This is a genomic window from Yoonia sp. JB2-21, assembly GCF_055693545.1.
Window position 1 is genome coordinate 1 of the sequence record NZ_JBVFUC010000001.1, and the last position, 57,671, is coordinate 57,671.

Consider the following 57,671-nt stretch of genomic DNA (forward strand, 5'->3'; position numbering starts at 1 on the left):
CGCCGACATCCACGTCGCGGATGTCGTCGCCGATGCCCACCGTGACTGCCGCCGTTGTCGCGGTCCCGTCCCCGTTGTCCACACCGTCGCTGTCGATCGTGTCGTCGCCGCCCACGTCGGGGGTCACAAACACCGCGTCCGTCGGGTTCGTGAACACAACCGTGTAATCCCCCGCATCCAGGTCCTCAAACAGATAGGCCCCTTCCGCATCCGTCGTCGTCGTCGCAACAACAACACCGCCAAGCACCAGCTGCACTGTCGCGCCGGCAACCGCCGTGTCCCCGTCCGTCTCCTGATTGTCCTTATCCGCATCCCGGAAGAACACACCACCCAAAGACGCCGTGCCCGGATCCGCAACACCCGCATCAACATCGCGGATCGCGTCGCCGATCCCCACCGTCACCGGTGCCGTCGCACCCGTATCCGGGGCCGCATCGCTGTCAACCGTGTCATCCGCTCCCGCGTCCTGACCCACAAGCACCTTGCCGTCAGCAGTCGCCGTCGGGAACACAACCGTGTAGTCCCCCGCATCCAGGTCCTCAAACAGATAGGCCCCCGTCGCATCCGTCACCGCCGTGCCAACCGTCGCACCAGCACCATCCACAAGCGTCACCGTCACACCGGACACACCCATCTCGGCGTCATCAACGTCATTGCCGTCGGCATCCATAAACACACGGCCACCCAAAGACGCCGTGCCCGGATCCGCAACACCTGCATCAACATCCGGCGTCACAGCCCCCGCGACAACCGTCACCGGTGCCGTCAGACCCGTCGCCGGCGCCGCATCACTGTCAACCGCGTCATCACCGCCCTGATCCTGACCCACAAGCACCTTGCCATCAACATCAACCGGGAAGCGCACGCTGTAATCACCAGGCGCAAGGTCATTAAACACATAAGACCCGTCCGCCCCCGTCACCGCCGTGCCAACATCCGCGCCATTCGCATCAACAAGCGTCACAGTCACACCCGCAACACCCATCTCAGCATCATCAACAGCATTATCATTGCCGTCCATAAACACACGACCAGACAATCCACCAACAACGGGCGCTGGGGTCTCAAGACCCGCATCCACATCGCGGATATCATCGCCGATGTTCACCGTGATCGGTGCTGTTGACCCATTGGCCCCCGCATCGCTATCGACCGTGTCATCGGAACCCGCGTCTTGGTCCACAAGCACAAGCCCGTTCACCGTGGTCGGGAACACAACCGTGTAATCATCCGCGTCCAGATCCTCAAACAGATAAGCGCCATCCGCATCTGTTGTCGCTGTTGCAACCTCAACGCCCGCGCTGTTCACCAAGGTGACAGTCACATCAGCCAAAGCCGCCTCATCGCCATTATTGTTGTCGATGCTGTCGTCATTGCTGTCGATAAACACACGCCCACCCAAAGACGCCGTGCCGGGATCAACCAGCCCCGCATCAACATCCGGCGTCGTCTGCCCGGCAACAACCGTGACAGGCGCGGTCTGACCGGTCGCATCCGCATCACTGTCCACAGCATCATCGCCGCCCTGATCCTGATCCGCAAAGACCTTGTCCGTCGGATTGCCAAACTGCACGACATAATCGTCGCCCGCATCCAAGCCGTCAAACACATAGCTGCCATCCGCAGCCGTCGTCGTGCTCGCCACGGTCACACCGCCTTGCAGCAGCGTCACAACAGCCCCCGCAACCGGCATATCCCCATCCGTTTGCGTGTCAGACTTATCGGCATCCATAAAGAACACACCCGTGATCGCACCCGTCCCCGGATCCACCACGCCGACATCCACGTCGCGGATGTCGTCGCCGATGCCCACCGTGACTGCCGCCGTTGTCGCGGTCCCGTCCCCGTTGTCCACACCGTCGCTGTCGATCGTGTCGTCGCCGCCCACGTCGGGGGTCACAAACACCGCGTCCGTCGGGTTCGTGAACACAACCGTGTAATCCCCCGCATCCAGGTCCTCAAACAGATAGGCCCCTTCCGCATCCGTCGTCGTCGTCGCAACAACAACACCGCCAAGCACCAGCTGCACTGTCGCGCCGGCAACCGCCGTGTCCCCGTCCGTCTCCTGATTGTCCTTATCCGCATCCCGGAAGAACACACCACCCAAAGACGCCGTGCCCGGATCCGCAACACCCGCATCAACATCGCGGATCGCGTCGCCGATCCCCACCGTCACCGGTGCCGTCGCACCCGTATCCGGGGCCGCATCGCTGTCAACCGTGTCATCCGCTCCCGCGTCCTGACCCACAAGCACCTTGCCGTCAGCAGTCGCCGTCGGGAACACAACCGTGTAGTCCCCCGCATCCAGGTCCTCAAACAGATAGGCCCCCGTCGCATCCGTCACCGCCGTGCCAACCGTCGCACCAGCACCATCCACAAGCGTCACCGTCACACCGGACACACCCATCTCGGCGTCATCAACGTCATTGCCGTCGGCATCCATAAACACACGGCCACCCAAAGACGCCGTGCCCGGATCCGCAACACCTGCATCAACATCCGGCGTCACAGCCCCCGCGACAACCGTCACCGGTGCCGTCAGACCCGTCGCCGGCGCCGCATCACTGTCAACCGCGTCATCACCGCCCTGATCCTGACCCACAAGCACCTTGCCATCAACATCAACCGGGAAGCGCACGCTGTAATCACCAGGCGCAAGGTCATTAAACACATAAGACCCGTCCGCCCCCGTCACCGCCGTGCCAACATCCGCGCCATTCGCATCAACAAGCGTCACAGTCACACCCGCAACACCCATCTCAGCATCATCAACAGCATTATCATTGCCGTCCATAAACACACGACCAGACAATCCACCAACAACGGGCGCTGGGGTCTCAAGACCCGCATCCACATCGCGGATATCATCGCCGATGTTCACCGTGATCGGTGCTGTTGACCCATTGGCCCCCGCATCGCTATCGACCGTGTCATCGGAACCCGCGTCTTGGTCCACAAGCACAAGCCCGTTCACCGTGGTCGGGAACACAACCGTGTAATCATCCGCGTCCAGATCCTCAAACAGATAAGCGCCATCCGCATCTGTTGTCGCTGTTGCAACCTCAACGCCCGCGCTGTTCACCAAGGTGACAGTCACATCAGCCAAAGCCGCCTCATCGCCATTATTGTTGTCGATGCTGTCGTCATTGCTGTCGATAAACACACGCCCACCCAAAGACGCCGTGCCGGGATCAACCAGCCCCGCATCAACATCCGGCGTCGTCTGCCCGGCAACAACCGTGACAGGCGCGGTCTGACCGGTCGCATCCGCATCACTGTCCACAGCATCATCGCCGCCCTGATCCTGATCCGCAAAGACCTTGTCCGTCGGATTGCCAAACTGCACGACATAATCGTCGCCCGCATCCAAGCCGTCAAACACATAGCTGCCATCCGCAGCCGTCGTCGTGCTCGCCACGGTCACACCGCCTTGCAGCAGCGTCACAACAGCCCCCGCAACCGGCATATCCCCATCCGTTTGCGTGTCAGACTTATCGGCATCCATAAAGAACACACCCGTGATCGCACCCGTCCCCGGATCCACCACGCCGACATCCACGTCGCGGATGTCGTCGCCGATGCCCACCGTGACTGCCGCCGTTGTCGCGGTCCCGTCCCCGTTGTCCACACCGTCGCTGTCGATCGTGTCGTCGCCGCCCACGTCGGGGGTCACAAACACCGCGTCCGTCGGGTTCGTGAACACAACCGTGTAATCCCCCGCATCCAGGTCCTCAAACAGATAGGCCCCTTCCGCATCCGTCGTCGTCGTCGCAACAACAACACCGCCAAGCACCAGCTGCACTGTCGCGCCGGCAACCGCCGTGTCCCCGTCCGTCTCCTGATTGTCCTTATCCGCATCCCGGAAGAACACACCACCCAAAGACGCCGTGCCCGGATCCGCAACACCCGCATCAACATCGCGGATCGCGTCGCCGATCCCCACCGTCACCGGTGCCGTCGCACCCGTATCCGGGGCCGCATCGCTGTCAACCGTGTCATCCGCTCCCGCGTCCTGACCCACAAGCACCTTGCCGTCAGCAGTCGCCGTCGGGAACACAACCGTGTAGTCCCCCGCATCCAGGTCCTCAAACAGATAGGCCCCCGTCGCATCCGTCACCGCCGTGCCAACCGTCGCACCAGCACCATCCACAAGCGTCACCGTCACACCGGACACACCCATCTCGGCGTCATCAACGTCATTGCCGTCGGCATCCATAAACACACGGCCACCCAAAGACGCCGTGCCCGGATCCGCAACACCTGCATCAACATCCGGCGTCACAGCCCCCGCGACAACCGTCACCGGTGCCGTCAGACCCGTCGCCGGCGCCGCATCACTGTCAACCGCGTCATCACCGCCCTGATCCTGACCCACAAGCACCTTGCCATCAACATCAACCGGGAAGCGCACGCTGTAATCACCAGGCGCAAGGTCATTAAACACATAAGACCCGTCCGCCCCCGTCACCGCCGTGCCAACATCCGCGCCATTCGCATCAACAAGCGTCACAGTCACACCCGCAACACCCATCTCAGCATCATCAACAGCATTATCATTGCCGTCCATAAACACACGACCAGACAATCCACCAACAACGGGCGCTGGGGTCTCAAGACCCGCATCCACATCGCGGATATCATCGCCGATGTTCACCGTGATCGGTGCTGTTGACCCATTGGCCCCCGCATCGCTATCGACCGTGTCATCGGAACCCGCGTCTTGGTCCACAAGCACAAGCCCGTTCACCGTGGTCGGGAACACAACCGTGTAATCATCCGCGTCCAGATCCTCAAACAGATAAGCGCCATCCGCATCTGTTGTCGCTGTTGCAACCTCAACGCCCGCGCTGTTCACCAAGGTGACAGTCACATCAGCCAAAGCCGCCTCATCGCCATTATTGTTGTCGATGCTGTCGTCATTGCTGTCGATAAACACACGCCCACCCAAAGACGCCGTGCCGGGATCAACCAGCCCCGCATCAACATCCGGCGTCGTCTGCCCGGCAACAACCGTGACAGGCGCGGTCTGACCGGTCGCATCCGCATCACTGTCCACAGCATCATCGCCGCCCTGATCCTGATCCGCAAAGACCTTGTCCGTCGGATTGCCAAACTGCACGACATAATCGTCGCCCGCATCCAAGCCGTCAAACACATAGCTGCCATCCGCAGCCGTCGTCGTGCTCGCCACGGTCACACCGCCTTGCAGCAGCGTCACAACAGCCCCCGCAACCGGCATATCCCCATCCGTTTGCGTGTCAGACTTATCGGCATCCATAAAGAACACACCCGTGATCGCACCCGTCCCCGGATCCACCACGCCGACATCCACGTCGCGGATGTCGTCGCCGATGCCCACCGTGACTGCCGCCGTTGTCGCGGTCCCGTCCCCGTTGTCCACACCGTCGCTGTCGATCGTGTCGTCGCCGCCCACGTCGGGGGTCACAAACACCGCGTCCGTCGGGTTCGTGAACACAACCGTGTAATCCCCCGCATCCAGGTCCTCAAACAGATAGGCCCCTTCCGCATCCGTCGTCGTCGTCGCAACAACAACACCGCCAAGCACCAGCTGCACTGTCGCGCCGGCAACCGCCGTGTCCCCGTCCGTCTCCTGATTGTCCTTATCCGCATCCCGGAAGAACACACCACCCAAAGACGCCGTGCCCGGATCCGCAACACCCGCATCAACATCGCGGATCGCGTCGCCGATCCCCACCGTCACCGGTGCCGTCGCACCCGTATCCGGGGCCGCATCGCTGTCAACCGTGTCATCCGCTCCCGCGTCCTGACCCACAAGCACCTTGCCGTCAGCAGTCGCCGTCGGGAACACAACCGTGTAGTCCCCCGCATCCAGGTCCTCAAACAGATAGGCCCCCGTCGCATCCGTCACCGCCGTGCCAACCGTCGCACCAGCACCATCCACAAGCGTCACCGTCACACCGGACACACCCATCTCGGCGTCATCAACGTCATTGCCGTCGGCATCCATAAACACACGGCCACCCAAAGACGCCGTGCCCGGATCCGCAACACCTGCATCAACATCCGGCGTCACAGCCCCCGCGACAACCGTCACCGGTGCCGTCAGACCCGTCGCCGGCGCCGCATCACTGTCAACCGCGTCATCACCGCCCTGATCCTGACCCACAAGCACCTTGCCATCAACATCAACCGGGAAGCGCACGCTGTAATCACCAGGCGCAAGGTCATTAAACACATAAGACCCGTCCGCCCCCGTCACCGCCGTGCCAACATCCGCGCCATTCGCATCAACAAGCGTCACAGTCACACCCGCAACACCCATCTCAGCATCATCAACAGCATTATCATTGCCGTCCATAAACACACGACCAGACAATCCACCAACAACGGGCGCTGGGGTCTCAAGACCCGCATCCACATCGCGGATATCATCGCCGATGTTCACCGTGATCGGTGCTGTTGACCCATTGGCCCCCGCATCGCTATCGACCGTGTCATCGGAACCCGCGTCTTGGTCCACAAGCACAAGCCCGTTCACCGTGGTCGGGAACACAACCGTGTAATCATCCGCGTCCAGATCCTCAAACAGATAAGCGCCATCCGCATCTGTTGTCGCTGTTGCAACCTCAACGCCCGCGCTGTTCACCAAGGTGACAGTCACATCAGCCAAAGCCGCCTCATCGCCATTATTGTTGTCGATGCTGTCGTCATTGCTGTCGATAAACACACGCCCACCCAAAGACGCCGTGCCGGGATCAACCAGCCCCGCATCAACATCCGGCGTCGTCTGCCCGGCAACAACCGTGACAGGCGCGGTCTGACCGGTCGCATCCGCATCACTGTCCACAGCATCATCGCCGCCCTGATCCTGATCCGCAAAGACCTTGTCCGTCGGATTGCCAAACTGCACGACATAATCGTCGCCCGCATCCAAGCCGTCAAACACATAGCTGCCATCCGCAGCCGTCGTCGTGCTCGCCACGGTCACACCGCCTTGCAGCAGCGTCACAACAGCCCCCGCAACCGGCATATCCCCATCCGTTTGCGTGTCAGACTTATCGGCATCCATAAAGAACACACCCGTGATCGCACCCGTCCCCGGATCCACCACGCCGACATCCACGTCGCGGATGTCGTCGCCGATGCCCACCGTGACTGCCGCCGTTGTCGCGGTCCCGTCCCCGTTGTCCACACCGTCGCTGTCGATCGTGTCGTCGCCGCCCACGTCGGGGGTCACAAACACCGCGTCCGTCGGGTTCGTGAACACAACCGTGTAATCCCCCGCATCCAGGTCCTCAAACAGATAGGCCCCTTCCGCATCCGTCGTCGTCGTCGCAACAACAACACCGCCAAGCACCAGCTGCACTGTCGCGCCGGCAACCGCCGTGTCCCCGTCCGTCTCCTGATTGTCCTTATCCGCATCCCGGAAGAACACACCACCCAAAGACGCCGTGCCCGGATCCGCAACACCCGCATCAACATCGCGGATCGCGTCGCCGATCCCCACCGTCACCGGTGCCGTCGCACCCGTATCCGGGGCCGCATCGCTGTCAACCGTGTCATCCGCTCCCGCGTCCTGACCCACAAGCACCTTGCCGTCAGCAGTCGCCGTCGGGAACACAACCGTGTAGTCCCCCGCATCCAGGTCCTCAAACAGATAGGCCCCCGTCGCATCCGTCACCGCCGTGCCAACCGTCGCACCAGCACCATCCACAAGCGTCACCGTCACACCGGACACACCCATCTCGGCGTCATCAACGTCATTGCCGTCGGCATCCATAAACACACGGCCACCCAAAGACGCCGTGCCCGGATCCGCAACACCTGCATCAACATCCGGCGTCACAGCCCCCGCGACAACCGTCACCGGTGCCGTCAGACCCGTCGCCGGCGCCGCATCACTGTCAACCGCGTCATCACCGCCCTGATCCTGACCCACAAGCACCTTGCCATCAACATCAACCGGGAAGCGCACGCTGTAATCACCAGGCGCAAGGTCATTAAACACATAAGACCCGTCCGCCCCCGTCACCGCCGTGCCAACATCCGCGCCATTCGCATCAACAAGCGTCACAGTCACACCCGCAACACCCATCTCAGCATCATCAACAGCATTATCATTGCCGTCCATAAACACACGACCAGACAATCCACCAACAACGGGCGCTGGGGTGCCCGGCGCCCAGCACAGATCATCCACGGCACCTGACCCTACAAAATCGATCTCCATCTGGGTGACGCCTGCGGCGTTTAATCCGATTGTCTGTGCGCTGTTGTTGCCACTTGCAGGGATATCAATGACGCGGGTTTCACCATTTGCAAATGTCAGAGTGATGGTGCCGCCCGGTTCTTCGACGTCAAAAATCTTGATGTCGTGCAAATCAGACGGGGCGTCAAAATCAAACGTGATCGCACCGCCAACGGCATCGTCGGGATCACTGCTGTCATTATCTTCCGACACAATCAAAATATTGCCTTGGCCCGCAAAGGCGAGGTCAGTGTCACCACCCGTCGGATTGGCACTGTCAAACAACATGGCATCATTTGCGTCGGTGTTGCGCACATCGCGTTGCGCCGTAATGGTGACGCCAGCAAACTGATCACTCACGACCGTACCGGCATCAAACCCTTCAAAATCCAAAACGGTAAACCCGTCTGGACAGACCTTTCCATCCTGACACAGTTCGATCTTGTCGATCCGCACAAATTCACCGCGGTCACCCGATGCAGTAATTGAAACCGTGTCCCCGGGGTTCAACGCGACCTGCGGAAAGACAACTTCAGAGAACTGGCCATTGTCACTGCCGCGCCCATCGGTGTTGGCATCCAACGTGACCACCGCAACGACAACCCCATTCACCTTAATCTGAATATCAGATTGACCATCGCATTCATCCTGAACAAAGAGCGACAGATCATAGGCCCCCGCTGCACCGTCAAAGGTCGTGCTGATCTCGCCAGTGCCGCCGGCATGCGCCAGCTTTACAAGCCCCCCGTCCGATGCATTCGCCCCATGATGAATGTTGAAACCAGACAAATCCATCGTCTCAGCTTCGATAACAATGCAAACGGGCTCGCCAGCTTCGGCGACATCCTGCACTTTGACCCACAAGGGCTTGTCGATGGTACCGCCCTGCCCGTCATCCGCACGGATCGTCACATCGTATGTATTTACCTCGCCCGAAACATCGGTGGGCTGTTCAAAATCCGGTGGGGTGACAAAGCTGAGGACGCCAGTGCTCGGATCGATTGTGAACGCATCGCGGTCGGCGCCGCCAACGATGCTATATGTGATTGTATCCCCGTCCGCGTCCGTCGCCGAGGCATCAGCAACGACGACAGCATTTTCGTCGATTTCTAACACGCCATCTTGGGGCAGGTTTGCAAACTCTGGCGCCGCATTTGCTGGATCCAGCTCCGGGTCAGCCATGAGATCGGCATAGGGGATGCCACTGCCGGTCACATTATGCTGGGCGACGATTTCCAATTGCGTTCCCGCCGGGGGGACGTCACCGACGAAGCTGAAAAAGTCATCACCCCGCCCGGGGGCCAGATAATCCTCGATCTCAATTTCGAGCAGTTGGTAATGCTGGCCATCAGACCCACGCAGCGTGTAGGCAACCTCCGCATACATGTCCTTGCCCCGGACAGCATGACCATTCACAAAGGCGCGCTGCCCACTATCGGTCGCGTCGTCACCTCTGTCGCCGCTAAGCCGCGCATCGTCGTCATTCACACTGAGCGCGTAAGTCGCAGTTTGCGGCACAACTATCGTATCACCGACGCTGATCGAGTGGTCGTTTTGCGGCAACAAATCCTGCTCAGCAAAAGCGAACCAACGGTAATTTTGATAGGTCATGGCATTGTCCTCTCTGGACGTCATTAACAAGGGTATTGCATGTTTTTGCGATCGAACCGCGACCGGCTTTGCTGGCGTCTATTTGGCGGCAAAACTTCGGAAACGTTCATAATTCGTGACGCTAGCGCACGTCTTTCGAAAAATTCATTCGCAACTCACGCGCCCCCCCACGCTGATTTTTCGTTTCGCTATCGCAACTTAAGTTGATAGCAGCTATTAACTTTTAGAACGGCTGCGGGTGCATCAGTCAATTGATTTAGGGAAAACTGGCCGAAATTGGCCATGCGATGAGCGGTTTTTTGCCTATTGCTGCCTTGGTGGTTGCGAAGGTCAGAAACAGATCAACTCCAAGAAAACTGATGAACTAAAAGCCTCTGTCGACACGATGAAAACAAACAGGATTTTGCGATAATCAGACAAAAGTTACGCACCTCAAAACCTATGACACCGCATATAAAGCTGAGCCAAACTGACGAAACAGCAATTGCGCGTCTTACTCGTACAGCTCAGTGTCTCACTGTCTTATCACGACAAATGAAACGACAGTTTTGGAACCAGATATGGCCGCACCAAGCCCGCAAACGGTCCGATCGACCGTGCACAGCCGCAGATAGTGCTCAAGGTTTCCTTGACTTCCAGCGCTGAATTCAGTCCCTTCACGGCAAGTTTTCGAAGGAGTTGGAGTAACTCATGGGTAGTTTTCTCACAAATAGAACCAGCGTAGCACTGCTCGCTTGTGTCAGCATTGTTGGACCCGCATCAGCTGGTGGTCTAGCCGGAGCGATCGTTGAGGACGTCCCGCCAGTTGTTGCTGCGGCCCCGGCCACACAGGGCGCGACGAACGGATGGGTTATTCCATTGGTCGCACTTTTGGCTGTCGGTGCCTTGGCAGCGGGAAGTGGCGGATCCGGCGGTGGTTCCGGGTCTGATACAGACGGTTCCGGAGGCACAACACCACCAAGCGTCGGCGATGTGAAATAGCAGATCAAATTTGGTCAGACGCGCGTTTGGTTGGGTCAACCACCAATAGCTGACATGCACCTTCTGCCCATATTGGGCAGATCTAGCCCGTAATGCCTTCGATCTGCGGAAGCGGGTTGGGCGATGTTACATTCTCAGGCCGCCGTTTTTCATAGAAAGCATTTCCGCCTGCCGTCATCACATAGTGAATGTTGTTGAAGTTGGCGTTGTACCATGCGGCATGAAAGAACCTTGCACCTGCGATGTTGGGATGTCGTTCGCCGGCCAGCACAGCCGCAGCTGAGGCCCGGGCCAATGCTTGGCCCTCACCGTCCATTGCTTTGCTCATCACGCCCGGCGCAAATTGGTTCTTTTGACTGACGACCGCGCACACGGTGTTTGGGAAGTCATCAGACAGAACCCGGTTCATCACAACACTGCCAACCGCAATCATGCCATCCCGGCTCGAGCGGTTGGACTCGAAATACATCGCCCGTGCCATACAGTCGACGTCAGCCGCCGCCGCTCCACCCTCACCCGGCTGTGACTGACGTGCACAACCGACCAAGCTGCAAGCAACCACCAGCATGAGTATTAACGATTCTTGCGACCCGGAGTTTTGCAATCGATGTACGCCTTCTCTTCCATAAGCCTCAATTTATATGCAGAGTCGTCCGCAATGAACAATGTCGCATTTGATCCATGATACGGTCTTGGTATGCATGGCGATGGCGGCTTTAGGCAACGAGCGTCTGCCGTTGACGCAGCGCACGATAAAGCCCGTTTTCGCGCATCATCAGTTCGGCAGGTGTGCCGTCTTCAACAATCTGCCCCTGATCAAAGACAAGTATCCGGTCCATCCGCTCAACCGTGGCCAGCCGGTGGGCGATCACCAACGTCGTCCGTCCCTCCATCAGCCGTTCAGCCGCCTGTGCCACCCGCGCCTCTGCCTCTGAGTCCAACGATGAGGTCGCCTCGTCCATCACCAAAACCGGCGCATCAGACAAAAACGCCCGTGCAATCGCAACACGCTGACGCTCTCCACCTGACAGCTTCACACCGCGTTCACCGACTTCTGTGCCAAACCCCTTAGGCAGCCGCTCAATAAACTCGGCAGCACCCGCCTGCCGGGCAGCTTCGCGGACATCGTCAAGTGAGGACCCGGGACGCGCGTAGGCAATGTTCTCCGCAAGTGACCGGTGAAACAGGATTGGTTCCTGCGGTACCAGCGCAATCTGGCGGCGCAGATCGTTAAGAGGCACCCGCGCGATATCGACCCCGCCCAACGTAATTGCGCCGCCCGAGATTTCGTGGATCCGCTGGATCAACTTGACAAAAGTTGTCTTGCCCGACCCGGATCGGCCAACCAAACCCACCTTCTGGCCGGCAGGAATAGACACATGCAAATCCGTGAAAAGCGGCGTTGGCGCGCCAACATATCCATAATCCACATGCGCGAATGCAAGTGCGGCGGCCCGGGCTGGCAACTGCGTGGCCGGATGACGGACAACCTGATGTTCTGCCGTCACAGACATCAGCTCCACCAACTCTTCGGCATCGTTGACGGCCTTCTGCAACGACCGTACATGATTGCCAATCTGGCGCAGATACCCATCCAGCATGCCAAGCGCAGAAACAACGAAAGCGATTTCACCAGCATCCGCAAAGCCGCGCGTATAGCTCAACAGCGCGCCACCCAGCACAGCCGCACGCAACCCCCAAATTGAAACGTCTTGCGACAGACCAGACCATGTGCCTCGCCGCCATGTCCGCCTTGTGCGATGCGCCCACTTGTCCAAAACACGGCCCAGGCGGTCATCCTCACGGGCCTCGCCTGCATGGGCCCGCACAACGGCATTCGACGTGATCGCATCCGCAAGCGCGCCCGACACCCGGCTGTCCTGTGCGTTGGCAAGGCGCGCTGCCGGTGCAACCCAATATAGTGTCAATACAAGCGACAACGCCAAGAACAACGCAGCACCAAGGAATGCGGTCAAACCCACTTCCCACCGAAATGCGGTCAGGGTGCCGATCGTGCCAAGCAGGATCAGCACCGACGGCAAAAGCGCCAAAAGCAAGACATCACCCAGATCATCAATCGCCCATGCACCGCGTGTGATCTTGCGAACCGTTGATCCGGCAAATGCATTGGCATGCCAGTCAGCAGGCAAACGCTGGATATGCGCGAATGCCTCGGACTCCGCCGTCCGCATCGTGGGAATCGTCAGATCCACAATGCAAAAATAGCTCAGTATCTTGGCGCCGATCGAAACGGCACCCAACCCCAGAAGCATTGCAAAAATCGCCCAAGGCGCGCTGCCCTCCGCGACAGCCGCAACAAGGCGCCCCGTAATCACCGGGATCGCAATGTCAGAGGCTGTTGATGCCAAAACAAGCAGCAACAGCAGCGCCGCAAGGCGGCCCTGACGCATCCAAAGACGAACGGTGAAAGAAAGAACGCGTGCCAGCGCGCTGTCGGCGGTAAAACGGGTCATGGAAATATCGCGATTGGATCAATCGCGCCCTGCAAAGAATGATGTGTCCGCTGATGGGACAAAGTGACCAATTGGCGGCTATATCAGCCTCAAAAGGGTCAGTTGGTGGCGGAACCGAAACGGAAACCGACCGGGAGGAAAATCTTGCCAATATTCATGATTGTCCTCCTTGCAGGGTATCAGATGCTCTCAACTAAAACGGGTACTGCTTGCAAGTCAAGTCCGACGAATAACAGACGCCTGCTTTCGCGCTTTCTGGCTGATGAACTTGAAAGTAAGCCTTAGGCGAGTTTCTTCGTCAAACCATCCCGCGCTGCCGCATCTGCCGCATCGGCGAGCGTCTGTGCCTTCAAGCCATCCAAACCGGTTGGGCTCACCGCGTGTCCGGCCTCCAGCGCATCAACAAAATGTGCCATTTCTGCCCGATAAGCCGCGGCATAACGCTCCAGAAAGAACGGCTGCGTGGGCGATTTGCGCATACCCTGCCCGTTCGACAATTCGACAGTCGTCTCCAGCATATTATCCGCGCGCAGCATGCCTTTACTGCCATGCACCTCAATCCGCTGGTCGTATCCGTAGGTCGCCCGGCGCGAATTTGAGATCTGGCAAAGCTTTCCACTCGCCGTCTTCAACGTCACAACGGCGGTATCAAAGTCACCGGCCTGCCCGATCTCTGGATCCACCAAACAGGATGCAGACGCTGACAACTCAACCGGGTCTTCGCCCAGCAAGAACCGCGCCATATCCAGATCATGGATCATCATATCGCGGAAAATCCCACCCGACGTTTCGATATAGCCAATCGGCGGCGGCGATGGATCACGCGACAGGATCGTGACAAGTTCCACGTTTCCAATGACTTGATCGACAATCTGTTGCTGAAGATGTGCAAAATTGGGGTCAAAGCGCCGGTTAAACGCGGTCATGAACTGCACGCCCGCCTTTTCCACAACAGCCAGACAATCGTGGATACGGTCAACTGACAGATCAATCGGCTTTTCGCAAAAGATCGCCTTGCCAGCCCCCGCTGCCGCATGGATCAAGTCATAATGCGTCGTCGTTGGTGTCCCAATGATCACGGCGTCGATGCCCGGATCAGTGATCATCGTCTCCGCATCCATGACGGTGGCACCTGTGCTGGCCGCCAGCGCTTCAGCCGCTTCAGGCATCGCATCGGCCACGGCAGCCGCGCGCGCGTTAGTCATGCCCCGCAATGTGGCGCCATGCACCTGTCCGATGCGGCCACAACCCAAAATACCGATATTAATCATCGCGTTAGCCTTTCAGATTGCGCAAAACGGTCTGCGCCGTTGCCATCACCGGATCATGTGTTTCCTTCAGGATCGACACCCGATCAAACCGGTCAGGGTCGCTGTTCACCGCCGCACGCATCGCGGCCCCAAAGGCCATGCGCAATTCCGTCCCGATATTGAATTTGCAGATATTTGTGTTTTTAGCCAATGCTTTACGCTGCGCCACAGGCACGCCTGATCCACCATGAATGACCAAGGGCACGGACGTCGCCGCTTGGATCGCCGCAATCCGCGGCTCATCCAATCCGCCCTCTTTATCCTGCTGCAAATGCACGTTGCCCACTGAAATCGCCATCGCATCGACACCAGTCTCAGCCGCAAATTGCGCTGCCTCAGCGGGATCGGTGCCCGCCGATGCCTCGCCGCCCGAGTATCCAACGAACCCAATCTCGCCCTCGCAAGAAATTCCAGATTTATGCGCCATTTCAGAGATTTGCAGCGTCTCTTTAATGTTATCAGCCAACGGCTTGCGCGACCCATCAAACATCAATGAGGTAAAGCCACTGTCCAAAGCCTCGGAACATTCATCATAGGTATAGCCATGATCCAGATGTGCGACGACCGGGACCGAGGCCTCTTCGGCCAAGTGCCGAAACATGCGGCCCAGCACCGGTAGCGGCGTATGCGCCCGGCACCCCGGCCCTGCCTGCAGGATCACCGGACAATTCTCGGCCTCGGCGGCCGCCACATAGGCGCGCATATCTTCCCAGCCCAAGCAAACCAAACCGCCCACGGCATACCCATCCCGCAACGCCGGTTGCAGCACCTCTTTCAGTGTCACAAGCGTCATTTGAACTTGGCGATCATGTCTTTGATGCCGGGGATCGTTTCGATCTGATAGGCATGAGAAGGCTGAAAATACTGCACGAGGCTACGCTGCGACAAGCCACCCAGAATGGTGAAGTAATACATCTGATAGCCCGGCAGCACCGCACAAGGATGATAACCGCTATCGAGACAAATCGTAGACCCATCCACGATATGATAGGCGTCCCCCGCCTTACCATCCTCGCGCTGCAACATCTGCACGCCCGATCCATGGTTGGGCTTAAAGCGGAAATTATAGGTCTCATCATGGCGCGTCTCGTCGGGCAAACGGTCGGTGTCATGCTTGTGGGACGGGAAACCAGACCAGCCGCCTTCGCCTACGGTAAACAGCTCTGACACCAACAAACGGCCCACCTTGCCGTGATATTTCGTGCCAAGGATATGTTTGATCTTGCGGTGGGTTTTGGTGTCATCGGACCCGTATTGCACCAAATCCAGCTCATCCGCGCGGACCGCAAACGGATCAAGCACCTTGTCATAACGGGCACCGCAAACGAACACTTCGGCCGCATCGCTGGTACAGACCATCGTGGCTTTGGCTCCGACGGGGACATAAACGCCCTCAGGTTCGCCATCCCAGACGTCCTCAACCCGCCCGCCAATGCTATCGGCTGTAAAACCTTCAATCTCGACATCAACGGTACCGGTCGCAGGGGCGATGCACGTTTCATACCCCGGCACCTGATAGGCGAACGCTTGGCCCTTCGTCAGCTTGACGATGTTGAAATAGTTCAGCGGAACGGTCGGGTCGTCCACATCCACAATCGGTTTGTTTTGGTTGTCAAAGGGAGGGATGTGCATCTGTTGGTTCCTTATGCGGCGTCGGTCGGACCGGGATGATCGGCCATGAATTTCGTCAATGTGGGCGTATCAGCCATAGCGGGTGCGCAGCCGGGGCGCGACACGGTGATGGAGGCACAGGCCGACCCACGCAAGATCGCATCGCGCAAGGACTGTCCGTCGGCCAAACCTGTCATCAACCCCGCCATAAAGCTATCCCCGGCACCGGTTGGTTTCAGGGCTGTGACAGGCCAGATGCCCGTGTGGATCTCTTCGCCAGCAGCAAAGGTCACTGCACCGTTCTCGCCCATCTTGTAAACCACGATTGTGGCCGTGCTCTCGGCGAGCGCTTTGGCCTTGGCAAGACCCTTGTCGATGCCGCCCGCCATAAAGCCGAACTCTTCATCATTGCCCACAATCATATCTGATAGGGCCGCTGCGCGGCTCAGCACCTCTTCGGCCACCTGTGGTGATGCCCAGGAATAAGGCCGGTAATCGACATCAAAGATAATTGGCAAACCGGCGGCTTTCGCCCGGTCAAAGGCCTCGAAACTCGCGCTGCGCGACGGTTCTGCGGCAAAGACCGTGCCTGCCGTGATCAACGCGCCAAATTTGGTGTAATCCACAGCCGCCACATCATCGGCATCCATCTGAAAATCTGCCGCCCCATTGCGGTAGATCACATTGCGGTGGCCTTCGACCCGGCTTTCGTAAAAGGCCAATGAATTGCGATATTCGCCGCCCACGGGCGTGACATATTCAGTGCCGACACCGTAGCGTTTCAACTGGCCCACACAATAACTGCCGACGCTGTCATCGGACACGCGGGTCACCAAAGACGCCCGCCCGCCCAGCTTGCAAATGCCCGCCGCGATGTTGGCTGATGACCCGCCAAGGCCCAGTGTCACCGTCTCTGCATCCTCTGCCGCCACACCGGGATCAGTAAAAAAATCGATCCCCGCACGTCCGACGACAACAAAATGGTTCTTTTTGATACCGGCCAGAAGATCCGTCATTTGCGCCCAATCGTGTTTTGCGCCGCTACCTTATCAAAGGCCTGCGGATGTGGGTAATTCTGGCCAAGCAACTGACGCAGGTCATCGGATGCGGCATCCATGAAACCATCCGGCAAGGCGGCATGCATTTCCTCAATCGGGGTCAGCCATTTCGGCGCGTAGTTGATCAAGACCGCACTGCGATCAATGCCAGAGGTGTTGGGCATCGCACAATGCCACGCGGCACCAAAGAACAAGGCCACATCACCCGGCTCACCCAGCATCCGCTCGCATTTGTCGTAGAACCCGTCCTCTTCTGTCGGATAACGCAGTTCTTTCTGCGATCCCGGCATATAGGCGGTCGCCCCGGTTTCTTCGGTAAATGGATCAAGCAGGATCGACACCTGCGCATTCATCGGGAACGACGCGTTCAACCCAATCGGATGCGTCTCGGCCTTATACATATCCCAATATGGGTAATCGACATGCGGCTCCTGCCCCGGTCCGCCGGGCATGATCCGGTTGGCGGCGATTGAGCCCATGATAAACTCGGTGCCCAAAAACTTGCGCAGCACCTTCATAAGAACCGGATGCGCGGCCATGTCAGAAAACACCTCGCCCTTCGCCAGCAGGTTCCAGACACGGCGCTGAAGATGCAGCGATCCGTCTTCTTCTGCCTGCCCCTGAAAATGCGTCACCTTATCGGCTTCTGCAGAATGATGGTGAATAATGCGGCGCGCCTCGGCAATCTGGTCCTTGGTGAATAGACCCGTCAGCAGTACAGCACCTTTGCCATGCATCAGTTCGTGTACAATTGCATCAGGATCAACGGTTTCGGGCGTAAAACGTAACATCAGATCCCCTTGCGTTGTTTGCTGCGGCTGCTTTCCCAATCAACATGGGCCGTGCGCACTTTGTCAGATGTGGTGATATGCGGCGTGCCTACCTCCCACCAAGTATGTCCTTCGGTCGTCCACCCCTCATAAGGGTCGACCTTCATGCAAATCACGTATGTATTGGTTGCGTCTTTCGCCCGCGCAAAAGCCGCTTCCAATTCAGCAGGAGAGCTGACCGTTTCAGCCTCTGCCCCCATGGACCGCGCATGCGCTTCGAAATCGACGCCAACTTTGTTGGTGGCGGTCGGCGTATCGGTGATCAGGTTGTTAAAGCTTTCGTTGCCCGTATTATTTTGCAACTTGTTGATTACAGCAAAACCGCCGTTATCCAACACAAGGACAATCAGCTTTTTCTCTGTTAAAACAGCGGAATATATATCGGAGTTCATCAACATATATGATCCATCGCCACAAAAGACGATGGTGTCCTGCTCTGGTTCCATCTGGGCTTGGGCAATACGCGCGCCCCAGCCGCCAGCGATCTCGTATCCCATGCAGGAAAACCCGAATTCGACGTCGACTGTCCCGATATCCAGCGTCTTCCAGTTCGCTGTCACCTCGGCAGGCAATCCACCCGCCGCTGCAACCACGCGGTCGCGCGGATCGCACAGGCGGTTCACCTCGCCAATCGCCTGCGCATAAGACGCAGGTCCATTGCCGACACGCGTGTTCTCATCCACATAATCATTCCACTTTGCCCGCTCGGCCTGGGCCGTCGCTGTCCACGCGGCCGGGGCGCGGTACCCTGTCAAGTCCTCTGCAAAAGCGACAATCCCCAACCGCGCATCGCCAACCACCGTCGTAGACAGATGCTTTGCCGCATCATGACGACCGACGTTGAGGCCGATAATCTTGGCGTCATGGGCAAAGGCGGTCCACGAACCCGTCGTGAAATCCTGCAAACGCGTGCCAATCGCCAGGATCACGTCGGCCTGTTCGGCGATTGCATTGGCGCTATCCGATCCCGTCACGCCAATCGGCCCGATATTCAGTGGATGGTCATGCACCATATTGGCGCGCCCTGCGATCGTCTCAACCACCGGAATGCCGGTCTTTTCGGCAAATGCGGTCATCTCAGTTACCGCCCCCGAATACTGCACGCCACCACCAGCGATGATCATCGGACGTTCGGCGTCTTTCAACAACGCCACCGCTTGCGCGACCTCAAACTCATCCGGCGCTTGCCGACGAATCCGATGCACACGCTTCTCAAAGAAACTGACGGGGTAATCATAGGTCCACCCCTGCACATCCTGCGGCAAACCAATGAAGGCCGGGCCGCAATCAGCCGGGTCCAGCATGGTCGCCAAAGCAGCAGGCAGCGACTGAATAACCTGGGCCGGATGCGTGATGCGATCCCAAAAACGGCTGACGGCCTTGAACGCATCGTTCACGCCAAAGGTCGGATTTCCAAAATGCTCTAACTGCTGCAACACCGGGTCAGGCAAGCGCGTTAGGAACGTATCCCCACACAGCATCAGCATCGGCAAACGGTTGGCGTGGGCCAGTGCGGCAGCCGTCAAAAGGTTTGCCGTACCGGGCCCGGCAGAGGCCGTGCACAGCATAAAGCGCTGGCGCTTATAGGCCTTGGCATAGCCTGCCGCAGCAAAGCCCATCCCCTGTTCGTTCTGACCACGATAAAGCGGCAGCTCCGCCCGGTGCTCATACAGCGCCTCACCCAGGCAGGTCACATTGCCATGGCCAAAAATACCAAAACCACCGCCGCACACACGGGTTTCAACCCCGTTGGCAACCGTCCACTGATTTGACAGATAGCGCACAATGGCCTGTGCCACCGTCAGCGTCACGGTCTCGACTGCTTGCCCCATGAATTCCCCCCAAAGATGAAGCACGATTTGTGCCATGGCCACGATTGGCTGTTGACGTCAGGCCTAAAAGAACGATACCAAAATTGCAACCGGTTGCAACCGGTTTTTGGAAAGGGCCCATATGGCACAGATTGGCATCGGTATTGTTGGCGGCGGCTACATGGGCAAAGCGCATGCGGTCGCCCATTCAGCGGTGGGTGCAATTTTTGACACGCCTCTGCGGCCACGCTTGGAAATGGTCTGCGCCACAAATGGGGCATCAGCTGAGAAATACCGCACAGCATATGGATCTGCACGCGGCACCGCCGATTGGCAAACGCTGGTCAACGACCCAAAGGTCGAGGCTGTTGTCATTGCCTCGCCCCAATCCACACACCGCGACATAGCCCAAGCCGCCTTCGCGCTGAACAAACCCGTCTTCTGTGAAAAACCCCTTGGCGTTGATGTGGCCGACAGCCGCGCCATGGTAGAGGCCGCTGAAAAATCAGGCCAGATCAACATGTCTGGCTTCAACTACATCCGAACGCCTGCCTCGCAGTTCGTGAAACAAATGCTGGATGCAGGTGAAATCGGCAAGATCACAGGCTTTCGCGGCGAACATACCGAAGATTTCATGGCCGACCCGGAAGAGCCCGCAACATGGCGCAGCCAAGGCCACGCCAACGGATGCATGGGCGATTTGGCGCCCCACCCGATCAATTGTGCGCTGCGTCTGATGGGGCCAATGACTGAGGTGATCGCAGAGGTTGAAACTGTCATCCCAGAACGCCCCGGCGGGACCGTAACCAACGACGATCATGCGCAGATCATGTGCCGCTTTGCTTCTGGCGTTTTGGGCAACATTTACGTCAGCCGCGTCGCAACAGGGCGCAAAATGGGCTACAAATACGAGATTACCGGGACCAAAGGTGCGATCTATTTTGACGGCGAAGACCAAAACGCCGTGCATCTATACAAGATCGCAGGACCGCAGGCGCAACGCGGCTTTACCAAGATCCTCACCGGCCCGGAACACCCTGATTACAAATCATTTTGTCTGGGGCCCGGCCATGGCACCGGCTATCAGGATCAGATCATGATCGAGGCCAAGGATTTCCTCACTGCCATTCACACCGGCCAGAACATCTGGCCCACGTTCCGCGACGGGATGGAGGTGAACCAGATCGTCGCCGCCTGTCACGCCTCATCCGCCGCGCGCAGCTGGCGCAACATCTCAGATTTCTAAAAGAAAGCCATGCCATGACCATCAAAATCGGCAACGCCCCTTGTTCATGGGGCATCGAATTTGCATCCGACCCCGCCTATCCCACGTGGCAATCGGTCCTTAGCCAATGCGCAGGCGCGGGCTACAAGGGTATCGAATTGGGGCCTATTGGGTACATGCCCGAAGACCCCGCGATCCTGCGCGATGAACTGGCCAAGAACGACCTGAACATCATCGGTGGCGTTGTGTTCCGTCCGTTCCATGATGCTGGGAAATGGGACGAAGTTGTCGATGCCTCCAAACGCACCTGCGAAGCTTTGGTCGCCCATGGCGCACAGCACCTCGTGCTGATCGACAGTATCTCGCCCCGCCGTGCGCCCACAGCTGGCCGCGCGGATGAGGCCGAACAGATGGACACAGCCGAATGGACAGCCTTCCGCGACCGGATCGCAACCATCGCAAAGATGGGAACCGAAGACTACGGCCTGACCGTTGGCATGCACGCCCACGCCGCAGGCTTCATCGACTTTGAGCCAGAGCTGGAACGGCTTTTGAGCGAGGTTGACGCAGATATCTTAAAAATCTGTTTCGACACCGGACACCACTCCTACGCAGGCTACGATCCGGTGGCGTTCATGAAACGGCACATCTACCGTATCAGCTATATGCACTTCAAAGATATCGACCCGGTGGTGAAGGCCGACGTGGTTGCTAATCGGACCGATTTCTACAAGGCCTGCGGTCAGGGCATCTTCTGCAACCTTGGGCAAGGCGATGTCGATTTCCCGGCTGTGCGCAAAGTGCTGTTGGATGCCGGGTTCGAAGGCTGGTGCACGGTCGAGCAAGACTGCGACCCATCGCTACCCGGCACACCGCTGGAAGATGCCGAAAGCAACCGCAAATACCTCGAATCCATCGGGTTCTGATGCTTACGGCCTGTATGTACAGCGTATGTACAGGATATGTACGGCATCTTTACCCGGCAAAACTGACTTCTTGAACGAAAGACAAATGCCATGACAAAACTGAAATGGGGCATGATCGGCGGCGGCGAAGGCAGCCAAATCGGACCAGCACACAGGCTGGGTGCGGGGCTCGACGGGCTGTTTGAATTCGCGGCTGGGGCGCTGGATCACCGGCCCGAATATGGCATCGACTATGGCCAGCGGCTTGGCCTTGGCGACCGCGCCTATGGTGGCTGGCAGGATATGCTCGAGGGCGAGAAAAAGCGCGACGACCGGGTCGATCTGGTGACAGTTGCGACACCCAATTCCACCCACTTTGAGATCACCAAAGCCTTCTTGGAAGACGGCTTTCACGTACTGTGCGAAAAGCCCATGACAATGACGGTCGAAGAAGGCGAAGAGATCGTTGAGATTGCTAAGAAAACCGGCAATATCTGTGCGGTGAACTATGGCTACACCGGCTATTCACTGGTGCGCCATATGAAGGCGATGATCGCGCGGGGCGACATTGGCAAGGTCCGTTTGGTCAACGCCGAGTTTGCCCATGGTCACCATGCTGATGCGACAGATGCAGATAACCCGCGCGTGCGCTGGCGCTATGATCCCGCACAGGCAGGCGTGTCGGCGCAATTCGCCGATTGCGGTATCCACGCCATGCATATGGCCAGCTTTGTCACTGGGCAGGAAGTGATGAAACTATCAGCAGATACAGTGTCTTGCATTGATGTACGGACACTAGAAGACGATGCAATGGTGAACTTCCGCATGGATGGCGGCGCCGTCGGGCGGCTTTGGACGAGCTCTGTCGCCATTGGACGCCAGCATGGTTTGGGCATTCAGGTCTTTGGCGAAACCGGCGGGTTACGGTGGAGCCAGGAACAGCCAAACCAGCTCTTCTACATGCCGCTTGGCGAACGCCTGCAAATCATCGAACGGGGCGAGGCGAACCTGTCGCCAGAAGCCGACCGGACCACGCGCGTCACCATCGGCCATGCCGAGGGGATGCCGCTGGCATTCGCCAATATCTATACCGATCTTGCCGAGGCGATCAGCGCCCGCAAGGAAGGCCGCACGATGGACCCGGCGGCAAACCTCTACCCCCGCGCCGAAGACGGCTTGCGGTCAATGGCCGCCGTTTCTGCCGTCGCTGCATCGGGTAAAGCGGATGGCGAATGGCTCGACGCGCGCCCACCGATGTTCCGGTAAGCCTGCAGAGACTAAAAATTGTGCAGGTCGGCTTTGTGAAACAAGGCCGACCTGTGACACAATGGCGCGAAAACCTGCTTATTGTAGATATTTGAAAAAGATCGACGGAAGTCCGTGGTTCATCCGTAGTATAGACAACGGATATAAACCTCGGAGATCGCAATGCGCCTGACACTCATCACTCTTACTTCGGTTCTTGTTTCGGCAGCCTCGCTGCAGGCCGAGACATATGACGCGGACGTTTGGGCGGACAACTGGTTTGAATTGCGCGTGAACGGCACACAGGTTGCCGAAGACAGCGTGTCCATCACGACCGAGCGATCGTTCAATGCCGAAAGTTTCACCTTCGAGGCAGAACGCCCCTTTGTTCTGGGCCTTGTCGCCAAGGACTTCAAAGAAAACGACACCGGGTTGGAATACATCGGCTCTGGTCGTCAGCAGATGGGCGATGGTGGCGTGATCCTTCAGATCCGCGATGCCGCCGGCCAAACCGTCGTGGTCAGCGACGATGGCTGGCAATGCCATGTGATCCACACCGCCCCCCTGGACAAATCCTGCGAAAGCGAAAGCAATCCGGTCGCAGGCCAGGCGCCTTGCGGGTTTGAAGCCAGCGAAGAACCCGAAGGCTGGGACCTGGCGGGGTTTGACGCCGCCGATTGGGCACCAGCGGATGTCTACACCGCAGGACAGGTCGACCCAAAATGGGATATGATGAGATTTCTTGGGACGCGGACGCCGAATTGATCTGGGGCCCTGATCTGGAACAAAGCAACACCGTTCTCTGCCGCCTCGCGGTCGAGTAATTCACGCATAGAAATAAGGAAAAAGCACTATGCTAAAAGCAACTGCTATGACACTCACTCTTACCATGGCCGCAAGTACAGCCATGGCTGAAAACGTCGAGGTCTATGTCATCGATATGCTCGACAATATCCAAAGCGGGTATTGCCTGGATATTGCCAAAGGTCAGGGCGAAAGCGCGAACCCCGATGATGGGCTTCAGGCCCACACCTGCTATAGCCCAACTGGCGAAATCTTCGTTGATCAGGCCTTTGATTCTGAACAGTTTGCCGATGGCGTGATGTACATGCCTGAATTCGATGTCTGCATGCAGGCACCCTCAACCGAAGCAGGCGCAGCGGTTGAACTGGCCGCCTGTGATGGCTCTGACGCGCAAAGCTGGGCCTTTGAAGGCGAAGGCACAATTGCGCCCGCATCAGCAACAGATATGTGCCTGACATTGACCGGCGACACCCGCACAGGACGCAGCGAAGAAAACCAGATGATCGCCCTGTCCTTGCAGGCTTGCTCGGATGATCTGGCCGCAACACAGACATGGGGCAACCGCGCCGCGGAATAACCCTCTGGCCGGGGGTTGGTTCTGCCAGCCTCCGGCACTGACTTACGGCAATGGCCGCAGCGTCCCCCGTTCCACAATCGTACAAGCAAACAACCGTGCCTCGGGGTAGCGGCTATCGTCTTTGAGCGAGGCTTCGATCAGCTCAATCGAGGATGCGATAATCTGTTTGATCGGATTGTGGATCGTCGTCAGATCAATATTTGCCCAACCGGCCATTTCCATGTCATTAAGCCCAATAATACCAACATCTTGCGGCACCAACAGCCCCGCATCTTTGATCGCTGACAACGCCCCGATAGACAAAACATCATCGCCGCAAAAATACGCCTCTGCGGGGGCGGATCGCAGCAAACGCTGCATCTCGGCACGGCCAGCATCAAATGAATAATTGCTGGCAAAGCTGACCGAGAATTCCAACGCCGCGTCGTTTGCGGCCTGCACAAACCCCGCCAAACGATCTTGGGTCGATGTCGCCGTTTCGGGACCACCCAAAAAGGCCACACGCTTGTACCCGCGCGCCGCCAGCGTTTGTGCCGCCATCCGTCCTGCCTCGATATTGTCGATCCCCAGCACGTTGACTTGCGGGCTGGGCGATTGTCGCCCGAACGAATGCACGACAGGCACGCCTGCATCTTTGAACCCTTCGGCAAATGTCGCGGGCAAGGTTGAGGAGGCAACAATTACCCCATCTACTGAATAAGCGCGCAGCATGCGGATCGAATTCTCCGGGTTCACCTCGTCCGTCAGGTTGACCAACAGTGGGCGCAAGCCGCGCGCTTGCAGGCCCTTGGTGAACAGGTCAAAAACCTCTAGGAAAATCGGGTTGTGAAAGTTGTTGGACACCAACCCGATCAGCTTGGTCCGCCCCGTTGTCATCGCAGAGGCCAATGCGTTGGGGCTATAGCCGAGGGCATTCGCCGCCTTCTCGACTTTTGCGCGCGTTTTCTCAGAAACGGATGCGCCTTCGGTATAGGTGCGCGACACAGCAGACCGGGAGACCCCCGCACGTTCCGCCACATCTTTCAAAGTTACCGCCACGCGCCCTACCCCTTACTTGCCGTCAGCCCGTTCCGCCTCGGCCTGCGCCGCGACAGCTTCCCAATCGGCATTCATGAATCGCCATGCGGCGATGCTGCCAAGCCCAAAGAAGATCAGGCCCCAGAAGACAGCACCATTTGAGAACTCAAAGAACGACCATAAAATCGGCACCACGACGGCCAGAACGCGCCGCCAAACCGGCAGGAAAAACGGCACTTCAAGGTCAAATAGTTTTGGTCTGGGTTTCTCAGGCGGCGCCTTCATATTCTGCTCCGGTTTTGGCGCCGGTGATATAGGCCACGACGTCTTGGCCATCTGTATCCTCTTTATTGAGGTTGGCGACAATACGCCCCCTGCGGAAGACCACGATCCGATCTACCAAATCAAAGACCTGCCGCATATTATGCGACACAAGGATCAGGCTTTCGCCCTGCTCTTTCAGCGTGCGAATGATGTTTTCGACCTGCGCCGTTTCCTGCACACCCAAAGCTGCAGTTGGTTCGTCCATGATGGTCAGCTTGCTGGCAAAGGTCGCGGTCCGCGCGATGGCAACACATTGGCGCTGGCCACCTGACATATTGGCAATCGTGTTTCGAATGTTGGGGATCTTCACGCCCGTTTTGACAAGGCCAGCCATCGTATCTTTGCGCATCGCCTTGTAATCAAGCCTGCGGAACGGGCCAAGCCAATTCCACATAGTTTTCTCGCGGCCAAGAAAGAGGTTGTCGGGCACATTCAGATCATCGGCGAGTGCGAGGGTTTGAAACACGGTCTCAATCCCAGCTTCGCGCGCATCCAATGGTCCGGCAAAACTGACCTCGTCACCGTCAAACGTGACCGTACCGCGTGTGCGCTGCTCCACCCCAGTAATCTGGCGCACAAAAGTGGATTTGCCTGCACCGTTGTCGCCCATGATTGCCACATGTTCGCCGCGCTTCAGCACAAAGTCCGCGTTTTCCAAGGCATGGACACCGCCATAGTGCTTGGTCAGGCCTTTGGTTTCCAGAATTGTATCTGACATCTCTCAGCCTCCCCTATGCGCGCGCTGCAGCGCGTTGTTGTTGCCATTGGTCCAATGCGACCGCACTCACGATGATCATGCCCAGCACCATTTCCTGATAAAACGCGCCAAGCTTCAGAAACGTGAAACCAGAGGTGATGACCCCGATGATCAACGCCCCAATCACGGTGCCAATGATTGACCCGCGCCCGCCAAACAAGGAAACGCCACCGATCACAGCCATGGCGATGGCCTCAAGCTCATAGGTCAGACCCATGCCCGATTGCGCGGTCAGGTTCTTTGACGTCAGGATAACCGCAGCCAGTCCTGCCAGCATCCCCGCAATCACGTAGACAAGCACCAGATGGCGTGGCACGTTGATACCGGACATCCGTGCCGCTTGTTCATTGGACCCGATGGCATAGGTATGCTTGCCGTAAACCGTATAATTCATAATGAAATGAAACAGCACGGCCAGCGACAGGAAGATGATCACCGGCATCATACCCGCACCGATTTTGGCATAGGCATCTGTTGGAAAAGACACCGGATTGCCCAAGGACCACCATTGGGCCACACCGCGCGCAAAGAGCATCATGCCAAGGGTCGCGATAAAGGGTGGGATGCGTGAATAGGCAACCAAAATACCGTTGATCAACCCCGCAATCAAGCCGACCCCAAGCCCCACCATGACTGGCACAATGACAGGCAGATCAAGCGCCCATTCACCAAAGATGGCCTTGGGGTTTGGACCGCCGTTCACTTCGGCGACTTGGGCAAAGCTCATCGCGATCATCGCGGTAGCACCGACCACGGACCCTGATGAAAGATCAATACCTGCGGTGATAATCACCTGCGTCACACCAAGGGCAATGATGCCGATGATCGCCACCTGCACGATGATAATCCGCAAACGCTGTTCGTTGAAAATACTGTCAAAACGGTCGCGCGTATCAAACAACAGGCTTTGACCGTTCATATAGGGCAGCACCTGCCCCAAAACTTCAAAGATCACGATAATCAGGATCAGCGCACCAAAGACGTTCACCTCATTGGGCCAGCTTCGCTTTGATTTATCGAACGTGAGGCCGCCGGTGCCGTCGCTTTGGTCTGACATCTGTCAGGCTCCCTTTTGGATTATCGCTGAGGTAGTCATGTGGTGCGAGGCAACGCCAAAGCTGCCTCGCACATATGGTTTTAGAACCGGAACTTACTGGAACTCTGCCAAGTTCTCTGGTGTGACCAACTTGAAGGGAATGAAGACAGTTTTGTCGACCTCTTCGCCCTTTGCCAGCGCCATTGCAGTCTGAATGGAACCAGCACCCTGACCTGCAAGGTCCTGGAATACGGTCACGTCCATGTCGCCCGCAGACATCGCAAGCAGCGCATCAGATGTCGCATCAACACCACCGACAACAACGTCATCCATCGAAATGCCAGCCGCTTTCATTGCTTGGATCGCGCCGAGAGCCATCTCGTCGTTGTTGCCGAAAACCGCGTCGAATTCCTCACCAGAGGAAATCCAGTTCGTCATCAGGTCGTTGGCTTCATCGCGGGACCAATTTGCCGTCTGCTCATCAATTATGGTGATGAAGTTACACATGTCCATGCCGATCACGTCATGAAAGTCTTTGGTGCGCTGTACAGCAGCCTGGTTGGACAGCTGGCCCACCAAAACATAGGCCGTTGCACCGCCCGCTTTGCCTTCAGCACGCAGCTGACGGCACATCTGGAATGCGGCCAAAGTGCCTGACTCAATCTCGTTGGATGCTACAAACGCCTGACCATCGGGCAAAGTATCCATGTTGATTGGCTGGCGGTTCACATAAACCAGCGGCACACCGGCAGAAGCCGCAGCGTTCGACATCGCCTCGGTCGCGTTGGTGTCCACAGCGTTCACGATGATCGCATCAACACCTGACGCGATAAAGTTGTTGATCTGGTCCAACTGCTTGGCCACATCATCGGTTGCATCTTCAACTTGCAGGCTGACCTCGTCGTTTGCATCGTCAAATGCGGTCATGCCGTTGCGCATGACGGTCAGGCCGTTGTCGTCGAAACGGGCAACAGACACACCGATTTGCAGCTCTGCCATCGCAGTTGTGCCCATCATGAGCGTTGAAAGGCCAGCGGCCAAAAGGATCTTGTTCATCGTTTTCCTCCCAAGGAACGTGCCCGGCGCACGTATGATTAAACCGGGACCTCTGTTCGAGGCGTCTTTTCCATCATGCCGCCCCAGCCGAAACGTCGGCCAGTTGCGACATGATGAATGCAATAGACCCGGCCAATGCCTCTGTCGGGTCTGTCATGTCGTGAATTTCTGGGGCGAAGGCCTCGAATGAGACCGGCCCGTTATAAACTGCGGATATCAATGCGCGCAGTTGGCTGACGTTGCCCAAACGGTCGTTTGCATCAACAAGGACGCGGTGCGCATCATGCATATCGTCCACGCCAAGCGCTGGATCGACAACGCCCGAGATATGCACGATTGCCGTCAGATCCGCGTAAATGGGACCGCCACCCGCCAGATGATGATGAAACGTGTCATGCACGATTGCAAAGCAGTCTGGACGGTTCAGATCGTCAAGCACCGCAACGACATCTTCTTTAAAACGCAAAGTGCTGCTGGCAAAACCTAGAGGCTCAATCAGCCCCTTTTGCCCGTGTTCTTCCAATACCGGTTGCAAGATCTTCAGCGCGGCGCGCAACCTGTCGCGCTGCACATGGCGCGTGACGATATCGTCAGCGATTTTGGGAATCAAAGCCACTCCCTGCGCGTCACAGGCTGCAGCCGTCATGATCAGTGCCTCTGCCTGATGCCGTTTGCTGGCGGTATCGTGATTGAATGATTTGACCTCGGCCAGCGCCAATACTGACTGGCCTGCCACCTGCGCCGCTTGCGCAATGTCCGCTGCCATTTCACCCTCAAAAATCGGGCGTCCAAGATCGTTTCGCAGCTCGACACCGACACAACCCAAGCCCTGCGCGATCTTCAAAAGCTGGCGTGCCGACGCGTTTGGAACCGTCATATGATTTAATCCAACTGGCAACATTGGCGACACAAAACCCTCCTCTGTGTGCGACTCACTCTAGCGATGATATTTTTTTTTGCAACCGGTTGCATAATATCTCTCATGGCAGGTTAAAGATCTATATCTCGCCATCGAAAGGCCAACTTTGAGATTGTATCCGCACTGGCCTCTGCCGCATAATCGCCCGATGAGCCTACCGCGTCGCCGCATCTTTCACCTAGTGGCTGCCATTGCCATCTTAACGGCAGCTGTGGCAGCAGCGTCATTTCCCGCGCTTGAACGTCACTATATGCGCGTGCAGGCGGCCCAGAATGCGGTACCGCTCAAACTCGCGGTCGAAAGCCTACGCGCAGCCATCGAGCGCTACGCGCCGTTGCCCGCACTTATCGCAGAGCGACCGACACTTACCGCCCTATTGCGTGATCCCGACAACGCCGCCCTGGTTGCGATGGTGAATGAAGACTTGCGCCAGACCGCGGCCACGGTCACGGCCTCTGATGTTTACCTGATGGACATTTCCGGCCGGACGCTTGCCGCAGCGTCCTACCGGGAACCGGGCAGTTACCTGGGCCGCAACTTCAACTATCAATCTTATTTCACTCAGGCCTTGAATGGCGATTTAACGAGCTTTTCGGTCTTTGGAACAACAACCGGTGAGCGCGGCTATTTCTATGCGGCGCCTGTTGAGGACGGCGAGCGCATTGTCGGCGTGTTGGCGATCAAATTCAACATCGCCGCCTTTGAGAGCATTTGGCGGGGCGCCGATAGCGAATTTATGGTGACGGACCGCAATGACTTTGTTTTTATGTCATCGCGACCCGATTGGCACTTTCGTGCGATCCGACCGCTCAGCGATGATACACTGCGGTTGATTGCACAAAACCTGCAATACCCCATTGATCGGATTGATCTGCTGCCGATCACGTCAACACCGCTGACTGCTGATGCGCAGACTGTCTATATCGAAGGCACTGCGCGCGAAAGCTATGTACTATCCTCGCAGCACCTGACAGATCTTGATTGGACAATGTCAGCTTTGTCACCGCGGCGACCGGCGACCCTGAACGCGCTCAATACCCTGCTGATTGCAAGTCTTACTGCCGGCCTCGCCCTCGCGGCGCTGTTGGCTTATTTGCTCAAACAAGCACGCCAGGCAGAAGCGTTTGCAAGGGAACAGGATGCCAAGCGGGTTCTGGAAACTGCAGTGACAGAGCGTACTGCCGATCTGCAAACTGCACTTCGTGATCTTCGGCAAACGCAAACCGACTTGATCCAGGCCGGAAAACTGTCGGCGCTTGGGCAAATGTCAGCAGCCCTGAGCCATGAGTTCAACCAACCTCTCGCGGCGGTAAAATCCTATGCAGACAATGCGACCGCCTTTCTGGAACGTGACCGTGTGCCAGAGGCAAAAGACAATATCTCGCGGATCTCCAAAATGGCAGACCGTATGGCGACAATCTCGTCCCATCTGCGCAGCTTTGCGCGGCGCCCCCAACAGGCAACCGGCCCCTTGCTTTTGAACGCTGTGGTCCTTGACGCATTGGCAGTTGTTGATGTCCGACTGACGTCAGAGGGTGGACAAATTGCCTATATGCCACCTGATAGGGACGTTTGGGTCATTGGTGGCCACGTGCGATTACAGCAGGTAATCGTCAATTTGATCAACAATGCGCTTGATGCAATGGAAGACAAGCCGGACCGTATTGTCGAAATCAATATTGATGGGACAACATTAAAGGTCCGCGACACTGGGCATGGCATCGAAGCTGCCACCGTCGACCATATATTCGATCCGTTCTTTACAACGAAATCACCGGGCAAAGGCATGGGGTTGGGGTTGTCAATTTCCTACAACATTGTGCGTGACTTTGATGGCAACCTGACGGCCCAGAACCATCCCGATGGCGGGGCGCTGTTCTCGGTCCAACTCCAACCGGCCAACCCCGTGGAGGTTGCGGCACAGTGAAACAAACCGTCCTTTTTGTTGATGACGAGGAAGAACTACGGCACGCAACCAGCCAAACGCTGATGCTGGCCGATATTCCGGCCACGATCCTTGATAAAGCCGAGCTGGCGCTTGCCCAGATCAGCCGTGGTTTTCCCGGTATATTGGTCACCGATATTCGTATGCCCGGCAATGACGGGCTTTGGCTGATGCGAAAGGTGTTGGAGGTTGATCCGGAATTCCCAGTGATCCTTGTGACAGGCCATGGCGATGTCAACTTGGCCGTACAGTCCATGCGTGAAGGCGCCTATGACTTTATCGAAAAGCCTTTTGCCCCCTCACGGCTTGTCTCGACCATTCAAAGGGCTCTTGAAAAACGCAGACTGACAATCGAGAACCGCGCGCTCAAGCGCGAAGTTGGCGGCCGCGACAAGTTGGAGGCGCGCATGATCGGACGATCAGACGCAATGGTCGCCTTCCGCAAAGAGGTCCGCACGATTGCTGCGACGGATGCTGACGTGCTGATTACGGGTGACACGGGCGTAGGTAAGGACGTGACAGCGCACGCCCTGCATGATCTGTCAGCCCGTGCCGCACATCCGTTCGTGCATATCAATTGCGCCGCACTGCCCGTTGATCTGGTCGAGTCCGAGCTGTTTGGTCACGAGGTCGGCGCCTTTCCGGGGGCCATGCGTGCGCGTTTCGGAAAATTCGAATTTGCCCGCCAAGGCACCGTCTTTCTTGATGAAATCGACAGCTTGCCTGTCCCTATTCAAGCAAAACTGCTGCATGCCATCCAAGCCAGAGAAATCACCCGCCTCGGTGCGAATGAACCCGTCGGGCTGGACATACGTGTGATCGCGGCTGCGAAAACAGACCTTGCGGCAGCTGTCGCAACGGGCTCTTTCCGCGCGGATCTACTCTATCGGTTGAATGTTGTGACCTTGGCCGTTCCCCCACTCAGCGCACGTCGTGACGATATTCCATCGCTTTTTCTGAACCTGGCTGCGCAAGCGGCTGCACGCTATTCCAAGCAAGCACCAGATGTTCCTGCTGAGGTCCTTGGGAAGATGGCCACACAGGATTGGCCCGGCAATGTGCGCGAGTTGCGCAATGCTGCGGACCGGTTTGTCTTGGGGTTGGAGCCAACGGTGTCCGAGCCTTGCACTGACGACACCGAAACCTTGGCATCCAAGCTTGCGGCACATGAGAAGTCGCTAATTCTGGCAGCACTCACCGCCCAAGGTGGCAGTCTAAAGCAGACATACGAAGCGCTGGGATTATCGCGAAAAGCGCTGTACGAAAAAATGCAGAAACACGGAATTTCCAAAGCTGACGCCTGATTTGTTCCTTTTCCCACCCATCAGTGTGGCGCTTTGCCCCCAACGCGACCCATCGCAATATCTATTTGCACAGTGTTAACGCAAACATTCAGACATACCGCTTGTATTACAAAGGACAGCCGGTGGAACTGTGCCTCATCCGGCCTAAATGCTTTATCAGTGCGTTGGGTCACGATCTGATCCGGGAGGGATCAGTAATTCTTAGTGGAGGACATCTTTATGAAAATCGCAGCACTTATTGCGACAACCGCATTGACGGCAACGACCGCATTCGCAGACGGTCACACGGCAGATTGGCCGACCAGCTTTACCGTTGGCACGGCGTCCCAAGGCGGCACCTACTTTGCCTACGGCTCAGGCTGGGCCAACTTGGTGGCGGAAGAACTTGGGCTAACTGGCGGTGGCGAAGTGACCGGCGGCCCAATGCAGAACATGGCCCTTGTGCATACAGGTGACGCGCAGTTTGGCATGACCACAATGGGGCCTGCGGCGGAGTCTATTGCCGGCACAAACCCAATCGCACCCGGCCTGCAGATGACAAACGCATGTGCGATGTTCCCGATGTATCAGACCCCGTTCTCTGTGACGGCTCTGGCGTCGTCGGGCATCGAAAGCATCGCAGACATTCCTGATGGCGCGCGCATTGGCTTCGGCCCAGCAGGTTCAACATCGGACACCTACTTTCCCCGGATGATGGAAGAACTGGGCGTCAACTTTGAACGCCGTAACGGCGGTTGGACCGACCTTGGTGGCCAGTTGCAGGATGGTTTGCTGGATGTGATCGCATTTGCAGCAGGCGTACCAGTACCGGCGGTGTCCCAGTTGGAAGTGCAAACAGAGGTAAACATTATTGAGTTTACCGAAGAAGAGCAGGCCACAATTCAGGCAGCCTTCCCTGTGGCGTCTTTCGAAATCGCAGCCGACACATATACAACACTCGAAGCGCCAGCGCGTTCGGTGTCCATGTGGAACTTTGCGATTGCCAATTGTGATCTGCCAGCGTCTTTCGTGAAAGCAGCGGTCGATGTCGTCATGTCCGACAACGAGCGTATGGTGAATATCCACCGTGCCGCACGTTCGACACTGCCCGAGAACTACACAAAAAACGCAGGCGTGCTGCCTTGGCACCCCGGTGCTGCTGAGTGGTTCATTGAGAACGCAGGCGCTGAGATCCCCGCAGACGAGATTTTCGGCAACTAAGATTGACAGCCCTAAGGCCGCATGCAGATGCGGCCTTAGGCACTTTTGCCATACTTCTTTATCTTGACGGCACACCAGCCGCGCTTTTGCGCGTGCATGTACGCATGCGAGGACCAGACCGATGACCACCAACACCCAGACAGATGATCAAACAGAGGGGCCCGTCATTGCGGACGGCGTGGACGACGAACCTGTCGAACATAACCGCCGCATCTTTACCGGGCGGACGTATCTGGCGATTGCCGCGATCTCTGGCTTTTACGCACTGTTTCACATGGCGGCACTGAATGGGTGGTCCATTCGTGGCTGGACCGGCATCGACATTCCGTTCCTACCCGTCTTTCCAATGGAGACGTGGAACTTTCGGATTGTCCATATCGCTGGCGCGCTGATCCTTGGGTTCCTTTTGTACTCTGCACGGGCTTTTCCTGACGATGACAACGATAGTGCGGGACCGCTCGACTGGCTCGGCTACGCCGCTCTGCTTCCTGCTCTTTATGCCTGCTATACCGCGCTTGGTTTTGCGGCCGACATCCGGGGCGGTGTTATGTGGAATGGCATTGACGAAGGGATTAGGGCGGCCGAGACTTATCACTACGGTTATCCGCTCATCGCAGCCACAATTGCAGGTATCGTACTTGGATGGGTCCGCCCACGCGTCCGGGGAAAGATCGCACCGGCGGACTTGGTCTTGGGCGTTTGCGGCGTTGCTGTCGCAATCTACCTGATCACGATTTTTGGCACGCTGATGCGAAATTCAACCGGGACACCGTTTGCCCCGATTGGGATGAGCCTTGCGGCTATCGCGGGTACTGCGCTGATTATGGAACTCACACGGCGCGTAGCAGGCCTTGCCTTGATCGTCATATCAGGTGTTTTTCTGGTTTACGTCTTTGTCGGTGAAAAACTGCCCGGCTTCCTGAATGCGCCCGACATCACCTGGCAGCGCTTCTTTAGCCAAGTCTACACGGACGCGGGCATTCTGGGGCCGACAACGGCGGTGTCATCAACCTATATCATCCTTTTCATCATCTTCGCAGCCTTCTTGCAGGCCTCAAAGGTTGGCGACTACTTCGTCAACTTTGCCTTCGCCTGTGCGGGGCGCGCGCGCGGCGGCCCGGCAAAAGTGGCGATCTTTGCATCCGGCCTGATGGGCATGATCAACGGCACATCCGCAGGTAACGTGGTCGCCACAGGGTCACTCACCATCCCATTAATGAAAAAGGTCGGATATAAGCCGACAACCGCAGGCGCTGTTGAGGCCGCAGCATCGACCGGTGGGCAAATTATGCCGCCGATTATGGGCGCCGGTGCATTCATCATGGCCGAGATTACGGGCATTCCCTACACCGACATTGCCATTGCCGCCATCATCCCGGCGATCCTGTATTTTGTATCAATCTACTTCATGGTGGATTTTGAAGCGGCGAAACTCGGCATGCGAGGTATGCGTGAGGATGAATTGCCAAAGCTGCGTGAAATGGCACGCCGGGTGTTTCTGTTCCTGCCCATTATCATTCTGATCGGCGCCCTGTTTATGGGGTACTCGGTCATCCGTGCGGGCACATTGGCAACGGCATCAGCAGCAGTGGTCAGCTGGTTCACCCCCTATCGGATGGGTTTGCGGTCAGTCAGCAAAGCGTTCGAGCTGGCCGGGATCATGTCGATCCAGATTATCGCGGTTTGTGCCTGTGCGGGGATCATCGTCGGGGTGATTTCACTCACCGGTGTCGGTGCGCGCTTCTCATCCGTGTTGCTGAACATCGCCGAGGCCAATCAACTTCTCGCCTTGTTCTTTGCGATGTGTATTGCAATCTTGCTGGGTATGGGGATGCCGACCACGGCCGCCTATGCTGTGGCCGCATCGGTGGTTGCACCGGGTCTTGTTCAGTTGGGCATACCGACCCTAACAGCGCATTTCTTCGTCTTCTACTTCGCCGTCGTTTCGGCGATCACACCACCCGTGGCCTTGGCCAGTTATGCTGCGGCGGGAATATCAGGATCAAACCCGATGGCGACGTCGGTGGCATCTTTCAAGATCGGGATCTCAGCCTTCATCGTGCCTTTCATGTTCTTTTACAACGGCGCAATACTGATGGACGGCACATGGTTTGAGGTCATCCGCGCCGGGATCACTGCGACCTTTGGTGTGTTCCTGCTGTCCTCTGGCGTTCAGGGCTGGTGGGTCGGAGACAGAGCCGCATGGCCTATTCGGGTCGGGTTGTTGATTGTTGCGCTTTTCATGATTGAAGGGGGTTGGATTTCAGACCTGATTGGCATCGCAGGCGCGGTTGGCCTCTACGGATTTGCTAAGGCCACCCGACCAAAAGTCACCGCATAACAGCAGAGCAAGTTTCTGATGAGCCGTGGGCGACGTGCAAACGTCGCCCACTTTTCGTCAAGCGCACCTCTTTAAAGACCGGAACCTGAAGCTACATAGACGCAAACGGGGAACCAAAGGGTGTGACTGATGAAACTATCGCGCTTTGCCAAAGTGCAACAGGATAAGCGTTGCACATGGACAGTCTCAGCATTGAATTCATTTGGTTTTTGCATCGAAAGCACATCACCGTACCTTGGCAACAAAGGCTATTACACTTCAGTCGTAAATGGGCTATCCCCGCCCGCACGCCGCTAGCCCAATGACGAACGATCGGGACATAGACATTGATTGAACTGACCACCTACGAGCTCTTTGTTTTGGCCGCAGGCGCGATGGCGTTTGGCTTGTATTTGTTGATCAAAGGCGGTGATTGGACAGTTGATGCGGCGGTGTTTGTGGCAGAACGCACCGGACTGTCGCCGCTGTTCATCGGAGCGACGATTGTCTCATTTGGAACGTCGGTTCCCGAACTTTTCACGTCGGTGAACGCCAACCTGCAAGGGTATCCCGGCATCTCACTTGGCAATGTGCTTGGTTCCAACGTTGCAAATATCCTGCTCGTGCTTGGCGCAACAGCCTTTGTTTTCAAGGTCACAGCTAACCCAAAACATCTGATCAAAGACCTCGCCATGATGCTCGTGGCCACGGCGATTATGGTCTATGGGATGTTGTCGGGCAGCTTTAGCCAAGTCTTTGGTCTGATCATGTTTGCGATCTTGGTGACCTTCGTGGCTTACCAATATAAGACTGACAGCATTGTCCTCGAAGACGAAGATGATGATGACGAAACCCAAGCAATTACGTCTATGAAGGGTGCAATCCTGGTCCTGCTGGCCGGTTTGGCCGCGTTGGCTGTTGGCTCTGAACTACTTGTGAAAGGTGCTGTGCAAACAGGGACAGCGATCGGGGTCCCCGAAGCGGTGATCGGCATGACTGTCGTGGCCTTCGGGACGTCGCTGCCAGAGCTTTCGACATGCATCGCCGCCGCACGCAAGCAATCCGTTGGTTTGATCCTCGGCAATATCATCGGCTCCAACACCTTCAACATCCTGTCGATCATCGCGCTCACCGCGGTCATCAAACCGCTTGACGTCGACCCGGTCTTGTTGGGAATGGAGCTGTGGGTCACGGTCGGTGTCTCAGTTGCTTTTGCGGCCTATATGCTGAGTATTGGCAAGCTCACGCGCCCCGTCGGTATCGCCATGATGGTGGGCTATGTGATCTTTATCGCCGCGCAATACCTGCAGCCGCAAATGGTGACCTGACAATCGCTGTGGCCCCGCCTATATGTCGGGGACGTTACAGGCGAAAGGACCCCACACCATGAGCAGCGCTGAGATAGGCCTGATCGGCCTAGGAACGATGGGGGCCGCCCTCGCCTTGAACATCGCCGATAACGGTTTTGACATCGCCGTCTGGAACCGGACCACGGCAACCACCCATGACTTTCACGCCAACGCCGGCGCCCTGGCTGATCGGATCACCCCGACGGACACGCTGCAAGACTTGGTGTCAGCCCTGAAAACGCCCCGCGCCATCATTCTGATGGTGCCGGCAGGTCAACCCGTCGATGATCAGATTGCAGCACTGCGTCCCTTGCTGGGCGATGACGACATGATCATCGATGCAGGCAATGCGAATTTTCACGACACGAACCGTCGCGCAGCCGAGGCCGGTGATCTGCCATTTTTAGGGATTGGCGTGTCTGGTGGCGAAGAAGGCGCACGCTTTGGCCCCTCAATCATGGGTGGCGGCAAACGCGCAAACTGGGACCGTGTTGCGCATATCCTCACGGCGATTTCAGCAAAACATAAAGGGGCGTCCTGTGCGACATGGATGGGCGAACAAGGTGCAGGGCACTTTGTAAAGGCGGTTCACAACGGCATCGAATACGCCGATATGCAAATGATTGCAGAGATTTACGGCATTATGCGTGACGGGTGCGGGATGCAAAGTTCTGCTATCGCGGATGTTTTTGCGCAGTGGGACAAAGGTCCACTACGCAGCTATCTGGTTGAAATTTCCGGTAAGGTGGCCGCTGCCACTGATCCGCAAACCGGACAGCCCATGCTGGATGTCATCGTCGATGCGGCAGGTCAAAAAGGCACCGGGCGTTGGACAGCCATCGAAGCGCAGCATTTGGCAGCCCCCATTCCCGCGATCGAAGCGGCGGTCGTGGCGCGCAATCTTTCGTCACAACGCGATGCCCGCGCTGCTGGCGAGGCATTGTTCGGCACCGCACCGCACCATATCGCACATGATGTGATGCCAACGAAAACGCTGGAAGAGGCGCTGATCGCCGGCAAGATCCTTTGCTATGCGCAGGGTTTTGGCATGATCGAGAAAGCCTCGCAGGAATTCGGTTGGGCCTTGCCCCTGCCCGCGATTGCCGAAGTCTGGCGGCAAGGCTGCATCATCCGGTCCGACATGCTTGATGATATGGCGTCCGCGCTGCGCGATGATCCTGATCGTAATCTGATGATGGCCCCACGTTTTGCCGATACGCTGAAAAAGACACATGGCGCACTCCGTCAGGTCGTGGCCCAAGCCGCGTTGCACGGGATTGCGTTGCCCGCATTGTCATCCGGGTTGGCCTATTTTGACACCATGCGCACCGCGCGGGGCACCGCAAATATGATCCAGGGGCAACGCGACTTCTTTGGTGCACACGGGTTTGCGCGGGTCGATGGCGGATCGGGTCACCACGGGCCGTGGGGCCGTTAGCCCAACGCGTAACCCGCACCGCGCACCGTGCGCACGGGGTCACTCCCGCCATGTTGCGTAAGCACTTTGCGCAGGCGCCCGACGTGAACGTCAACGGTGCGCGTATCGACGTAGATATCGCGTCCCCAAACCCGATCCAGCAGCATGTCACGTGACCAGACACGGCCCGGTTTTTCCATGAATGTTGTGAGCAAGCGAAACTCTGTCGGTCCCAGCTTGAGCGGATTGTCATCGCGCGTCACACGATGGGTTTCGGCATCCAGCACGATGTCGTCATAGGTGAGGACCTGACCAACGGTCGCAGGTCGCACGCGGCGCAATTGCGTGCGAACACGGGCCATAAGTTCCGAGACAGAGTACGGCTTGACCACATAGTCATCCGCACCGGTTTCCAACCCGCGTACTTTATCAACTTCCTCTGATCTGGCAGAGAGCATGATGATCGGGATCGCGCGCGTATCCGGCTTGATCTTAAGCCGGCGACAGACCTCGATGCCTGATAAGTTGGGCATCATCCAGTCCAACACGATCACATCAGGCAGATCTTCTTGGACGCACAAAAGCCCTTCATCACCGTTTTCGGCCCGTGTCACACGGAAACCTTCTGCTTCAAGGTTATAGGCCAGTACTTCACGCTGGGCGGCCTCATCTTCAACAATCAGAACATGGGGTTGTTGTGCCATTGTTTTAGCTCGGATCAGTCACATAAGCGGTTTTATCGCCTTTGGGGCGGGCCTCATCTGGCATTTCGCCGGTGACCAGATAGATCACCTGCTCTGCCATATTTGTCGTCAGATCGCCCATCCGTTCAATGTTCTTGGCCATGAAATGCAGGTGCATGCAGGCTGTGATGTTGCGCGGGTCTTCCATCATAAAGGTCAGGAACTCGCGAAACAGCGCATTATACATCTGGTCCACTTCCTGATCGCGCTGGCGCACGTCTTCGGCTAAGTCTGCGTCGCCACGGATATAGCTATCAAGCGTATCTTTCAGCATTTGTTCGACTTCGCGCGCCATACGGCGCAGGGCAGCGTCTGATCCGTTGACCGGGTTCATCTCGACGACAACGCTTGTCCGCTTGGCTATATTCTTTGCATAATCGCCGATACGCTCCAATGATGCAGCAAGACGGAGCACTGTAAGAACTGACCGTAAGTCCTTGGAAACAGGCGCGCGCAGGGCAATCGTACGCGCAGCTTCTTCGTTGATTTGAATTTCTAACGCGTCGATCACCTTGTCACCGGCGCGCACTTCTTCGGCCAATTCAACATCGCGATCAGCGAGCGATTTAGCGGCTTTCAAAATCGCCTCTTCGACAAGGCCACCCATCTTCATGATCAGGGTCGTGATACCTTCAAGGTCACGGTCATAGGCCGACGAAATATGTTCGTTCATTACCACTGCTCCTTACCCGATCCGGCCGGAAATATAGCTTTCCGTGCGCGGGTCCTGCGGGTTGGTGAAAATCTTGTCGGTGTCGTCGTACTCCACCAAGTTCCCGAGGTGGAAGAACGCGGTCTTTTGGCTGACGCGCGCCGCCTGCTGCATGGAGTGCGTGACAATCACGACCGAGAAACTTTGGCGCAGCTCGTCAATAAGCTCCTCAACCTGTGCTGTCGCAATAGGGTCAAGCGCCGAGCAAGGCTCGTCCATCAGCAACACCTCAGGTGCAGTAGCTATCGCACGCGCAATGCACAGGCGTTGCTGCTGACCACCTGAAAGCCCGGTTCCAGGTGCGTCCAGCCGGTCCTTTGCTTCATCCCAAAGCGCGGCTTTGCGCAGGGATTTCTCAACAATCTCGTCCAGATCGGCCTTGTTGCGTGCCAACCCGTGGATCTTGGGGCCGTAAGCCACGTTATCATAGATCGACTTGGGGAATGGGTTTGGCTTTTGGAACACCATGCCCACTTTGGCGCGCAATTGTACCGGATCGACCTTGGGATCATAGATATCCTCGCCATCAATCCGGATATCACCGGTCACCCGAGCGATATCAATTGTGTCGTTCATCCTATTGATACAACGCAAGAAAGTGGACTTGCCACAGCCCGATGGGCCGATAAAGGCCGTCACTGTCTTGTCGTCGATATCGACGTCTACATCCTTGATGGCGTGGGTGTCAGCGTAGTGCACCTGTACGCCCTTGGCCGAGATTTTGATGTCTTGCTGAGTGCTCATCGCGCGATCCACATGTACCATATCTTCCATTTGTCAGCCCCCTACCAGCGCCGTTCAAAGCGGCGACGAAGATAGATGGCGACCGCGTTCATGATAAGCAAAAACACCAGCAATGTAATGATCGCGCCTGACGCACGCTCCACAAAGGCCGGGTCAGAGCGTTGTGTCCAGTTAAACACCTGCACCGGCAGCGCTGTTGATGCCTCGCCAAACAACCCCGCCTCTGGCGTATAGGCCGCCGGATATTCGCGCACGAATGCCACCATACCAATCAGCAACAATGGGGCTGTTTCGCCCAAGGCCTGCGCCAGCCCGATGATTGTGCCAGTCAGGATACCGGGTGCCGCCAAGGGCAGCACATGGTGGAACACCGATTGCATCTTTGATGCGCCCACACCCAATGCCGCATCGCGAATAGATGGGGGCACGGATTTCAGCGCAGCACGGGTTGAGATGATGATCGTGGGCAAGGTCATCAGCGTCAGCACCAGACCACCGACCAAGGGCGATGATTGGTTGAATTCCATGAAGTTGATGAAAATCGCCAGCCCCAAGATCCCATAAACAATCGACGGTACAGCGGCGAGGTTTGAGATATTCACCTCAATAATATCCGTGATCCGGTTCTTTGGCGCAAATTCTTCCAGATAGATGGATGAGGCCACGCCGATGGGCAGCGCAAGGAACAGCACCACCAGCATCATATAAAACGAGCCGAGGATCGCGACACCAAGCCCTGCCGCCTCTGGCCGCTGCACGGATGCATCGGGCCAGACAAAGAAGTTCCAGTTGAACTTGGTCTCAATAGCACCCGCATCAGCCAACGACTGCGCAATCATCAATGCCTCAGGCGACGTGTTACCGTCCAAGGCGGCACTTTCCAAGGTGACACGGCCCTTGAAAAAACCGTCAATACGGCCAGCAGCCAACAGATCGAAGGTGATGGTCTGCCCGACCAAATCCGGGTTGGCCAAGACGCGGTTGCGCACTGTTGCGGCCGCTTCTTTTGAAATCAGCTCTCCCAATTCTTTGTCAGATAATGTGGTGGTCAGACCTTGGCGTTCTACCTCTGCCACGATGGCCGCGCGCAGTAACGGCGCGTAGCCAATTGTCGTCGTTTTCGCCATTTCCGCTGGATCACGGTTGCCTTGTTTGTCCACACGCTCTTCTGAAAGCTCGATCGGCAGCGCGATAAACGTCTGCTGAAAAGAACTGAGACCGTTTGTCAAAACAGAGGTCAGTAGCACGGCCAGAGCAAGCATCGCGACAACGATAGCCGACAGACCGTAGGCCTTGAAACGCGCCTCTGCTGCATTGCGTTTTTTGGTCCGCGCGTCGCTCGCCAGAAGGGAGGTTTTCATTCGTACTGCTCCCGGTATTTGCGCACGATGTAGAGGGCGAATACGTTCAGGCCAAGGGTGATAACAAACAAGGTCAGACCCAGGGCAAAGGCCACAAGCGTTTCGGGGCTGGCAAAATCGGTATCCCCGGTTAATTGGCTGACGATCTTCACAGTCACAGTCGTCATCGCCTCAAACGGGTTCAGCGATAATCGGGCCGCAGCCCCTGCCCCCAGAACCACGATCATCGTTTCGCCAATCGCACGGGACGCGGCCAAAAGGACAGCGCCAACGATGCCGGGTAAGGCCGCAGGGATCACAACTTGGCGGATGGTTTCCGACGGTGTGGCGCCGAGGCCCAGTGACCCATCGCGCATCGCTTGTGGGACAGCGTTGATGATGTCATCAGACAGTGAGCTAACAAATGGGATCAGCATGATACCCATCACCAGACCAGCGGTCATGACCGAAGATGCGCTTTGCCCCAAGCCCATGGGTTCAGCGAAGTAGTCGCGCAGAAGCGGACCTACCGTGATCAAGGCAAAAAGCCCGTAAACGATTGTCGGGATACCGGCCAGAACCTCGATCGCGGGCTTGGCCACCGCACGCAGACGCGGCCCTGCGTATTCAGACAGGTAGATCGCTGCAAACAGCCCGATTGGCACCGCAAACAGCAGCGCAATAAAGCTGACGTAAAGTGTGCCCCACAACAGTGGGATAATCCCCAAGTCAGAATTGCCACGGAAATTCGGCGACCAGTTGAGTGAGAAAAAGAAATCGCGCCAGTCATATTGGCCGAAGAAATTAAATGTCTCGAACAGCATCGAAAACACGATGCCAATGGTCGTCATAATCGCGATGCTAGAGGCAAAGATCAGCAGGCCCAAAATCCAACGCTCTGCGTAGGTACGCGCGCGGCTGTCTGTCTTGATCCCGATCAGTGACAGCGCACAGCCCGTGACACCCAACCCCAGAATGATCAATGAGAAGAACCAGTTCGGCTCTCCCCCGGTCAGGCGGGCGTAGAGTGCGAATAAAAGAACAGCGGCAGCAGGCGGAACAGCCGTGGAAAGGGCTGTGTTCAACGCGTGCTGATTGGGAAGGGAAACAAGTTTGCGGATATCACCGCCAGCCACCTGCAAGGCCCGGGACTTCGCCACAAAATAGCCAATGACGGCCAGCGCAAAGATCAAAAGAAGCGGGGTCGTCAGCGATTGCATGGGATATTTTCCATTGCCGGGGTGTTTCGGGGGCATCCTTAGATGCCCCCAAGCTGTGTGTCGAGATTTAAGAGCCGGAGCCCATGACCATTTCGTTCGAAACGGTTTCCTGAACTTTCAACAGCTCTGGATCGGACACCAGACCATATTCAGCCAGCGGGCCATCTGGACCTGCAATGTCGTCAGAGACGAAGAATTCCGCATAGTCTTTCAGACCGGGAATGACGTCCAAATGCGCCGCTTTGATGTAGAAATACAGCGGACGCGATACAGGGTATTCAGCCGCCGCGATGCTTTCGGTTGTCGGGACAACACCGTTCATCGTGGCCACTTGCAACTTGTCTGTGTTGTTTTCGTAGAACGACAGACCAAAGACGCCGATGCCGTTTGTATCGGCCTCAATCCGGGCCAATGTTTCGGTGTAGTCACCGTCGATGTCCACAGAACGCCCATCTGTGCGGATTGCCATGCATTTGCCTTCGGCTGTGTCCTCATCAACACCGGCATCCAGCATTGCCTGGAAGAAACCACCTTCTTCGCAGCCTGCCAGGATTACCTTTTCTTCAAAGACTTCGCGCGTGCCGTGCTTGGTCCCGGGAATGAAGGCTTGGATCGGCTGGGCGGGGAAATCTGGGTTCACTTGGTCCCAAGTCTCGAAGGTATTCGAAACCAGTTCACCGTCAATGAAGTGTTCATTGGCGAGCGCCTTGTACCAGTCTTCCGGCGTAAATTCGAACGAGTTACCGTTGATATCGGATGCAAAAACGATGCCATCATAACCGATGCGGACTTCGATGATGTCCGTGACACCAGCAGCAGCGCAGGCCTCGATTTCGGCAGGCCGGATCGCGCGAGACGCATTCGCAATATCAATCGTGTTGGCGCCAACGCCTTCGCAGAAGCGCTTCAGACCAGCCGAAGAACCACCAGATCTCGACAACAGGTGTCGGAAACTCAAAGTTTTCGCCGAAAACCTCGGCAACGATGGACGCGTAAGGCAGCACCGTGGAAGACCCGGCAACCTGTACGTTGTCACGCGCAAAAGAAGTTGTGGCAGTAAGGGCAATGGCCGCGGTTGTCGCGGTCAAATTCATGATCGACATCAAATCACTCCTGTCAGTCAAACACAGGTGGCGCGCGAACCGCGCCACCATTGCGTGCTGATTAGCCAGCTCACCCGAACCTTTTGTGACAGTTATGTAAAAGTTTTATGACACCGTACCAACCGGCAGAATGACCGACACCTTCGTCCCCTGCCCTTCGCTGCTTTCAATCAACAGTCTGCCGCGATGACGGTTCACGATATGCTTGACGATGGCGAGCCCCAAGCCGGTTCCACCAACCTCACGCGACCGATGATTATCGACCCGGTAGAAGCGTTCGGTCAGTCGCGCAATATGATGTTCAGCGATCCCATCACCCTGATCGACGACACTGATTGTCACAGCTTCAGTCCGCAACCGTTGGCTCATTGTTCGGGGCTCTAGGGTTACGGTCACCGCGCCACCGGAGGCACCGTATTTGATCCCGTTCTCAACAAGGTTGGTAAAGACCTGCACAAGCTGCCCGGCGTCTCCCGGCACCATCTCGTCCAAACCCTGAATGCTGAGTTTAACGTCCACGCCTGCCGTTTTGGCCTGCGGTTCCAGACCCTTGATCACAGAAGACAGCAACGCGCCGAGATCAACATGTTCGCGGGGGCGGACACGTTCATCCTCTTCGACGCGACTGAGTGACATCAAATCGTCAACCAATCGCGTCATGCGGTTCGCCTCATGCGCCATGATCCCCAAAAACCGGTCCCGCGCCGCTGGATCGTCGCGGGCCGCCCCCATCAGGGTTTCGATAAAGCCCAAGAGAGCCGTCAACGGGGTGCGAAGTTCATGACTGACGTTTGCCACAAAATCGCGGCGCATCTGGCCGGCGTCTTCGGCTGCGGTCTGATCTTCGAATGTTAGAACGATATCGCCATCGGCCGGTGCAACGCAGACCCTAAAAATCGTATCCTTGGGGCCATTGCGGCCAGTATAGCGCACCGACTGCTGTTCTTTGGACTTTGTAGCTGTTGCAATAGCGGCAATGACAGCCGGCTGACGTAATGCGGTAATGTAGTGTTTGCCGATCACGTCTGTACCAAGAATCGCATCAACCGGCCGATTTGCCGCGCGGACACGCTCGTCAGGCCCGATTAAGAGTACGGGCATCGGAAAAGCGTCAATGACAGAAACAATGCGTTCGGCGGACATCGCAGTTATCCAAATGGTTTCAACATATTGTGAAACCCTGAGACAAAATGTCTCGCGTCTCAATAGCATAATTTGGCAGCAAAGCAGTTGAACCACAACTAATAGGTCCCAACTCTCAGAGTCACTCAACCATAATAATATGAATCGGTGTAATGATGACAAGTTCGGCGTTCGGGCAGATAGCGGGGATCGACCTCAACACGGAAGAAGGCGTTGCTCAAAGAACCCTCGTTATTGGGGATCTTGACCGTTGGAAATCCATTGGAAGGAACACTGCGGCGTTTGATAAATTCCACTTCACATCATTTCGGGAACTCACTGAGGAATTGCTTGATCAACTCAGCCCCACAATCATTCTTTCCGCACTTGTTGCAGATGAATTTGACGTCGTTGAAGTCGCCGAAAATCTGGAAAAACTCGGGTTCGATGGCCTGTATCGGGCAATAACCCATGATGTGCCGCATGCCGACATGATCCGCGAGGAGGTGCGCAGCCACGCGCCTGACTTGGATTTTGACATCCTCGTCATTCGCACATTTGCAAATGACGGCTAGATCACAAGCGACATAAGTTTTGCCGAAAGCGCGCCGCGTTCTCTTGATAATGGAGCGCGGACAAGCGCAAGCCGTCGATTGCCGCCGCGTCCAGTTCCCGGATGACCTTCCCCGGCACGCCCATGACTAATGATCCGTCAGGGATGACTTTGCCTTCCGTGATCAAAGCGCCCGCGCCGATCAGGCAGTTTCGCCCGACTTGTGCCCCATTCAGAATTGTAGCCCCCATCCCCACCAGGGAATTTTCACCAATTATACACCCATGCAGCATGGCCTTATGCCCAATGGTACATCCGGCGCCGACGGTCAGTGGAAAGCCCATATCCGTGTGAAGAACGCAGTTTTCCTGCACGTTGCTGCCAGTACCGATCGTGATCCGTTCGTTGTCACCCCGCAGGGTTGAGCCGAACCAGATCGACGACCGGTCATCTATCACAACATTACCAATAACATGGCATCCGGGTGCCACCCAGGCATCTGGCGCGACCTTTGGTGTTTGCTCGCCAAGTGCATAGCGGCTCATGTCCGATCTCCAAATTGCGATTGCAGATCGCGGACGTGATCCATCAGTTGAGGTTGCTGTGGTCGACGTAAGCGTTCTGCACTGATGATCGTCTTCAACTGTGTTTCCGTCTTGTCCAGATTATCGTTGACAAGAACATAATCATAACCATCCCAATGGCTTATCTCATCCCAACTTTTCTGCATTCGATCTTCGATGACGTCCGCGCTGTCTTGCCCGCGCCCGACCAATCGCCGCCGCAGCTCGGTGATCGATGGTGGTAGAATAAAGATCGACAGAACATGTTCCTGCAACGCCGAATTGCTGATCTGCTGAGCGCCCTGCCAATCGATGTCAAACAGAACATCGCGCCCACGTTCGATCGCGGACTGCACCGGGGCGCGCGGTGACCCATAGTAGTTTCCAAAAACCCGAGCATGCTCCAGCATCCCGTTACTGGCGACTTGTTCCTGAAACTCAGGCACCGACACAAAGAAATAGTCCTGACCGTCTATCTCACCGTCGCGCGGTGCGCGAGTGGTCGAAGATACCGAGAACCGCAAAGTGTCATCCCATGCGCGCAGTCGTCCCGCGAGGGTCGATTTTCCCGCACCAGATGGTGAGGACAGGATGATCAAAAGGCCGCGTCGCGTCATGACACTACTCCACATTCTGAATTTGTTCGCGCATCTGGTCGATCACTGCCTTCAACTCAAGCCCGATCGCTGTCAGTGCGCTGGCCTGCGCCTTTGCACATAGCGTATTCGCCTCTCGGTTAAATTCCTGTGCCAGGAAATCCAGTTTACGCCCGGCAGGTTTTGCCTCTGTCATCAGCGCACGCGCGGCAGCAACGTGGGATCTGAGGCGATCAATCTCTTCTGTCACATCCGATTTAACAGCCAGAAGGGCCAGTTCTTGTGCGACGCGTCCCTCTTCAATGTCCGCAACGTCTTCCATCACGCGACGCAGGGCGGTGGTCAGGTTTTCCTTCACTTGGTGTGCCCGTGCCTCGGCTGCAATCGCTGCGGCGTCAGTGAGATCAGCGATCTTATCCAGCTGATCGTTGATAACTTTTGCTAACGCAGCCCCTTCCTGCGCACGCATTGCAACAAAGTCGGCGACCAGCGGGGCCACATCGGCAATCAATGCCGCAGCCAATGGCCCGGCGTCCTCATCTGACTTGGACGCGATCAGCACGCCCCTTTGGCCCAGAACGTCCGCCGCTGTCGGCTGCCCCAAAGTGACACCCATCGCAAATGCCCGCTCTTGAACCAGATCAAGCGCCTTAAGCACTTCGTCAAGATATCCTTCGTCTACAGCAAGCGCACCTTCACGCTCATCGCGTTGCAGCCGCAGGTTCACCGTCACATTGCCGCGTGCCAGCGATTTGGTCAGCGCACCACGCAAGGCCGGTTCCAAACCTTCGATCCCGTCTGGCATGCGCAGGCGAAGGTCCAGTCCACGGGCATTCACCCCACGCATTTCCCAACTCCACGCGACAGCACCCAAACTGCCGGTCCTGCTTGCGAATGCTGTCATTGAATGGGTCATGGTCTATCGCCTGTTCCTTGCGTTCCCCGCACCTAAAGGAAATTAACCCGGTCGGGCAAGGGTGCGTTGTCGTATCGCGTTAACCACTTAACACTTTGTTAAATGGTTAACGGCAAAGACTTTGTTAAAGGTTCGTTAAACGATTGAAACAAATTTCCCTAAACTTTTAGGGTTGGTCACGAGGAACACGCTATGGACATCGACGAGCACACCAAAGAACGCCGGATCGCCCAAATGCCGGGACAGAACGATCCTATCCTGCAAAGTCTGGAGCAATATTGGCAAACCTTGCGTGATGCCCGGCGGTTGCCCGCACGCATTGATATCGCGCCGAGCAAGCTAGACCATGCCCTGCCCTACGCCTTCATACTGCAACGGGTCGCGCCAGGTGCGGCACGGTTTCGGGTTGCCGGACAAAAGCTGCATGAACTGCTAAAGATGGATGCGCGCGGCATGCCGATCAGCACCCTGTTTGCGCCGGAAGCCCGCCAGCAAGCCAGCGAACTGCTCGAGGCCGCGTTCACCGGTCCCGCGATTGTCAGCATGCCTTTGGTGTCACCCGGCACGCTCATGCGTCCCGCATTGCAGGCAACGATGTTGCTTTTGCCAATGCGCGACAATGCGAACCAACCTACCCGTATTCTGGGCGCACTTGTTTCAGAGCCACATTCCGGTTCGCGGCCCCGTCGCTTTGTGATCGAGGACAACGCACGCATCCGCCATGAGCCTATTGGCGTCCAACTTGCCACCAGCCAGCTGGTTCCACGCGCGCCCGCACAAGCGCAAAGACCAGACGCAGCGCGCCCGGCCCTTAAACTTGTCATCAAAAATGGCTGATCAGCCGGCTTTCGCCTGCGCAATCGCCGAACGTCGCGAAGACAGTTCTTCGGCAACCAAAAACGCCAATTCGAGTGACTGAGACGCATTCAAACGCGGATCACAGGCTGTATGATAACGACTGGACAGTTCTTCGTCCGTGACAGCACGAACGCCGCCCGTGCATTCAGTGACATCCTTGCCGGTCATCTCAAAATGAACGCCGCCCGGAACCGTGCCTTCGGCGTTGTGAACGGCAAAGAACTCTTTCACTTCGCGCAACACACTGTCGAAAGGACGTGTCTTGTAACCCGTTGACGACTTGATCGTATTGCCATGCATCGCATCGCAGGTCCAAACGACGTTTGCCCCCTCTTCTTCTACCGCCTTAATCAGACGTGGCAGGTGTTCACCAACAGATCCCGCGCCAAAGCGCGCAATCAGCGTCAAACGACCCGCTTCGTTATTGGGGTTCAACGATGCCATCAGCGCTTTGAGGTGACCTGTGGTCATGGATGGACCGCACTTCAGACCGATGGGGTTCTGCACGCCTTTGCAGAATTCGACATGCGCACCATCAGGCTGACGTGTGCGATCGCCGATCCAGATCATGTGACCGGAACCCGCGAGCCATTTGCCAGAGGTCGAATCCAAACGGCAAAGCGCCTCTTCATACTCCAGCAAAAGTGCTTCGTGGCTGGTGTAGAAATCAACGGTCTGCAGCTCATGGTTCGTGTCAGTCGTCAAACCAGCCGCTTCCATGAAATCAAGCGTATCGCTGATGCGGGCCGCCATATCGCTGTATTTCTGGACTTCGTTGCTATCGGTAAAGCCTAGCGTCCATTTGTGAACCTCATGCACATTCGCAAAACCACCGGTCGAAAAAGCGCGCAGCAGGTTCAGGGTCGCCGCCGCCTGCATGTAGGCCTGCGTCATCCGCTCCGGGTCAGGAATGCGACTGTCGGATGTGAAATCAAACCCATTGATAATATCGCCACGGTAGCTGGGCAGTTCTACCCCATCCACAGTCTCTGTCGGCGCAGAGCGCGGCTTGGCCATCTGGCCTGCCATTCGACCGACCTTTACCACCGGTACTTTTGCGCCGTAGGTCAGCACCATCGCCATCTGCAACATCACTTTGAATGTGTCACGAATCCCGTCCGCGCTGAATTCAGCAAAGCTTTCGGCGCAATCGCCACCTTGCAACAAAAACGCCTCGCCTCGACTGACCGCTGCCAGTTCAGAGCGCAGACGACGGGCCTCCCCGGCAAAAACCAACGGGGGATAGCTGGCAAGACGAGCCTCAACAGCGTTCAACGCGGCTGTGTCGGTATACTCAGGCATCTGGACCCGGGGCTTGTTGCGCCAGTCAGATTTTTGCCAGTCAGTCATTGTCTTGCTCCATATCAAGGATTGGTTAGCGGTATCAGAACTTGCGTATAACGCGCAGCGATGGGCGCGCCAATGCCAAAAATGGGTGCCTTACCTGCCCAAAACGTTATGCTGCGATGTGACTTTCTCTCTTGTCGGCGGCTGGCAAACCTGATGAGGTCAGCGTCGCAATAGGCGACCACGGAACTTTGCCATGTCTATCGAACCTCAGATTGTAGACGTTGACCACAGCGGCAAGGCAAGACGATTTGTTTTTGTCCTGATGGATAACTTCACGATGCTTTGCTTTGCCGCGGCTGTTGAGAGCCTGCGGATCGCCAATCGCACGGCAGGCAAGGAGCTCTATTCATGGTCACTTTTGACCGAAGATGGCGGCGAAGCTGAATGTTCAAACGGCTGCACCTTCAAGGTCGACGGCTCATTGAAGGAACTGGAGCGGGACGACACCATCATGTTATGTGGCGGCGTCGATGTGCAGCAGGCAACGACCAAGCGCTTGCTAAACTGGATACGCCGCGAAGCGCGGCGCGGCGTGACAATCGCTGGACTGTGCACAGCGGGCTATACATTGGCAAAAGCGGGCCTTCTGGACGGTAAGAAAGCGACCATTCATTGGGAAAATCAGGATAGTTTCGCCGAGGAGTTTGAAGAGGTCGACCTGACCAAATCGGTTTTCGTGGTCGACGGCAGCCGTATTACGACTGCTGGCGGGACGGCATCGATTGACTTGATGATCAAGCTGATCGCCGACGATCACGGCGAAGATCTGGCCAACGCAGTTGCAGACATCCTGATTTATTCTTCCATTCGCACCGATCAAGACACGCAGCGCTTATCAATTCCCACGCGTATCGGTGTGCGGCATCCAAAACTCAGCCGCGTTATCCAGATGATGGAGCAAAACATCGAAGAACCGATCAGCCCCGCCATACTTGCCAAAGATGTTGGCATGTCGACGCGCCAACTTGAGCGGCTCTTTCGCCGATACCTGTCGCGTAGTCCAAAGCGCTATTACATGGAGCTACGATTGCAAAAGGCCCGTAACCTGTTGATGCAGACTGACATGACGGTTATCAATGTGGCCTTGGCTTGTGGTTTTGCATCACCATCGCATTTTTCCAAATGCTACCGTTCGCACTATGACACAACGCCTTACCGTGAACGCGGCAGCCATGCCGCGCGTTTATCAGTTTGATTGGGGGCAATCATGCGTCAGGTGTTAAAGTGGGTCGTGATCATGTTGGCCGCAGTGGCTATCGGGGTTGCAATCTACGCAGAGATCACCCGAAATCCGGGCCTTCAGGTGGTGGTCTTTGGCGTGCTCGCCCTGATTTTGTTTGGCTCTTACGCATTGGGCCTTTTCCGTAAAGAGGTGCCCGTTCGTCAGGGGCAGGCTGCCCCTGCTATCCAAGATGTTCCTGCCGACGACAACTTTGAAACGGTCGAACAGTCCGGCCCAACCGAGGACCAGCTTTATCTGGTGTTTGCGCGTCTTGATGGCGTCAAGACCGGCGATGATTTCCGCGATCGTGCGGATAAGATCATCGCCGAGCACGACCTGTCCCCGCTAACGGATGCCGATATCGACAGACTAGCAGCAGTTATCGACTCCAAAGATCTGCGCGGAAAGGCTTTTATCCGGACATCCGGGATCGCCTTCGTGCGTCAGATGCGCGCCGAGATCGACGTGGACTATGCGGGTGTAAGCTGGTTGGGCGGCCTGCCCACGTTGAACGACATGCCCTGGCCGCGTGACGAATTCGGGCGCGCAATGCATCACATGGCGCAAATTGATTTGACCACCATTCCCGACCCGATCTTGCCAGAGGGCATGCCGCGCACCGGTGCCATGGCATTCTTCTTTACATCAATGACAGATGGACCGCGGCAAGCCAAAGCCGTGCACATCCCCCAAATCGGGAACACGGCAACCGAACCACCGCAGGATCTTATGCCGATCTATGAAGGGCCAGAATGGGGTACTCATGTCAAAGGTCATGCCCGGGACGGTGCGCCCAATGTTTTTCCTCGCTGGCCAGTCGACGTGATTTTCCTGCCGATGGCAGACCAAAACAAAGACGATGATGCCCGTGATGTCGTGGCCGATCTGCTGCCCCTGCAAACGGCCAACCCTTTGTCACCGCAGAACTACCGTGACAGCTTGCCTGATTTTGCGCGACCTTGGTTTTGGGACACCGCACATCGCTTCACCAATTCGTTGCGGATCGCACGCGACGACATCCCCCAAACTGTGCGCGACACCCGAAAACGGCTGCAGGATTTTGGCGGTCACCACCAAGCGACACTCGACATCCTGGCAAGCACAGAGATTGCCTTTTCACAGTTTGTGGACGAAGTCAGTATATGGGCTGTCACCCGCGAACCATGGGAAAAAATGTCCCCCGCTGATGCAAAGCAACTGAATACCTTCTTCGCGCAAGTCAAAGACACCGGCGGACAAAAAGCGCCATTCCAACCCTTTTACAAGAATACACGCGGCGAACTCCTGAGCGTTGATGAAGCCGCGCAGGCCACGTTGGTTGCGGCAGCGAATGCAGCACCAGAGGTCTATGCCACACTACCCGAAGTCGTCCGCGATGACATCGATGCAAAATATCGGCTCGCATCAAAGGGACGGTGGCATCAGATGTTTGGTCTTGGCGCAAAAGTGCACAATGCGACATCACAGCATACGCATCATCATTTGCTCATGCAGTTGCAGTCTGATCAATTGGCGAACTGGATGTGGGGCGACAACGGCGTCATTCAGCTTTGGATCACGGACGAAGACCTCAGAGCGCAGAACTGGGATGCAGTCGAAGTCAGCGTCGCAGATCAATAGCCCTCCTTTCGTGCCAATTGAACCAAATTCGTGGACGATGCGGGCAAATTGCCTTTGACCGCAGCTGTGAAAGGGCGAAACTCCTTTCGTTCCGACTTTCCTTTTGGAAACGGCCTGCTAATCTGCGCGGCAGGATAACGTTATCCACTAGGGAGAAAAAATGAAAAAACTCATTATGGCGACATCTGCTGTCGCAATGATGGCTGGCGGTGCCTTTGCTGATGGTCACGCCGAAGAAGTAAAAATCGGTGTCATTCTGGGCTTCACGGGCCCACTTGAGTCGATCACACCAGCTATGGGTGCCGGTGCGGAACTGGCGATGGCCGAAGTCACTGAATCCGGCGCGCTGCTGGGTGGTGCGACCGTCACATCGGTACGCGGTGACAGCACATGCATCGACGCAGGCGCGGCCACTGCCGCCGCCGAACGTCTGGTCACATCAGATGAAGTTGACGCCATCATGGGCGCTGACTGTTCCGGCGTGACAGGTGCAATTCTGCAAAACGTCGCCCGCCCGAACGGCGTTGCGATGATTTCACCATCCGCGACATCACCGGGTCTGTCGACCGCTGAAGATGACGGTCTGTTCTTCCGCACAGCCCCATCTGATGCGCGACAGGGCGTGATCATCACAGAGATCCTGCAGGATCGTGGTGTCAGCGAAGTGGCTTTGACATATACAAACAACGACTACGGCAAAGGCTTGGCTGACGCATTCCAGGCTGCTTTCGAAGCGGCTGGCGGTTCCGTCACCATCTCGGCCGCGCACGAAGACGGCAAGGCAGACTATTCTGCTGAAGTTGGCGCATTGGCCTCTGCCGGCGGTGAAGTACTGGTTGTTGCAGGCTATGTTGACCAAGGCGGGTCCGGTATCATCCGTTCCAGCCTTGATAGCGGTGCGTTCGACACGTTCTACCTGCCAGACGGCATGGTTGGTGCGGTTCTGAACGACAACTTCGGTGCTGAACTCAACGGCTCTTACGGTGCCTACCCCGGGACTGATAACGCAGGTGCGGGCATGTTCGTTGAACTGGCCGAAGCGGCTGGTTTCGACGGCACAGGCGCGTTTTCACCTGAAAGCTATGACGCTGCTGCGCTGATCATGCTGGCCATGCAAAAGGCAGGGTCTGCTGACTCGGCCGATTTCAAAGATCACGTCTTTGATGTCGCCAACGCACCAGGCGTCGAAATCATGCCCGGTGAGCTGGCCAAAGGTCTGGAACTGATCGCTGCTGGCGAAGACATCGACTATGTTGGTGCGTCTGCGGTGGAACTGATCGGCCCCGGCGAAAGCGCTGGTAACTATCAGGAAATCGAATTCGCCGACGGCGTATATTCCACAATCAACTACCGCTAATCGGTTGATATAGGAAAAGACGGCGCGGGTTTGTCCCGCGCCGTTTTCTAAAACAAGACAGATCCAAAGATCTGCGCGAGGGGATACGGAATGATCGTCGTTGAAGATGTGGTCAAAACCTTCGGGGGCTTTCGGGCCGTTGATGGTGCGACGCTGACCATCGCGGAAGGTACAATCACCGGACTTATTGGACCAAATGGCGCAGGAAAAACGACACTTTTCAACGTGATTGCCGGCGTTCTTGAACCAACTGCAGGAAAGGTCACCATGCATGGTGAGGATATCACCGGCCTGCCCCCGCATGAGTTATTCCACAAAGGGTTGCTGCGGACCTTCCAAATCGCACATGAATTTTCATCCATGACAGTGCGCGAAAACCTGATGATGGTCCCCGGCGGACAATCGGGAGAGGCGCTCTGGAACACATGGTTCGGCCGCAAACGGATCGCTGATGAAGAACGCGCGTTGCAGGCCAAGGCGGACGAGGTCATTGAATTTCTCACGATTGGTCATCTGAAAGAGGAAAAGGCGGGTAACCTCTCAGGCGGCCAGAAAAAGCTGCTGGAATTGGGCAGGACCATGATGGTCGACGCCAAGATCGTCTTTTTGGATGAGGTAGGCGCGGGCGTGAACCGCACCCTGCTGAACACAATCGGCGATGCAATCATCCGCCTGAACAAAGAACGCAACTACACATTCGTCGTGATTGAACACGACATGGATTTTATCGGCCGCCTGTGTGACCCGGTTATCTGTATGGCGGAAGGCCACGTTTTGGCCGAAGGGACCTTGGACGAAATCAAGGCCAATGAACAGGTGATCGAGGCCTACCTCGGCACCGGGTTGAAAAACAAAGACAAGGTAAGTGCGATATGAAAAGTTTGATCATTTTGCTATTCGGAGCCGTGCTCGGATCCGCCGCAACATTTTACTATATCTATGCCAACCACGCCGATGCGGCCGAACAGGCGTTGATGCGCGACACGCTGACGACATATGCGCCATTTCTGGAAGAGTATATCAATCCGTGAGTGATCCGTTTTTAATCGGGGACGCCATGACCGGCGGGTATGGCAAAGGCCCCGATATCCTGCATTCTTGTACGATTGCCGCCGAAAAAGGCGAAATCGCTGTCATTGTCGGCCCCAACGGGGCTGGCAAATCGACGGCGATGAAAGCTGTCTTTGGTATGTTGAATGTTAACGAAGGCGCTGTGCGCTTGGACGGCGAGGATATCACCAAACTGTCCCCGCAAGAACGTGTGGTGAAGGGCATGGGGTTTGTGCCGCAAACCTCGAACATATTCACCTCAATGACGGTGGAAGAAAATCTTGAGATGGGTGCCTTTATCCGCCGCGATGATTTCAGCGATACGATGGCGCAGGTCTATGACCTGTTCCCGATCCTGAAGGAAAAGCGCAATCAGGCCGCAGGCGAGTTGTCCGGCGGGCAGCGCCAGCAGGTCGCTGTGGGTCGTGCGCTGATGACCCAACCCAAGGTGCTGATGCTGGACGAACCAACCGCCGGTGTTTCCCCAATCGTGATGGATGAACTGTTCGACCGGATCATCGAGGTCGCACGGACGGGAATCCCGATCCTGATGGTGGAACAAAACGCCCGACAAGCACTTGAAATCGCAGATAAAGCCTATGTTCTCGTGCAGGGGCGAAACGCGCATACCGGCACGGGCAAGGAACTGCTGGCGGATGAACAGGTCCGGCGGAGCTTTTTGGGCGGATGACGTTGGGTGCCTTCTCTCTTACTGGCGCGGTCGCAGGGCTCGTTGTCGTCCTCGCTCCCACTGCGCTGCTGGCCGAGGTCGTTACCTGTGACCTCTCCGGCACGCCTGTCCAGTTCGAGATTGACCGCACACAGTTCGCCCCCCCGATTATTAACACCGAACCGCCACGTAACCGGGTCACGACGGTGAGCATGGGGGACATGCAATTCCCCGCAGAACCCATCCTGATGGGGGATGTGCGCGGTTTTTGGGCAGAAGGCATGGGCGGATCAGACGTGATGATGGTGATACAGCCGGATGGATCCGCAATTTATGCCGATGCGCGCGCAGGCGAACGGCTCACTGGTACCTGTGAGGTGCTGCAATGAACAACCAATTGATTTTCAACGGTGATCTCTGACAATGGACTTCCTCAACGCCCTCGTCGCCTTTGCGAACTTCGTTTTCGTGCCCGGCCTCGCCTACGGCGCGCAGCTTGCCATCGGCGCGCTGGGTGTCACGATGATCTACGGCATCCTGCGCTTTTCGAACTTTGCCCATGGCGACACGATGGCCTTTGGCACCGCGATTACTATTCTGTTCACCACCGCCTTTA

At 56.8% G+C, this 57,671-nt stretch carries 47 protein-coding genes and 1 pseudogene (1 of these 48 running past the window's edge); 22 read left to right on the top strand and 26 right to left on the bottom strand.

Going from position 1 to position 57,671, the window contains the following annotated elements; all coding sequences use genetic code 11:
- On the bottom strand, nucleotides 1-9,841 hold a 9,841-nt coding region (locus ACZ1G5_RS00005), incomplete at its 3' end, for an SdrD B-like domain-containing protein (protein WP_472730908.1).
- 690 nt (nucleotides 9,842-10,531) lie between these two features.
- Here ACZ1G5_RS00005 and ACZ1G5_RS00010 point away from each other — a divergent pair.
- A complete protein-coding gene (locus ACZ1G5_RS00010) occupies nucleotides 10,532-10,822 on the top strand; it encodes a hypothetical protein (protein WP_472730909.1) in 291 nt (96 codons plus the stop codon).
- A gap of 82 nt (nucleotides 10,823-10,904) precedes the next feature.
- On the opposite strand, the gene ACZ1G5_RS00015 is transcribed toward ACZ1G5_RS00010, so the two are convergent.
- The 8 genes from ACZ1G5_RS00015 to iolD all read right to left on the bottom strand — a co-directional run bounded on the left by ACZ1G5_RS00015 (nucleotide 10,905) and on the right by iolD (nucleotide 19,937).
- A complete protein-coding gene (locus ACZ1G5_RS00015; RefSeq protein WP_472730910.1) occupies nucleotides 10,905-11,390 on the bottom strand; it encodes a cell wall hydrolase in 486 nt (161 codons plus the stop codon).
- Between the two features lie 148 nt (nucleotides 11,391-11,538).
- Nucleotides 11,539-13,296 (bottom strand): ABC transporter ATP-binding protein, encoded by a 1,758-nt coding sequence (locus ACZ1G5_RS00020; RefSeq protein ID WP_472730911.1) that lies wholly within the window; start codon nucleotides 13,294-13,296, stop codon nucleotides 11,539-11,541.
- 281 nt (nucleotides 13,297-13,577) lie between these two features.
- Nucleotides 13,578-14,567: an inositol 2-dehydrogenase gene (iolG, locus tag ACZ1G5_RS00025; RefSeq protein ID WP_472730912.1), complete on the bottom strand. Its 990-nt coding sequence runs from the start codon at nucleotides 14,565-14,567 to the stop codon at nucleotides 13,578-13,580.
- A gap of 4 nt (nucleotides 14,568-14,571) precedes the next feature.
- Complete coding sequence (locus ACZ1G5_RS00030; RefSeq protein WP_472730913.1) at nucleotides 14,572-15,399, bottom strand: class II fructose-bisphosphate aldolase; 828 nt, start codon at nucleotides 15,397-15,399, stop codon at nucleotides 14,572-14,574.
- Nucleotides 15,396-16,238: a 5-deoxy-glucuronate isomerase gene (locus ACZ1G5_RS00035; protein ID WP_472730914.1), complete on the bottom strand. Its 843-nt coding sequence runs from the start codon at nucleotides 16,236-16,238 to the stop codon at nucleotides 15,396-15,398. Before ACZ1G5_RS00035 ends, ACZ1G5_RS00030 begins: the two co-directional genes overlap by 4 nt.
- Before the next feature lie 11 nt (nucleotides 16,239-16,249).
- Nucleotides 16,250-17,233 (bottom strand): PfkB family carbohydrate kinase, encoded by a 984-nt coding sequence (locus ACZ1G5_RS00040; RefSeq protein ID WP_472730915.1) that lies wholly within the window; start codon nucleotides 17,231-17,233, stop codon nucleotides 16,250-16,252.
- Nucleotides 17,230-18,066, bottom strand: coding sequence for a phytanoyl-CoA dioxygenase family protein (locus ACZ1G5_RS00045; RefSeq protein ID WP_472730916.1), 837 nt, complete (start codon nucleotides 18,064-18,066; stop codon nucleotides 17,230-17,232). Before ACZ1G5_RS00045 ends, ACZ1G5_RS00040 begins: the two co-directional genes overlap by 4 nt.
- Nucleotides 18,066-19,937 carry a 3D-(3,5/4)-trihydroxycyclohexane-1,2-dione acylhydrolase (decyclizing) gene (gene iolD / locus ACZ1G5_RS00050; RefSeq protein WP_472730917.1) on the bottom strand — a complete coding sequence of 624 codons (1,872 nt, stop codon included), beginning with the start codon at nucleotides 19,935-19,937 and terminating at the stop codon, nucleotides 18,066-18,068. Before iolD ends, ACZ1G5_RS00045 begins: the two co-directional genes overlap by 1 nt.
- Nucleotides 19,938-20,058: 121 nt before the next feature.
- Between iolD and ACZ1G5_RS00055 the strand changes: the two genes are divergently transcribed.
- The 5 genes from ACZ1G5_RS00055 (at nucleotide 20,059) to ACZ1G5_RS00075 (ending at nucleotide 24,672) form a co-directional block, all read left to right on the top strand.
- Nucleotides 20,059-21,162, top strand: a complete 1,104-nt coding sequence (locus tag ACZ1G5_RS00055; RefSeq protein WP_472730918.1) for a Gfo/Idh/MocA family protein — start codon at nucleotides 20,059-20,061, stop codon at nucleotides 21,160-21,162.
- Nucleotides 21,163-21,176: 14 nt separating this feature from the next.
- Nucleotides 21,177-22,067: a sugar phosphate isomerase/epimerase family protein gene (locus ACZ1G5_RS00060; RefSeq protein ID WP_472730919.1), complete on the top strand. Its 891-nt coding sequence runs from the start codon at nucleotides 21,177-21,179 to the stop codon at nucleotides 22,065-22,067.
- 90 nt (nucleotides 22,068-22,157) lie between these two features.
- Nucleotides 22,158-23,312, top strand: a complete 1,155-nt coding sequence (locus ACZ1G5_RS00065) for a Gfo/Idh/MocA family protein (RefSeq protein WP_472730920.1) — start codon at nucleotides 22,158-22,160, stop codon at nucleotides 23,310-23,312.
- 162 nt (nucleotides 23,313-23,474) lie between these two features.
- Nucleotides 23,475-24,056, top strand: coding sequence for a PEBP family protein (locus tag ACZ1G5_RS00070; protein WP_472730921.1), 582 nt, complete (start codon nucleotides 23,475-23,477; stop codon nucleotides 24,054-24,056).
- A gap of 106 nt (nucleotides 24,057-24,162) precedes the next feature.
- A complete protein-coding gene (locus ACZ1G5_RS00075) occupies nucleotides 24,163-24,672 on the top strand; it encodes a ricin-type beta-trefoil lectin domain protein (protein WP_472730922.1) in 510 nt (169 codons plus the stop codon).
- 42 nt (nucleotides 24,673-24,714) lie between these two features.
- Here the strand turns inward: ACZ1G5_RS00075 and ACZ1G5_RS00080 are convergent, their stop codons facing one another.
- The 6 genes from ACZ1G5_RS00080 to ACZ1G5_RS00105 all read right to left on the bottom strand — a co-directional run bounded on the left by ACZ1G5_RS00080 (nucleotide 24,715) and on the right by ACZ1G5_RS00105 (nucleotide 29,739).
- Nucleotides 24,715-25,710: a LacI family DNA-binding transcriptional regulator gene (locus tag ACZ1G5_RS00080; protein ID WP_472730923.1), complete on the bottom strand. Its 996-nt coding sequence runs from the start codon at nucleotides 25,708-25,710 to the stop codon at nucleotides 24,715-24,717.
- Nucleotides 25,711-25,722: 12 nt separating this feature from the next.
- Complete coding sequence (locus ACZ1G5_RS00085; RefSeq protein WP_472730924.1) at nucleotides 25,723-25,974, bottom strand: hypothetical protein; 252 nt, start codon at nucleotides 25,972-25,974, stop codon at nucleotides 25,723-25,725.
- Nucleotides 25,958-26,731 carry an ATP-binding cassette domain-containing protein gene (locus ACZ1G5_RS00090; protein ID WP_472730925.1) on the bottom strand — a complete coding sequence of 258 codons (774 nt, stop codon included), beginning with the start codon at nucleotides 26,729-26,731 and terminating at the stop codon, nucleotides 25,958-25,960. The genes ACZ1G5_RS00085 and ACZ1G5_RS00090 overlap by 17 nt, the downstream gene beginning before the upstream one ends.
- A gap of 13 nt (nucleotides 26,732-26,744) precedes the next feature.
- On the bottom strand, nucleotides 26,745-27,827 hold the full coding sequence (locus ACZ1G5_RS00095) for an ABC transporter permease (RefSeq protein WP_472730926.1): 1,083 nt from the start codon (nucleotides 27,825-27,827) through the stop codon (nucleotides 26,745-26,747).
- Nucleotides 27,828-27,920: 93 nt separating this feature from the next.
- Entirely contained in the window at nucleotides 27,921-28,862 is a 942-nt protein-coding gene (locus ACZ1G5_RS00100; protein WP_472730927.1) for a sugar ABC transporter substrate-binding protein, read from the bottom strand.
- 73 nt (nucleotides 28,863-28,935) lie between these two features.
- Complete coding sequence (locus ACZ1G5_RS00105) at nucleotides 28,936-29,739, bottom strand: TIM barrel protein (protein WP_472730928.1); 804 nt, start codon at nucleotides 29,737-29,739, stop codon at nucleotides 28,936-28,938.
- Between the two features lie 190 nt (nucleotides 29,740-29,929).
- On the opposite strand from ACZ1G5_RS00105, the gene ACZ1G5_RS00110 reads away from it, so the two are divergent.
- The 6 genes from ACZ1G5_RS00110 (at nucleotide 29,930) to gndA (ending at nucleotide 39,337) form a co-directional block, all read left to right on the top strand.
- Nucleotides 29,930-31,708: a sensor histidine kinase gene (locus tag ACZ1G5_RS00110; RefSeq protein ID WP_472730929.1), complete on the top strand. Its 1,779-nt coding sequence runs from the start codon at nucleotides 29,930-29,932 to the stop codon at nucleotides 31,706-31,708.
- Nucleotides 31,705-33,030 (top strand): sigma-54-dependent transcriptional regulator, encoded by a 1,326-nt coding sequence (locus ACZ1G5_RS00115; protein ID WP_472730930.1) that lies wholly within the window; start codon nucleotides 31,705-31,707, stop codon nucleotides 33,028-33,030. The genes ACZ1G5_RS00110 and ACZ1G5_RS00115 overlap by 4 nt, the downstream gene beginning before the upstream one ends.
- A gap of 219 nt (nucleotides 33,031-33,249) precedes the next feature.
- The gene (locus ACZ1G5_RS00120) at nucleotides 33,250-34,230 is read left to right on the top strand and encodes a TAXI family TRAP transporter solute-binding subunit (RefSeq protein ID WP_472730931.1); all 981 of its coding nucleotides are present in this window, start codon (nucleotides 33,250-33,252) and stop codon (nucleotides 34,228-34,230) included.
- A gap of 121 nt (nucleotides 34,231-34,351) precedes the next feature.
- Nucleotides 34,352-36,571 (top strand): TRAP transporter permease, encoded by a 2,220-nt coding sequence (locus ACZ1G5_RS00125; protein ID WP_472730932.1) that lies wholly within the window; start codon nucleotides 34,352-34,354, stop codon nucleotides 36,569-36,571.
- Nucleotides 36,572-36,897: 326 nt separating this feature from the next.
- Entirely contained in the window at nucleotides 36,898-37,878 is a 981-nt protein-coding gene (locus ACZ1G5_RS00130) for a calcium/sodium antiporter (RefSeq protein WP_472730933.1), read from the top strand.
- Nucleotides 37,879-37,936: 58 nt separating this feature from the next.
- Nucleotides 37,937-39,337 (top strand): NADP-dependent phosphogluconate dehydrogenase, encoded by a 1,401-nt coding sequence (gene gndA / locus ACZ1G5_RS00135; protein ID WP_472730934.1) that lies wholly within the window; start codon nucleotides 37,937-37,939, stop codon nucleotides 39,335-39,337.
- On the opposite strand, the gene phoB is transcribed toward gndA, so the two are convergent.
- The 7 genes and pseudogenes from phoB to ACZ1G5_RS00170 all read right to left on the bottom strand — a co-directional run bounded on the left by phoB (nucleotide 39,334) and on the right by ACZ1G5_RS00170 (nucleotide 46,321).
- The gene (gene phoB, locus ACZ1G5_RS00140; RefSeq protein WP_472730935.1) at nucleotides 39,334-40,020 is read right to left on the bottom strand and encodes a phosphate regulon transcriptional regulator PhoB; all 687 of its coding nucleotides are present in this window, start codon (nucleotides 40,018-40,020) and stop codon (nucleotides 39,334-39,336) included. The genes gndA and phoB overlap by 4 nt on opposite strands.
- Before the next feature lie 4 nt (nucleotides 40,021-40,024).
- Nucleotides 40,025-40,732, bottom strand: coding sequence for a phosphate signaling complex protein PhoU (phoU, locus tag ACZ1G5_RS00145; protein WP_472730936.1), 708 nt, complete (start codon nucleotides 40,730-40,732; stop codon nucleotides 40,025-40,027).
- A 12-nt stretch (nucleotides 40,733-40,744) separates the two neighbouring features.
- Entirely contained in the window at nucleotides 40,745-41,545 is an 801-nt protein-coding gene (gene pstB / locus ACZ1G5_RS00150) for a phosphate ABC transporter ATP-binding protein PstB (protein WP_472730937.1), read from the bottom strand.
- Nucleotides 41,546-41,556: 11 nt separating this feature from the next.
- Entirely contained in the window at nucleotides 41,557-42,876 is a 1,320-nt protein-coding gene (gene pstA / locus ACZ1G5_RS00155) for a phosphate ABC transporter permease PstA (protein WP_472730938.1), read from the bottom strand.
- Nucleotides 42,873-44,075: a phosphate ABC transporter permease subunit PstC gene (pstC, locus tag ACZ1G5_RS00160; RefSeq protein ID WP_472730939.1), complete on the bottom strand. Its 1,203-nt coding sequence runs from the start codon at nucleotides 44,073-44,075 to the stop codon at nucleotides 42,873-42,875. The genes pstA and pstC overlap by 4 nt, the downstream gene beginning before the upstream one ends.
- Nucleotides 44,076-44,142: 67 nt before the next feature.
- Nucleotides 44,143-45,178, bottom strand: a pseudogene (locus ACZ1G5_RS00165) (substrate-binding domain-containing protein).
- A 105-nt stretch (nucleotides 45,179-45,283) separates the two neighbouring features.
- Complete coding sequence (locus ACZ1G5_RS00170; protein ID WP_472730940.1) at nucleotides 45,284-46,321, bottom strand: sensor histidine kinase; 1,038 nt, start codon at nucleotides 46,319-46,321, stop codon at nucleotides 45,284-45,286.
- Between the two features lie 152 nt (nucleotides 46,322-46,473).
- On the opposite strand from ACZ1G5_RS00170, the gene ACZ1G5_RS00175 reads away from it, so the two are divergent.
- The gene (locus ACZ1G5_RS00175) at nucleotides 46,474-46,875 is read left to right on the top strand and encodes a hypothetical protein (protein ID WP_472730941.1); all 402 of its coding nucleotides are present in this window, start codon (nucleotides 46,474-46,476) and stop codon (nucleotides 46,873-46,875) included.
- A 1-nt stretch (nucleotide 46,876) separates the two neighbouring features.
- Here ACZ1G5_RS00175 and ACZ1G5_RS00180 read toward each other — a convergent pair whose 3' ends face one another.
- Genes ACZ1G5_RS00180 through ACZ1G5_RS00190 form a run of 3 tightly spaced genes read right to left on the bottom strand, consistent with a single transcriptional unit; the run spans nucleotide 46,877 to nucleotide 48,928 of the window.
- A complete protein-coding gene (locus ACZ1G5_RS00180; protein ID WP_472730942.1) occupies nucleotides 46,877-47,398 on the bottom strand; it encodes a gamma carbonic anhydrase family protein in 522 nt (173 codons plus the stop codon).
- Nucleotides 47,395-48,033, bottom strand: a complete 639-nt coding sequence (gene gmk / locus ACZ1G5_RS00185; RefSeq protein ID WP_472730943.1) for a guanylate kinase — start codon at nucleotides 48,031-48,033, stop codon at nucleotides 47,395-47,397. Before gmk ends, ACZ1G5_RS00180 begins: the two co-directional genes overlap by 4 nt.
- 4 nt (nucleotides 48,034-48,037) lie before the next feature.
- Nucleotides 48,038-48,928 carry a YicC/YloC family endoribonuclease gene (locus ACZ1G5_RS00190; protein ID WP_472730944.1) on the bottom strand — a complete coding sequence of 297 codons (891 nt, stop codon included), beginning with the start codon at nucleotides 48,926-48,928 and terminating at the stop codon, nucleotides 48,038-48,040.
- A 192-nt stretch (nucleotides 48,929-49,120) separates the two neighbouring features.
- Between ACZ1G5_RS00190 and ACZ1G5_RS00195 the strand changes: the two genes are divergently transcribed.
- A complete protein-coding gene (locus ACZ1G5_RS00195; protein ID WP_472730945.1) occupies nucleotides 49,121-49,765 on the top strand; it encodes a PAS domain-containing protein in 645 nt (214 codons plus the stop codon).
- Here ACZ1G5_RS00195 and ACZ1G5_RS00200 read toward each other — a convergent pair whose 3' ends face one another.
- Entirely contained in the window at nucleotides 49,766-51,136 is a 1,371-nt protein-coding gene (locus ACZ1G5_RS00200; RefSeq protein ID WP_472730946.1) for a class II 3-deoxy-7-phosphoheptulonate synthase, read from the bottom strand.
- A gap of 193 nt (nucleotides 51,137-51,329) precedes the next feature.
- On the opposite strand from ACZ1G5_RS00200, the gene ACZ1G5_RS00205 reads away from it, so the two are divergent.
- From ACZ1G5_RS00205 to ACZ1G5_RS00240, 8 genes are all read left to right on the top strand, one after another.
- Nucleotides 51,330-52,331 carry a GlxA family transcriptional regulator gene (locus ACZ1G5_RS00205; protein WP_472730947.1) on the top strand — a complete coding sequence of 334 codons (1,002 nt, stop codon included), beginning with the start codon at nucleotides 51,330-51,332 and terminating at the stop codon, nucleotides 52,329-52,331.
- Between the two features lie 12 nt (nucleotides 52,332-52,343).
- Nucleotides 52,344-53,978: a DUF1963 domain-containing protein gene (locus ACZ1G5_RS00210; RefSeq protein ID WP_472730948.1), complete on the top strand. Its 1,635-nt coding sequence runs from the start codon at nucleotides 52,344-52,346 to the stop codon at nucleotides 53,976-53,978.
- Nucleotides 53,979-54,138: 160 nt separating this feature from the next.
- On the top strand, nucleotides 54,139-55,335 hold the full coding sequence (locus ACZ1G5_RS00215; RefSeq protein WP_472730949.1) for an ABC transporter substrate-binding protein: 1,197 nt from the start codon (nucleotides 54,139-54,141) through the stop codon (nucleotides 55,333-55,335).
- Nucleotides 55,336-55,425: 90 nt separating this feature from the next.
- Nucleotides 55,426-56,211, top strand: a complete 786-nt coding sequence (locus ACZ1G5_RS00220) for an ABC transporter ATP-binding protein (RefSeq protein WP_472730950.1) — start codon at nucleotides 55,426-55,428, stop codon at nucleotides 56,209-56,211.
- Nucleotides 56,208-56,366: a hypothetical protein gene (locus tag ACZ1G5_RS00225; protein ID WP_472730951.1), complete on the top strand. Its 159-nt coding sequence runs from the start codon at nucleotides 56,208-56,210 to the stop codon at nucleotides 56,364-56,366. The genes ACZ1G5_RS00220 and ACZ1G5_RS00225 overlap by 4 nt, the downstream gene beginning before the upstream one ends.
- Complete coding sequence (locus ACZ1G5_RS00230) at nucleotides 56,363-57,076, top strand: ABC transporter ATP-binding protein (protein ID WP_472730952.1); 714 nt, start codon at nucleotides 56,363-56,365, stop codon at nucleotides 57,074-57,076. The genes ACZ1G5_RS00225 and ACZ1G5_RS00230 overlap by 4 nt, the downstream gene beginning before the upstream one ends.
- Nucleotides 57,073-57,444, top strand: coding sequence for a hypothetical protein (locus tag ACZ1G5_RS00235; RefSeq protein WP_472730953.1), 372 nt, complete (start codon nucleotides 57,073-57,075; stop codon nucleotides 57,442-57,444). The genes ACZ1G5_RS00230 and ACZ1G5_RS00235 overlap by 4 nt, the downstream gene beginning before the upstream one ends.
- Before the next feature lie 34 nt (nucleotides 57,445-57,478).
- A protein-coding gene (locus tag ACZ1G5_RS00240; protein ID WP_472730954.1) for a branched-chain amino acid ABC transporter permease crosses the window boundary here: on the top strand, nucleotides 57,479-57,671 show its beginning. 818 nt of this gene lie beyond the right edge of the window; only the first 193 of its 1,011 coding nucleotides appear in the window; its start codon is at nucleotides 57,479-57,481; its stop codon lies beyond the right edge, outside the window.

Bases quoted from the DNA above. Each gene is read 5' to 3' on its own strand.
- ACZ1G5_RS00010 (WP_472730909.1), top strand. From the start codon at position 10,532: ATGGGTAGTTTTCTCACAAATAGAACCAGCGTAGCACTGCTCGCTTGT.
- ACZ1G5_RS00015 (WP_472730910.1), bottom strand. From the start codon at position 11,390: ATGCTGGTGGTTGCTTGCAGCTTGGTCGGTTGTGCACGTCAGTCACAG.
- ACZ1G5_RS00020 (WP_472730911.1), bottom strand. From the start codon at position 13,296: ATGACCCGTTTTACCGCCGACAGCGCGCTGGCACGCGTTCTTTCTTTC.
- iolG (WP_472730912.1), bottom strand. From the start codon at position 14,567: ATGATTAATATCGGTATTTTGGGTTGTGGCCGCATCGGACAGGTGCAT.
- ACZ1G5_RS00030 (WP_472730913.1), bottom strand. From the start codon at position 15,399: ATGACGCTTGTGACACTGAAAGAGGTGCTGCAACCGGCGTTGCGGGAT.
- ACZ1G5_RS00035 (WP_472730914.1), bottom strand. From the start codon at position 16,238: ATGCACATCCCTCCCTTTGACAACCAAAACAAACCGATTGTGGATGTG.
- ACZ1G5_RS00040 (WP_472730915.1), bottom strand. From the start codon at position 17,233: ATGACGGATCTTCTGGCCGGTATCAAAAAGAACCATTTTGTTGTCGTC.
- ACZ1G5_RS00045 (WP_472730916.1), bottom strand. From the start codon at position 18,066: ATGTTACGTTTTACGCCCGAAACCGTTGATCCTGATGCAATTGTACAC.
- iolD (WP_472730917.1), bottom strand. From the start codon at position 19,937: ATGGGGCAAGCAGTCGAGACCGTGACGCTGACGGTGGCACAGGCCATT.
- ACZ1G5_RS00055 (WP_472730918.1), top strand. From the start codon at position 20,059: ATGGCACAGATTGGCATCGGTATTGTTGGCGGCGGCTACATGGGCAAA.
- ACZ1G5_RS00060 (WP_472730919.1), top strand. From the start codon at position 21,177: ATGACCATCAAAATCGGCAACGCCCCTTGTTCATGGGGCATCGAATTT.
- ACZ1G5_RS00065 (WP_472730920.1), top strand. From the start codon at position 22,158: ATGACAAAACTGAAATGGGGCATGATCGGCGGCGGCGAAGGCAGCCAA.
- ACZ1G5_RS00070 (WP_472730921.1), top strand. From the start codon at position 23,475: ATGCGCCTGACACTCATCACTCTTACTTCGGTTCTTGTTTCGGCAGCC.
- ACZ1G5_RS00075 (WP_472730922.1), top strand. From the start codon at position 24,163: ATGACACTCACTCTTACCATGGCCGCAAGTACAGCCATGGCTGAAAAC.
- ACZ1G5_RS00085 (WP_472730924.1), bottom strand. From the start codon at position 25,974: ATGAAGGCGCCGCCTGAGAAACCCAGACCAAAACTATTTGACCTTGAA.
- ACZ1G5_RS00090 (WP_472730925.1), bottom strand. From the start codon at position 26,731: ATGTCAGATACAATTCTGGAAACCAAAGGCCTGACCAAGCACTATGGC.
- ACZ1G5_RS00095 (WP_472730926.1), bottom strand. From the start codon at position 27,827: ATGTCAGACCAAAGCGACGGCACCGGCGGCCTCACGTTCGATAAATCA.
- ACZ1G5_RS00100 (WP_472730927.1), bottom strand. From the start codon at position 28,862: ATGAACAAGATCCTTTTGGCCGCTGGCCTTTCAACGCTCATGATGGGC.
- ACZ1G5_RS00105 (WP_472730928.1), bottom strand. From the start codon at position 29,739: ATGACGGTTCCAAACGCGTCGGCACGCCAGCTTTTGAAGATCGCGCAG.
- ACZ1G5_RS00110 (WP_472730929.1), top strand. From the start codon at position 29,930: ATGAGCCTACCGCGTCGCCGCATCTTTCACCTAGTGGCTGCCATTGCC.
- ACZ1G5_RS00120 (WP_472730931.1), top strand. From the start codon at position 33,250: ATGAAAATCGCAGCACTTATTGCGACAACCGCATTGACGGCAACGACC.
- ACZ1G5_RS00125 (WP_472730932.1), top strand. From the start codon at position 34,352: ATGACCACCAACACCCAGACAGATGATCAAACAGAGGGGCCCGTCATT.
- gndA (WP_472730934.1), top strand. From the start codon at position 37,937: ATGAGCAGCGCTGAGATAGGCCTGATCGGCCTAGGAACGATGGGGGCC.
- phoB (WP_472730935.1), bottom strand. From the start codon at position 40,020: ATGGCACAACAACCCCATGTTCTGATTGTTGAAGATGAGGCCGCCCAG.
- phoU (WP_472730936.1), bottom strand. From the start codon at position 40,732: ATGAACGAACATATTTCGTCGGCCTATGACCGTGACCTTGAAGGTATC.
- pstB (WP_472730937.1), bottom strand. From the start codon at position 41,545: ATGGAAGATATGGTACATGTGGATCGCGCGATGAGCACTCAGCAAGAC.
- pstA (WP_472730938.1), bottom strand. From the start codon at position 42,876: ATGAAAACCTCCCTTCTGGCGAGCGACGCGCGGACCAAAAAACGCAAT.
- pstC (WP_472730939.1), bottom strand. From the start codon at position 44,075: ATGCAATCGCTGACGACCCCGCTTCTTTTGATCTTTGCGCTGGCCGTC.
- ACZ1G5_RS00170 (WP_472730940.1), bottom strand. From the start codon at position 46,321: ATGTCCGCCGAACGCATTGTTTCTGTCATTGACGCTTTTCCGATGCCC.
- ACZ1G5_RS00175 (WP_472730941.1), top strand. From the start codon at position 46,474: ATGATGACAAGTTCGGCGTTCGGGCAGATAGCGGGGATCGACCTCAAC.
- ACZ1G5_RS00180 (WP_472730942.1), bottom strand. From the start codon at position 47,398: ATGAGCCGCTATGCACTTGGCGAGCAAACACCAAAGGTCGCGCCAGAT.
- gmk (WP_472730943.1), bottom strand. From the start codon at position 48,033: ATGACGCGACGCGGCCTTTTGATCATCCTGTCCTCACCATCTGGTGCG.
- ACZ1G5_RS00190 (WP_472730944.1), bottom strand. From the start codon at position 48,928: ATGACCCATTCAATGACAGCATTCGCAAGCAGGACCGGCAGTTTGGGT.
- ACZ1G5_RS00195 (WP_472730945.1), top strand. From the start codon at position 49,121: ATGGACATCGACGAGCACACCAAAGAACGCCGGATCGCCCAAATGCCG.
- ACZ1G5_RS00200 (WP_472730946.1), bottom strand. From the start codon at position 51,136: ATGACTGACTGGCAAAAATCTGACTGGCGCAACAAGCCCCGGGTCCAG.
- ACZ1G5_RS00205 (WP_472730947.1), top strand. From the start codon at position 51,330: ATGTCTATCGAACCTCAGATTGTAGACGTTGACCACAGCGGCAAGGCA.
- ACZ1G5_RS00210 (WP_472730948.1), top strand. From the start codon at position 52,344: ATGCGTCAGGTGTTAAAGTGGGTCGTGATCATGTTGGCCGCAGTGGCT.
- ACZ1G5_RS00215 (WP_472730949.1), top strand. From the start codon at position 54,139: ATGAAAAAACTCATTATGGCGACATCTGCTGTCGCAATGATGGCTGGC.
- ACZ1G5_RS00220 (WP_472730950.1), top strand. From the start codon at position 55,426: ATGATCGTCGTTGAAGATGTGGTCAAAACCTTCGGGGGCTTTCGGGCC.
- ACZ1G5_RS00225 (WP_472730951.1), top strand. From the start codon at position 56,208: ATGAAAAGTTTGATCATTTTGCTATTCGGAGCCGTGCTCGGATCCGCC.
- ACZ1G5_RS00235 (WP_472730953.1), top strand. From the start codon at position 57,073: ATGACGTTGGGTGCCTTCTCTCTTACTGGCGCGGTCGCAGGGCTCGTT.